Consider the following 57671-nt stretch of genomic DNA (forward strand, 5'->3'; position numbering starts at 1 on the left):
GCGGTGAAACGTCTGGCGCCCGCTAGTAGCCGCGCTCGAGATTCGCCGGGTTCTCCAACGGCTGTCCTGCAAGAAAACGCTCGAGGTTGGCCAGGAAACCGTCGGCGATCTCATGCCGGCTGTTGGTGGAGACCGACGAGGTATGGGGCGACAGCCGCACCCTGGGATGGCTGTACAGCCGATGGCCGGCCGGGAGGGGTTCGGGTTCGGTGACGTCCAGCGAGGCCAGGCCGATGTGCCCGCTGTCCAGGGCCGCGAGCAGGGCGTCCTGGTCCAGCAGGCCGCCGCGGGCGATGTTGATCAGGTGCAGGCCGGGCTTGGCGCTGGCCAGCACCTCGCGGTCGACGATATGCCGGGTCGCTTCGGTCAAGGGCGCCGCCAGCACCAGATGGTCGCTACGGGCGAACAGCTCATGGATATCCCGCGCCGCCTGCACGCCCTCGACCTCGAACGGCGCCTGGCTCTGGCGCAGGGCAAGCACATTCAGGCCCAGGGCCCGGGCCTTGCCCGCCAGGCTGCGGCCGATCGCGCCAAAGCCGAGAAGCCCCAGGGTGCTGCCCTTGAGCGGGGTCAGCGCGGTGAAGTTCCACTGCGGGTCATGCACCCAGATCTGCGGCAGGTGCTTGGCCGCGGCGAAGATCGCGGCCAGGGCGAACTCGGCAATGTTCTCGGCCCCGCTGCCGCGCAGGGTGCTGACCGGCGGGCCGTTGAACAGCCACCTGGGGTAGAAGTCGATGCCCGACGACACCACCTGCACCCACTGCAATGCGTAGGGCCAGCCCGGAGGCGGGGTATCCGGCGCCAGGTAACCCCGCACATTGATCGGTCGCGCCAGCAGGATGCTGACCTCGGCCGGCAGGTCGCTGGGCACGCCGACGGGGACGTCGAGCACCCTGGCCCCGGGGTGAGTCTGCTCAAGGCGCTGGCGGATCACCGCGTTGAAGTCGGCATCCAGTTGGCTGGCGATAACGAGCTGGGTCATGACTTGTCCTTGTTCTGGCGCTGGGCGAATACCGCTTTGCCGACACCTTGCAGCACGGCATCGTTCTGCGGGGTGTGCACACGACCGCAGAGCACATCGCGGTAATGTCGTTGCAGCGGGCTGTGCCGCGACAGGCCGGGGTTGCCGGAGGCCTCGATGGCCAGCTCGACGGCGCGAATCGCGTTGCCGGTCACCAGGTACTTCAGTTGCGCGGCGTTGCTCGTCGGCGTGCGGCCTTCGGCGGCGGAATCCAGCAGGCTGCGGTTGGCGAACAGCAGGGTATCGATATGGCCGAGGGTTTCCTGGAAACGCGGCAGGGTTGCCAATGCCGCGCCGAGGTTGGACGGCTTGCGTTGTTCCAGCCAGCCCACCAGCCAGTCCCGCGTGGCCTGGGCGATGCCGTCGTAGACCGCCGACAGCAGCACCGCCATCCACAGGAATCCATCGCCATCCAGCTCCGGCTGCGGCGCGCTCCAGGGGCTGACGCTGACGGCGTGGTCCAGCGGCACCAGCACGTTGTCGAACAGCACTTCGTGGCTGCAGGTGGCGCGCATGCCCAGGTGGTCCCAATCCTCGACGATGCTGATGCCGGGGGTGTCCTTGTGCACCAGCCAGGCGCCGACCAGCGGATCTTCGTCGGTGCTGCGGGCCCAGACGCTGAACCAGCTCAGGCCATGGCTGCCGGTGGAGTAGATCTTGCGCCCGCTGATGCGCCAGCCGGCGGCGGTGCGCCGGGCGATGGTCGCCGGCAGGCCACCGCGGGCCGGGGTGCCAAGGTCGGGCTCGACCCGCAGGGCATTGATCAAGGCGCCGTCGCGCACCGCGTCGGCGGCCACCCGCAGGCGCAGGGCTTCGGGCCAGCTCTTGCTGTCTTGCAGGCGCGAATGCTGCAGGTACTGCATCACCAGGATCAGCGCGGTGGAGGGTTCGCCCTTGGCCACCGCGCTGATCACCTTGCGCGCCTGGGCCAGGCTGGCGCCGCCACCGCCCAGGTGCTTGGGCACCGTCAGGGCCAACAGGCCGTGCTGATGCAGCAGGGCAAAGTTGTCCCGGGGAAAGGCGCCGCTCTGGTCGTACAGGTGGGCCGTGGCGCCGAGTTGCTGGCCAAGGCCTTGCAGCAAGGCGTCGAAGTCGGCGACTTCGACCGGGTGCAGCAAGGGCGGCAGGGGAGAAGAAAGACTCATGGTGACTTCACTCGATCAAGGAGGTTGGGAGCCTGTTCATAGCGGCAGCAAGGCAAAACTTCGGTCCCACAGGGGACTGACGTCGAGCCGTTCGCTGAGTACGCCGGCGTCGAAGAACAGGTCGGCGACTGCCTGCTGCGAGGCGATGGCCTGGTCGTTGACGGCGATGATCCGCGACGGCTGGCTGCGGTTGTTGTACATGTCGAGAAACACCGCCTTGTCGACGCCCAGCAACTGCGCCGACTTGCTTGCCCAGGGCCCGGGGTTGTCGTTGATCCACTCCAGGGTGCGCGCCTGGCGCTGGATATAGTCCTGGATCGCCTGCTTGCGCAGCGGCTCTTCCAGGGCCGCGGGCCGCGCGGCGATCAGGTAGTTGCCGGACAGGTAGCCCAGGGCGGTCTTCAGTACCCGGGCGCCGCTGCGGAATTTCGCCAGCTGGATAAACACGCCATAGATCACCCAGGCATCGAGCTGGCCACTCTGGAAGGCGCTGAACCCATCCTGGGGCGTGAGCGCTACCGCGGTGATGTCGTTCATGCTCAGGCCCTGTTCCTTCAAGGCCTTGATCAGGAAGTAGTGCGAGGTGGTGGAGCGCACATAGCCGACGCGCTTGCCGCGCAACTGCGCGACCGACTCGACCTTCGAGTCCTTGGGGATCAGGAACACCTGGTTGTTCACGTCACCTTGCAGCACCGCGATCAGGCGTGGCTGGCGATGGCTCTGGATCGAGAAGATCGGCGGGATCTCGCTCATCCCGCCGACGTCCAGGCTGCCCGAGGCCAGGGCCTCGACTATCAGGTTGCCGCCGGCGAACTCCGAGTATTCGACCTTATAGGGGGTGTTGGCGGTGCCGGCGTCCTCGACGAAGTAGGAGTCCTGCCCACGGTAGGTGGCGACTCCCAGGGTCAGGTCGGCAAGGCTGTTGCCCTGGGCGAATACCCGTGGCGCGAACCCCAGCGATGACAAACCCAAGGCGCCGAGGGCCAGCGAGCTGGCGGTGAGGAAGCCGCGACGGTTGAGGTATTCGCTCATGCCACGGCCTCGCTCTGGGTTGCGCTGGCCTGGGACGCAGTGGCGTAGCGGTTGACCGGCACCGGCAGGCCGAGGTTGTCGCGCAGGGTCTGGCCGCTGTATTGGTCACGGAACAGGCCGCGTTGTTGCAGCACCGGCACCACCCGTTCGGTGAAGTACTGCAGGCCGTCCGGCAGCAGCGAGTTGATGATGAAACCGTCGGCCGCGCCTTCTTCGAACCATGTCTGAATGGCGTCGGCGACCTGCTCAGGGGTGCCGACGAAGTCGCGCCGTGGTCGGGAGAAGCGCAGGGCCACTTCGCGCAAGGTCAGGCCCTCATCCCTGGCCAGCTGCTTGATCCGCTCCGAGCCGCCTTTCTGGCTGTTGGCGCCGAGGTCGCCGAGGTCGGGGAAGGGCCCGTCCAGCGGGTACTGGCTGAAGTCATGGTCGTTGAACGGCCGGCCGAGAGCGACTATGGCGTCTTCGATGCTCACCAGCGCTACCGCCTGCTGGTAACGCTCTTCGACTTCTGCGGCATCGCGGCCAACGATCGGGCGGATGCCGGGCAGGATCGACAGCAGCTGTGGATCGCGGCCAAAGCCGCTGGCGCGGCGCTTCAGGTCCTGATAATAGGCGCGGGCTTCGTCGAAGCCCTCGGAATTGACGAAAATCGCATCGGCATTTTCGGCGGCGAAATTGCGCCCGTCCTCGGAGGTGCCGGCCTGGAAGATCACCGGTTGGCCTTGCCGGGAGCGCGCGATGTTCAGCGGGCCCTTCACCGAGAAGAACTCGCCCTTGTGCTCCAGGGCATGCAGCTTGCCGGGGGTGAAGAACTCGCCGCTGTGCTTGTCGTAGGCGAAGGCGTCGTCCTCCCAGGAATCCCACAGGCCCTGGACCACCGCCACATGTTCCTTGGCGATGCGGTAGCGCACGGCGTGGGGCGGGTGCTCGGCCTTGCCGAAGTTGTCGGCGGTGCCGCTGAGCCAGGAGGTGACCACGTTCCAGCCGGCGCGACCGCCGCTGATATGGTCCAGCGAGGCGAGTTGGCGGGCGACCTGGAACGGCTCGGTGTAGCTGACGGTGACAGTGGCCACCAGGCCGATATGCCGGGTGCTGGCGGCCAGGGCCGAGAGGATGGTCAGCGGCTCGAAGCGGTTGAGGTAGTGCGGGCTGGATTTTTCATGGATGTGCAGGCTGTCGGCGATGAACACGAAGTCGAACTTCGCCGTCTCGGCCAGTTGCGCCTGCTGCTTATAGAAGTCGAAGTTCACGCTGGCGTTGGCCAGGGCCCGCGGATGGCGCCATTCGCCCCAGCCGTGACCGACGCCATGGACCATCGCGCCGAGTTTCAATTGACGTTGTTTGCTCATGGTGGTGCTCCTGAATCCGTAGCCTGGTTAGCGGGATGCCTGGTTGAGTTGCACGCGCGGGGCGTTGAAGCTCTTGTCGAAGCCTTGGGAAACGTCGATGGGCCGGGTGAGGATGCCTTCCTCGCGGTAGATGTCCGCGGTGGTTTGCAGGCCGCCGATGACCTGGTCGTCGATCGCCACCGGCTGCATGTGCGTGGCCTGGGCCACCGCCAGGTGCACCGCCAGCGGCAGGCCGGTGACCAGGGCCTGGGCGGCGGCGAACTCCTGGGGATGGGCATTGGTCCAGCGGTAGGCGCGATCGACCCGGGCGACGAAGTCTTCGAGCTGCTGGCGTTTGTCGGTGATGGCCTGGCGGGTGGCGGCCAGGTACAGGTGGTTGCTCAGCAGGCTGTCGCCGCTGGCCAGCACCTTGGCCTGGCTCTGGGTGGTGGCGATGGTGGTGTAGGGATCCCAGGTCGACCAGGCGTCGGCGCTGCCGTTGTCCAGGAGGATGCGCGACTCGCTGGGCAGCAGGTAGATGAACTGCACGTCCCGGGTGCTCAGGCCGACACTGCGCAGGGCCTTGATCGCCAGGAAGTGGCCGATGGAGCCACGGGTGGTGACGATGCGCTTGCCCTTGAGGTCGCGGGCGTCGTTCAGCGGCGAATCCCTGGGCGCGAGAATGGCCGTGGTGTAGCGCCCCTGGGCGTGGACGATGCTGACCACCTTGAGCGGCGCGCCGGCGCCGAGGGCGAACACATAGGGCGCATCGCCCAGGGCGCCGATATCCACGGCGCCGGCATTCAGCGCTTCGCCCAGGGGGGCGGCGGCGGGGAACTCGGAGAACTGGATTTCATAAGGCACGTCCTGCAGCTCGCCGGAGACTTGCAGCAAGACCTTGATCGTGGATTTCTGATTGGCCACCCGCAGCGGTTGCAGGTCGGCGGCCTGCACCGTGGCGGCGAGGCAGAGAGTGGCAGCCAGCAACAGCGGGGTGATGAAGGGCAGGGTAAGGCGCATGACGACAGGCTCCAGGCGGGTGTCGGTGGTTGGGGGTCACCTCCGCCTGGAGAAAGGGGTCGGTCCGGGTGTTGCGTCGGCTGGCTCATGACCGCTGAAGGCACATGAGCCGGGCTTCAATTCACAGGGTTCAGATCACATAAAAACCGTGGGTGCCGTCGCGGGCCAGTTGCTCCACCAATCCGAACTCCCAGTCCAGGTAGGCTTGCATGGCTTCGTGGGGGTTGTCGGTGCCCTCGTAGGGGCGGCGATAACGGTCGATGCGCGGCGAGGCCAGGCGGGTTTCGCCCGTCTCCAGCGGCAGCTGCGCGGCGATCCAGCTGGCGGTGCCCTGGTGCAGCAGGAATACCGCCTTGCCGGTCAGGGCCTCGACCTCGGCGACTGCCAGCCGTGCCAACTGGCTGCTGCCGCAGGTCAGCACATAACGCTCGGCGGGCGGCAGCTTGGCCAGGACCTGCGGCAACTGCGCGCGCAAGGCCCACCAGGCCCCCGGGATATGCCGCTTGACGTAGTTGGCGCTGCTGGTGAAATCCAGCACCAGAGTGTCGCCTTCGCCCAGCCATTGGGCCAGGGTGTCCGGGCTGATTTCCTCGGCCTGGCGCGGCGCGGGCACCGGGGCCTGCCAGGGGCCTTGTTCGCTGAAATGTGCGGGCTGCAAGTCGTCCAGCACGTACACCTGCCAGCCCAGCTGCGCCAGCCAGGAGGCGGACATATTGGCGCGCACGCCATCGTCGTCCACCAGCACCAGGCGCGCGCCGCGCACACTGGCGAAATGATCGGTTTCCTGTACCAGTTGTCCGCCGGGGGTGGAGCGGGCCGCGGGCAGGTGGCCGGCCTCGAATTCTTCCACGGTGCGCACGTCGAACAGGTAGGTGCTGCGCTGCGTTTCCTGCTGCCAGCGTTGCAGATCGCCGAGACTGGCGCGGCCCACTCGTGCCTTGTCGGCCACCCGCCGGGCATCATCGGCGGCAACGGCGCGATGAGCTTCGCTGGTCGCAGCGAAGCGCCGCGACTGGCCGTGCTCCAGCGTCTGCCCGGCCAGGGTCCAGCCGATGGTGCCGTTGCGCAGGGCGGCCACCGGGTTGGCGATGCCGGCGTTGATCAGCGACTGGGTGCCGATGATGCTGCGGGTGCGTCCGGCGCAGTTGACGATAATCCGGGTCGCCGGGTCCGGCGCCAGCTCGCGGGCGCGTAGCACCAGCTCCGCCCCCGGCACGCTGATGCCACGGGGAATGCTCATGGTCTGGTATTCGTCGAAACGCCGGGCGTCGAGCACCACCACGTCAGCCTGGCTGTCGAGCAGGGCCTGGACTTCTTCCGCCGCCAGGGACGGCGTATGCCGCTGGCTTTCCACCAGTTCGCCGAAGGCCTTGCTCGGCACATTGACGTCGATAAACAACTCGCCACCGGCGTCGCGCCAGCCTTGCAGGCCGCCCTCGAGCAGGCTGACGTTGCTGTAGCCCAGCGCTTGCAGACGTTGCACGGCACGTTCCGCCAGGCCTTCGCCATGGTCATAGAGGGTGATTTGGGTATCGCGCCGGGGAATCCGTGAATACACCTCCAGCTCCAGTTTCGACAGCGGGATATTGGCGGCGAACAGCGGATGCCCCTGGGCGAAGGGCGCCTCTTCGCGCACATCGACGAGGGCCAGCTCTTCACGGTTCAGCAGCGCCTGGCGGATCTGCGGGTAGGAGCGGGTAGGTGCTGTGCTCATAGGGCTTGGCTCTCTTTGGACAGGTCCCAGATATTGGGCAGGAAGGCGTTGGAATAACCGGAAATGAACAGTTTCTCGCTGCCGTCGGCTTGGTACACCGCGCGGCGCACGGCACCGATATTGGCGCCGTAGACATGGATGCTGATGGACACCTGGTCGTCGAAGGCGTTGCTGACCTGATGGATGTCACCGATCTTCGGCGACACCGCCTCGACCTGGCCGGGCAGCAGCTGGATTCGCTGGCCCTCGGCCCGCAGGCTGCCGTCGCTCTGGCGGGCAAAGCCCTGGGAATACTCCGCGCCGCGCAACATACCGATCAGCCCCCAGACCCGGTGATCGTGGATCGGCGTGCGTTGCCCCGGCCCCCAGACAAAACTGACGATGCTGAAGCGCTGCCGGGAATCGGCGTGCAGCAGGTACTGTTGATAGCGCTCCGGGTCGGGGCGGGCGAAGTCTTCGGGCAACCAGTCGTCATGGCTGACCAGCTGGGCCAGCAGCTTGCCGCCGCGGTGCAGCAGATCGCCTTCGCGAGGATTGCTGTCGATCAGCTCCGCCAGGGCGCCTATGAATGCTCTGAGTCTCTCCGGGTGTCGGGCCTGGGTCATGGCGATTCCGTGGTCGTGGTCTAAGTTCGATATCAGGATTTAAGCATAATGATTTTTCTTAATATGCTATTTTTTTATGATTAGGTTATAGCTGAAAGGAATTTAGAACCCTTGTGAATAGCGTTAGACGTTATCGATAGATGCGCCAGGCTATCCAGCTACGCACATTCAAACTATGCTTTTCGAACATCTTAATGACTGTTCTCTATGTGCGGACCAAATGAAAATTGATGATATCGACGCCTTTGTCGAAGTGATTCGTTGCCAGTCCATCAGCCATGCCGCCGAGACCTTGCAACTGACGCAACCGGCGATCACCCGGCGGGTGCAGAACTTCGAGCAGGCCTTGGGCGTGGAGCTGTTCGACCGCAACACCAAGCCGCTCAAGCCGACCCTGATCGGTACCCGGGTGTACGAGCAGTGCCGGCTGATCCTGCGGGAAATGGATGCCCTGCGCGAACTGGTGGCCACCGATGCGCCGCCCACCGGGCTGTTGCGCCTGGGCGTGCCGCAGACCATCGGCGATGTGGTGCTGCTCGATGCCCTCAAGCACCTGCGGGTCGAATACCCCGAACTGCGCGCCCAGGTGGCCACGGGCTGGGGCAGCCAACTGGTGGGCAAGATCGAGCGTGGCGAGCTGGACGCGGCGGCCGCGCTGTTCCCGGCCGGCAAGATCTTCCCGGACAACATCATCGGTGAGTCGATCGGCAAGATGGAGCTGGTGGTGGTCTGCGCCAAGGCGCAATTGCCCAAGCGCCCGTGCAAGCTCGCCGACATCTACCAGAACGGCTGGATTCTCAATCCGGACGGCTGCGGCTTCCGTGCCGGGCTGCAACGCACCCTGTCGGACCAGGGCCTGGCCCTGCGGGTCAACCTGGAAACCTTCGGCACCGAGTTGCAACTGGGCCTGGTGGCCGATGGCCTGGGGCTCGGCCTGGTGCCGCGACCGTTGCTGGAGCGCAGCGCCCACCGCGAACAACTGGCGGTGATGCCGCTCAAGGACTTCAAGCCGGTGATGGATCTGTGGCTGATCTACCCGCATTTTCTCGGCAACCTGCAAGGGCCGGTGGATGCCTTTGGCAAGCTGGTCGCGGGCTCGCTGCAGAAGATCAAGAGCGCCGCGTGAGCGGGGTAAAGAGGGAGGGGAGAGGGACGGCTTAAAATAAAAAATAATGATAATTAGCTTAGATTAAAATGTGCTTTTTATTATTTTTTGCCTTCCCCTAGGCTTGCTGGAGTTCCTTAAAGGCCATCCAGGAAGTTTTGCCATGAGCAGCGTCAGTCCGTTATCCAGCGTCTCGAAAAATGTTCGCCAGCGTGTCAGCCCCGAAGAATGGGAGGTGCGCGTGAAGCTCGCCGCGGCCTACCGGCTGGCGGCCTTGTACAAGTGGACCGATCACATCTACACGCACTTTTCCGCGCGGGTGCCGGGGCCCGACGAGCATTTCCTGATCAACGCCTTCGGCTTGCTGTTCGACGAAATCAGCGCCTCCAACCTGGTCAAGGTCGACATCGACGGCACCATCGTCGACGACCCCACGGGCCTGGGCATCAACTACGCCGGTTATGTGATCCACAGCGCGATCCACGGCGCCCGTCCCGACCTGCATGCGGTCTTGCACACCCACACTCGCGACGGCATCGCCGTGTCCGCCCAGCGCGACGGCCTGCTGCCGATCTCCCAGCACGCCATCGGCTTTTCCGGGCGCGTGGCCTACCACGGCTACGAAGGCATCGCCCTCGACCTCGACGAGCGCGAACGGCTGGTGGCGGATCTGGGGGACAAGAGCGTGCTGATCCTGCGCAACCACGGGCTGCTCACCGCGGGCATCAGCGTCGAGCATGCGTTCCAGCAACTGCATTACCTGGAGCGCGCCTGCAATATCCAGATCGCTGCCCAGGCCAGTGGCAATGCCGAACTGATTTTCCCGCCGGCCGAGGTGGTGGCCAAGGTCGAGAAGCAGGCCGAAGCCTTCAAGAGTGGTGATGGGCCGGGTGTCGCCCGGCATTGGAATGCATTGATCCGTCAGTTGGAGCGTAGCGATACGGGCTACAAGGAGTGATGGTACGGACATGCCAGCGCGCTTACGCACTGTAGCCGCTGGCGTAGCCTGCGATCGGCTTGGGCGGCATTCCGACACAGCAGTCGTGAATCCGCAAGACGCGGTCTGCCTGACAAACCGCAGTCTCCGGTTTTGCGTCTGCTGCGCAGCCGATCGCAGGCTGCGCCAGCGGCTACAAGGCGTCAATCCAGCAAGGCGTGATGCTTTGTAGCCGCTGCCGAGCGAAGCGAGGCTGCGAACGACCGCGCAGCGGGCGCCAGGCCAGGCGCCGCCAAGGGTCAGTAATAGCGCGTCGGCAGGTTGGCGGGGCTGCGCCCCGACGCAGCCTGCGCCAGCGGCTACAGGGCGATCAGGGCTCCATGCGTCGGGGTTTCAGCTCAGGCGACTTTTTCCGCGGCCAGTCGCTCACGCTCGGCCACCAGTTTGCGGGTCAGCGGGATCAGGCGCTGGCCATAGTCGATGGCATCCTCGAGCGGGTCGAAACCACGGATCAGGAAGGTGGTGATGCCCAGGTCGTAGTAGTCGAGCAGGGCTTCGGCCACTTGCTCCGGGGTGCCAACCAGGGACGTCGAGTTGCCCTGGGCGCCGAGCAGCCCGGCGATGCCGGTCCACAGCCGCTTGTCCAGGCGCGAGCCCTGGGCCGCTGCCGCCAGCAGGCGGCGCGAACCTTCATTGGGCGGTTCGCGGCGGACAAAACCGGTCTGCTCGGCGAGAGCCGTGGCCTGCTGCAGGATGCGTTCGGCTCGGGCCCAGGCCTGCTCCTCGGTGTCCGCCAGGATCGGCCGCAACGACAGGCTGAACCTGATGCTGCGGCCATGCTTGGCGGCCTCGGCGCGCACCTGGGCCACCACTTCGCGCACCTGCTCGTAGGTTTCGCCCCACAGCGCATAGACGTCCGCATGTTTGCCGGCCACCGCGATGGCCGCCGCCGAGGAGCCGCCGAAATACAGCGGGATGTGCGGCTGTTGCGGCGACCGCACCGCCGAATACGCGCCCTCGACCTGGTAATACTGGCCTTGATAGTCGAAGGGCTGGTCGCGGGTCCATTCCTGGCGTAGCACGTCCAGGTACTCGTCGGTGCGGGCGTAGCGTTGGTCCTTGCTGATGTAGCTGCCGTCGGCGCGCAGTTCGCGGTCGTCGCCACCGGTGATGATGTGCACCGCGGTGCGCCCGCCATTGAATACATCCAGGGTGGTGAACTGGCGCGCGGCCAGGGTCGGCGCGGCGAAACCCGGGCGATGGGCGATCAGGAACTTGAGCTTTTTCGTCACGCTGGCGGCGTGCGCGGCGATCAGGGTGCTGTCCGGGCTGTTGGAGTGGAACGCCACCAGGGCGCGGTCGAAGCCGGCGTCTTCATGGGCGCGGGCGACTGTCTCCACGTAGTCGGGTTGCAAGACGGGGCCGCTGCGCGGGTGGATTTCCGAGGCGTGGTGGCCGCCGATAAAACCGATGAATTCGATACTCATGGTGGATTCCCTGTTTTCTTCCAATAGTTTTCCAATAGGCGTGATTCAGCCTCCACCGGGCAAGGGGTCGGTCCGTGGTGTCGAAAGTAGGCGCAGCGGGGGCAGGGTGTGAAATGCCGTTTTGTTCTAAGTTAATTATTAAATTAACTGATTATTTAAATGCTGCTTAATCAGTAATGCGCATTTTATAGCGCCGTGCCCGCGCCCTCCGCGAAGGACGCTGGCCGAGTCGGTTTACTATGCAAATAATTTATCTGGTTAATTTTCTATCTGATTTTTAATCATATTAGGTTATTCCCAAAAAGAATTTCACTGCGGTTTTTTATGCGAATAGCATAAATCCGAAGCTGAAACATGGCGCCTCCAGCCATGTGCTTGATGAGGAAGGAAGCCTGATGAGCGACAAGACTTTCGAGACACCGGGCACCAGCAGCTCGTTTTCCGTCGATAAGGCCGTTCGCTTCAACAGTACAGGGCAGGGTGGGGCGCGCTGGATCCCGCGGTGGCTGCGCAACTGGCGCACCCCCGAGGCGTTGTTGCGGCTGATCAGCCCGATCGTGCTGCTGTTGCTGTGGGAGCTGGCCTCGCGCTGGGGGCTGATTCCCCAGCGGGTGATCGCCGCGCCGTCGCAGATCGGCGGCACGCTCTGGGCCATGATCGCTTCCGGTGAATTGGGCAAGCATCTGCTGGTGTCGCTGCAACGGGCGCTGGTGGGCTTGAGCATCGGCGTCAGCATCGGGGTGGTCGCGGCGCTGATCAGCGGCCTGTCGAAACGCGGCGAGGTGGTGCTGGATTCGCCGATGCAGATGCTGCGCACCATTCCCTCCCTGGCCCTGGTGCCGCTGTTCATTCTCTGGTTCGGCATCGGCGAGTTCACCAAGATCGCCCTGATCGTCACCGGCACCACCTTCCCGGTGTACCTGAACCTGTTCGCTGGCATTCGCAATATCGACCCCAAGCTGATCGAGGCCGCCAACACCCTGGGCCTGAGCCGGCGCGAGCTGATCTGGCACGTGATCCTGCCGGGCGCCTTGCCCTCGTTTTTCGTCGGCCTGCGTTATTCCCTGGGGATTTCCTGGCTGGCCCTGGTGTTCGTCGAGCAGATCAACACCACCGCTGGCATCGGTTATCTGGCCAGTGATGCGCGGGACTTCATGCGCACCGACGTGATCGTCATCTGCCTGCTGATCTACAGCGTCCTCGGCCTGCTGATCGACGGCCTGATCCGCACCCTGGAACGTTTTGCCCTGGCCTGGCGCCCAACTTTCGTGAGGAATTGATATGTCGAGCATCGATCTTGTGGACGCGACCAAAACCGCCCATCCGGTACAACTGCGCAATGTGGTGCGCCAGTTCGGCGAGCAGCGGGTCATCGACGGCCTGGACCTGGACATCGCCCCGGGGGAATTCGTCGCGCTGCTGGGCGCCAGCGGTTCGGGCAAGACCACCTTGCTGCGCAGCCTGGCCGGGCTCGACAGCATCGACAGCGGCCAGTTGCGGGTGCCCAAGGCGCGGGCGGCGGTGTTCCAGGAGCCCCGCCTGATGCCCTGGAAGCGCGCCTGGAAGAACGTGATCCTCGGCCTGCGCATCCCCAATGCCCGCGCCCGCGCGGTGCAGGCCCTGACCGAGGTCGGCCTGGCCCACCGCCTGGAAGCCTACCCGGCGACGCTCTCTGGCGGCGAAGCCCAGCGCGTGGCCCTGGCCCGCGGCCTGGTGCGCGAGCCCAAGCTGCTGTTGCTCGACGAACCCTTCGCCGCGCTGGATGCGCTGACCCGGATCCGCATGCACCGGCTGATCATCGACCTCTGGCGCAATCACACGCCGGCGGTGCTGCTGGTGACCCACGACGTCGACGAAGCCATCCTCCTGGCCGATCGGGTCATCGTGCTGGCCAACGGCAAGATCGCCGAGCAACTGAGCATCGACCTGCCACGCGCGCGGGACACCGGCCAGGACGGTTTCCAGGAAATCCGCGCGCGCTTGCTGAGCCTGTTGGGGGTGGAAGCGGCGGAGCCCGCGCCGCAAGCAGCCGGCTCTGCACGCCAGTCTTCCAACAACAGCATTCGGCGGTTTGCCCATGGTTGAGCTTTTAATAAAGCAAGGTTCACGTTTTCGGAAAACCACGGCCCTGCTGCTGTCGGGGGCCATGTTGTTGCTTGGCGGTTGCGGTGAAAGCGGCAAGACAGAATCCACCTCCACGAAACACTCGGACCTGTCCGGCGTCACCCTGATCCTCGGCGACCAGGCCAAGGGCCTGCGCACGGTGGTGGAGGCGGCGAACGCCCTGGAGGGCATCGAGTACCAGGTGCAGTGGGCGAACTTCCAGGGCGCCGCGCCGCTGTTCGAAGCCCTGCGCGCCGGTGCCGTCGACCTGGCACCGGCTGGCGATACCCCGGTGCTGGCGGCGGCCACCGGTGGCGCGCCGTTGCGCATCGTAGCGGTACGCCGCGGCCAGGCGCGCGGCATCGCAATCCTGGTGCCGGCGGATTCGCCGATCCGCAGCGTCGCCGACCTCAAGGGGCGCAATGTGGTGGTGTCGTCGGCCCGCGGCAGCATTGCCCAGTACCTGCTGATTCGCGCCCTGGCCAACGCCGGGGTCGACGAGAAGGACGTCAAGGTCGGTTTCGTGCTGCCGACCGACGCCTTGCCGGCCTTCAATGCCGGGCAAATCGAAGCCTGGGCCACCTTCGGTGTGTATCAGGCTTTCGCCGAGCAGCAGGGCGCCCGAGTGCTGATCAGCGGCGAGGGCATCAACACCGGGCTGAACTTCATCACCGCCTCGGACGAAGTGCTCAGCGACCCACTCAAGCGCCAGGCCCTGAGCGATGTCCTGCAACGTTTCGCCAAGGCCCTGGAGTGGGGCCGGCAGAACCCGGACGAATACGCGCGAGTCTTCGCCAGGGTCAACGACATCCCGCTGGAGGTGTCGCAGACCCTGCGCCGTTGGGGCGACGAGTCGCTGCTGCCGGTGGCGGCCCAGGACGTCCAGGCCTTGCAGGAAGTCGACGACCTGTTCGTGGCCAAGAAGATCTTTCCCCATCGGGTCGATGTCCGGACGCTGACCGATACCGGAGTGTTTTCCGCGCCTTAGGTGGCGGTTGGCGGAAAGGAGGGCGGAGCATGGTGTCACGCTATTGACGGATTCGCGGCGTGGCGCGCTTACAATCGCAGGCCGCTGAAACCTTCTAGACGACTGGTCTAATCAGGCATATCCTCCGCGTCATGAAACCCACCTACGACGACACCCGCCAACACTTGCTCGATACCGGCCACCGAATGATGGCCGGCAAGGGCTTCACCTGTGTCGGCCTCAACGAGATCCTGCAGACGGCCGGCGTACCCAAGGGCTCGTTCTATCACTACTTCAAATCCAAGGAACAGTACGGCCAGACCTTGCTGGAGGACTACTTCCGCCACTACCTGGCGAGCATGGATCAAGGTTTCTCCACCCCTGGCCAGAGTGCCCGCGAGCGCTTGATGAGCTATTGGCAGAGCTGGCTGGACAACTACTACGTGCCTGGCGACGAGCAGAAATGCCTGGTGGTCAAGCTGAGCGCGGAAGTGGCGGACCTCTCCGAGATGATGCGCATCACTTTGCGCGACGGTGCCGAGCAGATCATCGACCGCTTGGCCGCTTGCATCGAGCAGGGCCACCTCGACGGTTCCCTGCCGGCCAGCGCCGCCCGCCAGACCGCCACCGGCCTGTATCAGCTGTGGCTGGGGGCGAGCCTGCTGTGCAAGCTGCACCGTGATGTCCGGCCCCTGGAAGACGCCATGATCACTACCCGGGCGATGCTGGAAAGCTGAATTAAACAGATCCTTTGATACCCGCTGCTAACCAGCGGGTATTTTTGGCCTGGTAACTAGACGACTGGTCTAATAAGTGCCGAGCCTGGCGACCCGTCGAATGCTTCTTGAAACGCGTCTCTGCCTGTGAAGGAGTTTGAATATGTCTCAGTCGAACCAGATCAATCGCAGCATCGTCCTCGCCTCGCGCCCCCATGGCGTACCAAGCGAAGCCAACTTCCGCCTCGAATACCAGCCGGTTCCCCGACCCGGTGCCGGGCAGGTGTTGCTGCGCAGCGTCTACCTGTCCCTCGACCCCTACATGCGTGGCCGCATGAGCGACGCACCTTCCTACGCGCCACCCGTGGGCCTGGGCGAGGTGATGGTCGGCGCCACCGTGAGCCGGGTCGTAGTGTCCAATCATCCGGATTACGCCGTGGGCGACTGGGTGCTGGCCTACAGCGGCTGGCAGGACTATGGGCTGTCCGACGGCACGGGCCTGACCCGGCTTGGCGCGGCGCCGGAGCATCCTTCCTATGCCCTGGGTGTGCTGGGCATGCCCGGGTTCACCGCCTACATGGGGCTGCTGGATATCGGCCGGCCCCAGGCCGGGGAAACCCTGGTGGTGGCCGCCGCGACCGGCCCGGTGGGCGCGACCGTGGGCCAGATCGGCAAGCTCAAGGGCTGCCATGTGGTGGGCGTGGCCGGCGGCGCGGATAAATGCCGCTACGCGGTCGAGGTACTGGGTTTCGACAGCTGCGTCGATCACCAGGCCGCGGACTTCGCCGAGCAACTGGGCAAGGCCTGCCCCAAGGGCATCGACATCTATTACGAGAACGTCGGCGGCAAGGTCTTCGATGCGGTGCTGCCACTGCTCAACACCTCGGCGCGGGTGCCAGTGTGCGGGGTGATCGCCCATTACAACGACACCGATTTGCCAGAGGGCAAGGACCGTCTTTCGCTGCTGATGAGCCTGGTGCTGCGCAAGCGCATCAAGATTCAGGGCTTCATCATTTTCGACGACTACGGTTCGCGCTACGACGAGTTCTACCGCGACATGTCGCAGTGGTTCGCCGAAGGGCGCATCAAGTACCGCGAGGAAGTGGTGGATGAACTGGAAAGCGCGCCCCAGGCGTTGATCGGCCTGCTGCAGGGGAAAAACTTCGGCAAGCTGGTGATTCGCGTCGGCGCCGACGACTGAGCCCGTGGCCAGTCGTCCATGGATGACTGGCCAGCCTCCTTTGCCGAGCCCGGATTATCAACCTGGGCCGACCGGGCGGCCTAGAGATCCACCGGCAGATGCCTCACTACCAGACCATGATCAACGCGGCGCTCGAGCATGTACTGGAGCGCCAGGTCTGCCTGCTTTCCGCGATTGCCGTGGACAGCCAGCCGGCCCTCTGAGCCCGCGAGCCCTGTTGAACCCCTATTGACGAAATAAGGAGTGCGAAGATGAACATCGGTTTTCTCGGGCTGGGCGGCATGGGCGCTGCCATGGCCAGCAACCTGTTCAACGCCCCGGTGTACCGCAACTATGGCCCGCAGATCGCCGAGCAACGCTTTTCCCCGGCGGCCTTCCGTTTGGTCCTGGGCCTGAAGGACGTCGGCCTGGCGCTGGACGCCGGTCAAAGCCGCCATGTGCCGCTGCCGTTTGCCAGCGTGATGCGCGATTCCCTGCTGGAGGCGGTCGCTCGGGGCGATGGCGAGCTGGACTGGACGGCTCTGGCGCGGATACCGCTGCGGCGCTCCGGGCAGGACTGACGCCTAACCGCGCAACGGCCGGCAGGCTTCTTCCAGGGCTGCGCGCAACGCCTGGCACAGACAATCCGGCTCGCCGCCCTGGCGAAAGCCGCTGACTTGGCGTTGCAGTTCGACGAAACACGGGCCCTCGGCAGTCCTTGCCAGGCTCACGCGCGGATCGGGCTGGACGTAGCGTGGATCGCCCGGCGCCAGGTACAACCCGTTGAGGTTCTGGTAGTCAGCGTCGATCCAGGCGTACAGGTGATGCTCGAAACCCTCGGCAAACCGATAACGACCGAAGTCCATCACCTGCAATTGCAGCGGCTCGATGCTGGCTGTTCCGGCCAGTTGCACATTGACCCCATCGATCAGCAGCGGTGCGCCCTGGTTATCCGCCAGCAAGCGCTGCAGGGTCTCGGCGACCTGGCCACTGACCCGCAGCGCTTCGCCGTCGCGCCGTACCCGCAGTTCGCCATTCTCCCGGCCAACCTGAAAGCGCACCGCACCACAGCTGCTGGCAGTCAGGCCATAACGCCGCAGCAACAGTTCGGCCTGCATCAGGGCGCCGGCCAGTTCGGCGCCTTGCCAGTAGCGTTGCCACTGGCAGCGCGGGCGGGTGCAGGGCCGGCGCAACAACAGCACCGCCGGTTCTGCCGGGCGCCCGTCGTGCCACAAGGCGTCGAAGCCCAGATCGATCAGGGCATAGGCTGGCAACGGCGTGATCGCGCCGCCGGCGTGGTTCATGGCGGCGAATACCAGATGCTCCATCAGCACTTCGTGCACCGCTTCGGCCAGGGTCAGCAAACCGTTGGAGTGGGGCAATACCGGGGCTTCGTCCGGCGGCACGCCGATGCCCTTGATGTCGAACAGCACCTGCGCGCTTTCCGGGGAGCACAGCACCGCGGCGCGGCCATAGCGAGGCGGGCGCCAGGCTGCCACCCGGCGGCCGTCGAGGGCGATAGGGGTGTTGATGCCCCGTGCCGCCGCCTGGCTGGTGGAGATAAAGGCGGCGTTGTGCAGCAGCCAGAGGTCGATCGCGGCCTGCTCGTCGGTGCCGTGTGGCGTCGCCCAGAGGCTGCCAAAGTCGGCGCGGATCGCCCCGTAGCTGGCGAACAGCACCCGGGCGCCGGCCACCCCCAGCAGCTGTTCTTCGGCCAGGGCCTGGCCGCTGCCGGCGTAGTCCGCCAGCTGCCTTACCCGTGGGCCGGCCGCGAAGGGCAGGTCCAGGTCATGGTTCGGTTCATCGAGCGAGTCGAAACGTTTCATCAGTGGCCTCCGGCCCAGGCGGCGAGGCGCCGTGGCTGGTCGAGAGCGGCGAGCGGGTCCAGCAGAATCCAGCTGTGATGCAGGTCCAGGGTCGGTTGCGGCCCCTGGGCCACCTCGCCATGGCGCCCGAGCATGGGCAGGTCCCGCAGCGCGCCGCAGGCCGGGGCGCAAACCCCGAGGGCCTCGGCATGGGGGCTGTAGCGCAGCCGCTCGAACAGCGGCCGCTCGCGGGTGCGGATCGGCACGAATTGCCAGCTCGGCGCCAGCGTGCCTTCGACGGCCCAGGGTTCCAGGCCGTAATCGCGCAACCGCGCCAGCAGCTCCGGCACCTGTTGTCTGAGCCTGTGGGTGCGCGCCTGGACCGCGGCGACGGCGGTTATCAGCGCCGGCAAGGCTTGGATCGACAAGGGAGCGCTCGATGCCGGTCGTGCCCGCGAACGCTGGCCCGGCGACCAGACATCGATCTCGCCATCCACCGGGCTATCGCCACACAGCGCGCCGCCACCGCCGATATCCAGGGGTTTGCCATGGCCCATGGAAGTGACCACCAGCGAAGCTCCGGGGCCGCTCAGATCCCAAGCGCCGGCGCTGTCTTCGATGATCGGCAAGCGCTCCCCCAGCAGGTGGCGCAAGGCGGGGATATCGCAGGGCAGGCCGTATTGATGGACCGCGATCACCGCGTCCAGGCCATTGATGTGGGGCGCCAGGGAGGCAGGACTGAGCAGCAGCTCGGCGGCGTTTTCGATAATCACCGGCACCGCGCCGGCATTGAGCACGGCCGCCACCACCTGATGGCAGGTAGCGGCCGGAACCGCAACCCGCCAACCCGCGGCGACGCCCAATTGACGCAGCGCCAGTTCCAACGCCGCTGTGCCGGAGCCCAGCAGGGCGCCGTAGCGACGCCCATAGAACTGCGCGAGCCAGGACGAGCACGGCAGCCGATCGACTTCCCGTGCCCGCCACTGGCCATCGGCGGGAAGCGCGATTACTTGCACTTGTCCATGGCGCAGGCAGTCAAGGCCTCGACCTTGCATTTGTCCATCGCACAAGCGGTCAGGGCTTCGACCTTGCACTTGTCCATCGCACAAGCGGTCAGGGCTTCGACCTTGCATTTGTCCATGGCGCAGGCGGTCAGGGCTTCGACCTTGCACTTGTCCATGGCACAGGCGGTCAGGGCCTCCGCCCGGGGGCCGCCGATGCGCCAGCTGGTGAACTTGCTTTCCGGCAGGGCGCCGCGCTTGACCACATCCAGATGCAGGGTGCGGGAATCGTGGTCGTTACATTCGAGGAGGATCTCGTCCTCGCCGATCGCGAAGTGATCGTGCAGCAGGCAGAGTCCGAAGCGATCCAGGTTGCCGTGGCGCTCCAGTAGCTCATGCAGGTCATTGATGAATTGCGCATCAGACGCCCCCAATGGCATGGCTTCGTCAAAGGAAGGATTGGTGTGTCCGTTCATGTGGTGTACTCCAATATGTTTGATTTAAACCGGTCATCTTCATCAACAGTGCGCGGTACGTTTCTGCCTCATGCACCTCCTTGTTCCGACGGAACCTTGCTTGCGGATACCCAAAGGGAGTCGATGCTCAAGCGATCGATGGCCTGGCTGAAGTCCCTGGTGAAGACCGGCGGGCTGATGCGGCGCACGTTGACCGCGGCCGAGATGAAGGCGAAATCGATGCTGCCGTAGAGCAGGCCAACGCCTTTGCGCGCCAGGCCCGGCAGAGCCTGACGTGAGTCGATACGGGCATGTTCGGCGTGAAGAGCCGAAGAAGCGGGCTTTTTCCTGTCCATGTGCAGCCTCGCGAAAGAGAGGGTGATCCGTCCCTCACGAGTAAGTTAAAGCAGGAAAACAGCGGGTTGCCAGTAGCGTTTCCGACAGCCGGAACGGTGAGTGTGAAGCCCGATAGCCAATCGCAATTACCCCTGGCTTTTCATCGCCAAATGGAAGTATTGAGCCGCTTGCCATGGCCTAGTATGGCGGCTGTAGGGCGTTGTAAGGCGATTGGCGTGCCGAGGTTAACCGGCCCGGTGCGCAGGCAGTCGGTTGTTCGGCCATCAGAAAAAGAACCGGTCGCGACACAGGTGTCCCCAAGGACAGAGGGACCGGTCTGCAGCACATGCAAGGAGCAGCGCATGACACCCGTGAAGCTGATGTTGAGCATTTTCCTTCCTTTGGTGCTGTTACAGGCCTGTAGCAGCGATACGAAAAACCCCTGCGGCGACAAGCCCGGCGAGCGACTCGACGAAGCCAAATGCGTCGGCCGCGATGCCGGCAGCCTCAGAGGCGCCGACGAGGACTATTTCGCCGACATGGACTACGGCGTGTCCAGGCAACCGCAACTGCTGGTCGAGCGACTGTCGCCCTTCATCCCCGGCATTACCGAACAGCAGGCGCTCCAGGCCTTCGCCCGCGGGCGCAACAACTGGATCGTCTGGACCGCCGGCAACGATGCGCTGTGGGACAAGCTCTCGCGCGACAGCGTCGGCAACCTGGACCTGCTCAAGACCGTCTCCAACCACCCGAGCCTGAAATACAACCGCGATAAACGCTGGCAAGTGCTGGGGGTGGTCAACGAACCCTGCTACGTCAAGGGCGAGGGGCCGCGTGACGATCGCTACGGCCTGTGGCTGGACAAGCGCGACCCGTCCTGCGCCGCCGACCCTTTCGAGGACGAAACCAAATACCCCGGGGTGAAGATCGGCGCCCGAGGCAAGAACCTGCCGGTGGGCTCCTACTACGGCTACGGCACCGGGATCGTCGGCCTGCGGCTGTTCCCCAACCCGGACTTCGACGAGCACGCGCAGAAGAAGTGGGACGCCAAGCGCTATTACGAAGACCCGGCCTATTACAACGACAACAAGCTGGTGAAACCTTACCGGGTCGGCATGTCCTGCGGCTTCTGCCATGTCGGGCCGAACCCGACCAACCCGCCGGCCGACCCTGAACATCCGGCCTGGTCCAACCTCAACTCCAACCCCGGCGCGCAGTACTTCTGGGTCGACCGGATCTTCATGTGGAACCAGGACCCGAGCAGCTTCCCGTACCAGCTGTTCCACACCTCGAAACCGGGAGCGCTGGACACCTCGTTCGTCTCCACCGACTACATCAACAACCCGCGCACCATGAACGCGGTCTACAACCTCAAGGCGCGCATCGAGCTGGCCTCGAACCTGGGCAAGGAAAAACTCGCCGGCGGCGGGCTGAACAACCGCCAGTTCAACGAGGTGCCCGGCGTGCCGCCGGACAGCCCGCTGGCGCAGTTCTACAAAAAACCCGACACGGTGTTCACCCCGCGGGTGCTCAAGGACGGCGCCGACTCGGTGGGCGCGCTCGGGGCCTTGAACCGGGTGTTCATCAATATCGGCCTGTACAGCGAGGAGTGGACCACCCACTTCCGGCCGCTGATCGGCGGCAAGCCGATCACCCCGTTCCGCATCGACGTGGCACGCAAGAACTCCTCCTACTGGAACGCCAACGAGGCGCAGACCCCGGACCTGGCGTTGTTCTTCCTGGCCTCGGCGACCCCGGACTACCTGAAGAACGCCCCCGGTGGCGCGGCACACCTGAGCGAACCGGCGGCGGTACTGGAGCGCGGCAAGGAAGTCTTCGCCGACACCTGCGCCCGTTGTCACTCCAGCAAACTGCCGGAAAAGGCCTGGACCTTCTTTCCCGACCATGGCTGCGTGAACGACGGTTACCTCAAGTGCTGGAACAATTACTGGACCTGGAGCAAGACGCCGGAGTTCAAGACGGCGATGCGCGCCATCGTCAAGGATGAGAAGTTCCTGACCGACAACTTCCTCTCCACCGAACTGCGGGTGCCGGTCACCCTGACCGAAACCAACGCCTGCAGCCCGCTGGCGACCAACGCCCTGGGCGGCAATATCTGGGACAACTTCTCGTCGGAGTCGTACAAGCAATTGCCGGCGGTAGGCTCGGTGCTGGTGCAGAACCCCTACACCGGCGAACCCTGGGAATACGCGATGCCGGCGGGCGGACGTGGTTATACGCGGCCAGCCTCGCTGGTCAGTGTGTGGTCCACCGCGCCGCTGCTGCTGAACAACCGCCTGGGTCAATTCCACTGGAAGGGCGGGGTGGAGGACCGCATGGCGTCCTTCGACAGCTCGATCGAGATGCTGCTGTGGCCGGAAAACCGCACCGGCGACTTCCAGGTCATGACCCGCTCCGGCAAGACCCATATGGGCACCGTCGACGTCACCAGTGAGACCAGCTATCTGCGGGTCAGCAGCGGCTATCTGCCGACCTTCCTGCAGAAGCTCGAAGGCCTGTTCAGCCACTGGCTGCCGTGGCTGTTCGGCGAGGATGGCATCCAGCTCGGGCCGATCCCGCAAGGTACGCCGGTGAGTCTGCTGTCCAACATCGACCTGGAGAAACGCGACCAGGTGCTGGACCTGCTGCTGAAGATCAAGCACGACCTCAAGCAACTGCCGCCTGGTGCCTCCGACGAGGAAGCCCGCAAGGTCTTCGCCGGCCTGGTCAAGCCGCTGCTGCAGGTGAGCAAGTGCCCGGACTTCGTGGTGGACAAGGGGCATTACTTCGGCACCAGCTTCCTCAAGGAGGAAGCGCCCCTGAGTGATGCAGACAAACGGGCCTTGATCGCCCTGCTGAAAACTTTCTAGGTGGCCAGCGATGAACAACGAAACGGATTACGAGTACATCGTGGTCGGCTCCGGGGCCGGGGGCGGCACCGTCGCCGCCCGCCTGGCCGAACAGGGCCGCAAGGTGCTGGTGCTGGAGTCGGGCAGCGACCCGGCGGCGGCAGACACCACCGCCCCGCGGCTGCCGGAGGAGTATCAGGTGCCGGCGTTCCACCCGCGCTCCACCGAGAACGATGCGATGCGCTGGGACTTCTTCGTCCGCCACTACAGCAACGACGCCCGCCAGTCGCAGGACCCCAAGTTCACCCGGACCTTCCAGGGTGAGAACGTCGACGGGGTGCTGTATCCGCGGGCCAGTTGCCTGGGCGGCTGCACCGCGCACAACGCGATGATCACCGTCTACCCGCACAACCAGGACTGGGACCATATCGCGCAGATCACCGGTGACCCGTCGTGGAACGCCAGTGCCATGCGCGAGCACTTCCAGAACCTGGAGAACTGCCATCACCGGCCGTTCCAGCGGTTTCTCTCCTGGTTCGGCATCAACCCGTCGCGGCACGGCTTCAAGGGCTGGCTGCACGTGGAAAAGGCGGTGCCGGAAGCGGTGATCGACGACCTGTCGCTGGTGCGCTCGATCGTCAAGTCCGCCGAGCAGGCGTTCAAGACCCTGGGCGAAACCCTCAAGCGCATCGGCTGGCAATTGCAGGGCGTGGGCGACCCCAACGACTGGCGGCTGGTGCGCGAGGAAGCCATCGGCCTGCGCTATCCGCCGCTGACCACCCGGCACCACCATCGCCACGGCACCCGTGAACGCCTGCTGGATGTGCAAAAGCGCCACCCGGACAACCTGCACATCGAGCTGGACGCGCTGGTGACCCGGGTGCTGCTCGATGACCAGCAGCGCGCCTATGGCGTGGAGTACATCAAGGGCGCGCGGCTGTACCGGGCCTGCACCTTGCCGCGCAATGCCACCGGTGAACTGCGCCAGGTGCACGCCAGCCGTGAAGTGATACTCGCCGGCGGCGCCTTCAACACCCCGCAACTGCTGATGCTCTCCGGCATAGGCCCGCGCGAAACCCTGGAAGCCAAGGACATCCCGGTGCGGGTCGAGTTGCCGGGTGTCGGGCGCAACCTGCAGGACCGCTACGAGGTCGGGGTGGTCAACCGGATGAACTTCGAGAATTGGGAAGTGCTCAAGGGCGCGCGCTACGCCAAGGGCGATCCGCAGTACGAGGAATGGGCCAAGGGCAAGGTCGGGGTCTACAGCACCAACGGCGCGGTCCTGGCGATCATCAAGAAATCCCTGAAGCAACGGCCACTGCCGGACCTGTTCTGCTTCTCCCTGCTGGCGCTGTTTCGCGGCTATTTCCCCGGCTACTCGAAGCTGATCGTCGAGCACCTGAACTACCTGACCTGGGCCATACTCAAGGCCCATACCAACAACAACGCCGGCTACGTCACCCTGCGCTCGAAAGACCCGGCCGACACCCCGCTGATCAACTTCCATTACTTCGAGGAGGGCAGCGACACCCAGGGCGAAGACCTGCAATCGGTGGTGGAGGGCATCAAGTTCGTGCGCAACCTGGCCCAGCCGTTGAAAGACGCCGGGCTGATCGCCAGCGAAGAACTGCCTGGCGACGCGGTACAGACCGACGAACAGCTCAAGACCTTCGTCATGAACCAGGCCTGGGGCCACCACGCCTCCTGCACCTGCCCGATCGGCGCCGACAACGACCCGATGGCCGTGCTCGACAGCGCCTTCCGCGTACGCGGCGTGGGCAACCTGCGGGTGGTGGATGCCTCGATTTTCCCGAAAATCCCCGGCTTCTTCATCGTCACCTCGATCTATGTGGCGGCGGAGAAGGCCGCGCAGGTGATCCTGCAGGATGCTGTTGCAGTACGGGCGCAGGTGGCGCGCGGGGCAGGGCAGGCTACGGCCGGTGCGGACAGAGTGACCACGGTGGAGGCGATGGTTGCGTCAAAACGCTGAACGCTGGACAGGAGGCCGAGCCGTCGAAAGGCTCGGCCTTTTTTTGCCTTCACGGCGTGCCCGGATGCGGATCCGGATACTCAGCCATCACCTCCAGCGGCTTGGCATAAGGCCCATCCCACAATTGCCCGTGCAGCTCACCGATGCGCCTGGCCATCGCGCTGTCGTGCATCACCACTTCCAGGTTGCGCGAATTGTCCAGGTAACCGCCAAGCCAGTTGCTGGTGCCGACCCAGGCCACCTGCCCATCGATCTCCATGGTCTTGCTGTGAATCACCCGCGCATAGGGAATGAACCCCTGGGACGCCTGGGGCAGGGTGACGATCTTGACCTGGACATTGGACAGCACCGCCAGGCTTTTCAGGTAGGGCAGTTCCAGCTTGTCGGTGTTCCAGTTGGACACCAGCAACTTGATCGACACGCCCCGCGCCGCGGCTGCCCGCACGGCATTGTCGATCACCGCGTAATAGGGCCGGGTCCGGTCAGGCCCGTAGGACAGCGGCGCATAGTCCAGCAGTTGCACCCGCACTTCGTTCTTCGCTTCGGCCAGCAGGCGCGGCAACTCCTGTTGCGAGTCGCCCACGCCGGGCGGGTTGTAGCGTTGCGGGCTGGCCACCAGGTAATTGCCGCTGCGTAGCGGCGGCTGGCCGGGGGCGGGCAGGGGCACCGGCTGGTTTGCCGCCACGGCCGCCTGGGCCTGCCAATCCTGTTCGAAGATCGCCTGCACCTGGGCCACGGTGCTTTCATCGCTGATGCGCAACCCGGTTTCGTGGATATGCTCCAGCGAACGCCAGTCGAAGTTCTGGCTGCCGACGAACGCCTGTTTGCCATCCACCACCATGTACTTGGCATGGATGATCCCGCCGCTCACCTGAGCGTAGGGCAGTACCCGGAAGGTCAGGTTGGGAATCGCCCGCAATCGCTCCAGGGTGGCGGGATCTGACAGCTTCAGGCCCTTTTCTTCCAGCAGGAAGCGAATCTTCACGCCGCGTTTGCCGGCGGCCTCAAGGTGTTCGATCACCGTGCCCAGCACCGACCCGGGATGGTCCGCCGCATAAAACTGGCCGATGTCGATCCGGCTTTTCGCGCCATCGAACAGCTCGATCCACACGGGGCCGGGTTGCCGCAGATCCGCCGTGCCAAGCGCGGTGTCCACCGGCACCGTATGCACCAACTCGAACCCCGCAACGGCAAAGTCCGCCTGGGCCAGCGGACTGATCAGCAAGCCAGCCAGGCCTGCGATCCGAACGCTGAGCAGCGCTCGTGGAAATTTCATGCATACGGACATAGGCGTCTCATGTCGAAAAAAGGCGGGCGTGGCCTGCGCCCGCCCTGGGAAATTACGCGGTGCGGCTGTGCAACGGGCTCGGCGCCCGCTGCGGCACCTCATCCTGCACACGGGCGCCGGTGGCCGCGCGGATCAGCAGCATCTTCAGTTGATCGTTGATGCGCTCCAGGCTGTCCTGGAAAAAATTATGGAACACCACGCAGAACAGGGCGATGGCGATCCCCAGGCCGGTGGCGAACAACGCCGTGCCGATACCGCCGGAAATCTGGCCCGGGTCGGACACCCCGGCGCTGGCCAGGGCCTTGAAGGTGTCGATGATCCCCAGGATGGTCCCCAGCAAGCCTAGCAAGGGGGCGGCAGTGGTGATGGTCTCGATGATCCACAGGCTGCGGGCCAGTGGCGCGCGGGTCGACAGGTACTGGCTCTCGATCACGTCGTCCAGGTCCTTGCGCGAACCCTGGGCAGCCTTTTGCGCCAGCACCGGCAGGACCATGCTCAAGGGCAGGCTGTCGCGGCGGGTCGCGCCTTGCGGCAGGTCCCGCTCGCTGTGCACGTGACCGCCCAGGGCCTCCATCAACGCCCTGGCCTGGCGCCGTACATAGGCGAAGTAGAGACCGCGCTCGATGGCGATGAAGATCGCGATGGCCACCGCGGCATACATCACATAGAAGGTGATGTCGTGAAGCAGGTTCATGTCCATGATGCTTTACCTCATTCTTCGATAATGGCGGATGACGATCAGAAATTCGCTTCCAGGGAGACGGTCACGGTCCGTTCCAGGCCCACGATGTAGGCCGGGTCGCCGTCACGGAAACCGCCGTAGGGCGCGGCGTTGGTCTTGGTGGTGTACACGCCGTCCAGGTACTTCTTGTCGAACAGGTTGTCGACGTTCAGGCGCAGGGTCGCGTCCTTGATCACTTTCTTGTCCACCGGCAGGTAGATACCGGCGCCGAGGTTGAACACGGTGCGTCCGGAAATGGCTTCGTCGTTGGTCAGGTCGCCATACAGCTTGCTGGTGTATTTGCCGCCGAAGGTGCCGTAGAAGCGCCCGTCGTCGTAGCCGATGTTGGCCGCCAGCATGTTCTTCGGCACGTTGGCGAACTGCTTGCCGCTGGTGGGCAGGACAATGGCCTTGCCGGCGTTGTAGACGGTCAGGTCGTCCTGCTGCTCGGCGCGGGTGTAGGTGTAGGAGGTGTAGTAGTTGAAGTGGTGGGGCAGCAGGCCGCTCCATTCCAGTTCCAGGCCGCTGTTGTCGACGGCGCCGGCGTTGATGTCGGCGAAGTCGCCGTTGATGTCCCTGGACGAAACCTGGCGGTCCTTGAATTGCATGTAGAACAAGGTGGCGGCCAGGGTCATGTCGTCGCCGCTGTAGCGCCAGCCCAGCTCGTGGTTCCAGCTGGTTTCCGGCTTGGAATCGATGGAGCCGACACCCTGGTCGTAAAGCACGTAGTTCTGTGGGATGCGCATGTTGCGCGACAGGCTGTAGAACACCTGGTCGCGCTCGTCGATCTGGTATTTCAGGCCGACGTTGGGCAGCAACTTGTTATAGGTCTGGTGACGCTTTTCCGGCTGTTCGGTGAGGCTGCCGTGGTTGCTGCCGTCACGCTTGACGTTCATGTAGGCCAGGCCGGCCACCAGGGTCCAGTCCGGGGCGAAATACCAGGTGTCCTGGGCCCAGACTTTCTGCGCCGGGGTAATGGTGAAGCGGTCGCGGCCCTGGACCTTGTTGCCATTGGCGTCCACCACGTTATCCGAATCCGGCCAGGTACTCTCCGGCTTGCCGCTGCTCTTGAGTGGGATGAACGGCTGGGTCTGGCTCTGGCGCGCGCGCTCATACCAGTAGCCGAATTGCAGGCTGTGGTCGCCCAGGTCCCAGTTCAGCTTGGTGGTGATGCCCGGACGCCAGGTCTGGGTGCGCGAAGGGCGGTAATAGACGCCGCTGGTGGAGGAGCCGTCGGCATTGTACTGGGCGGCGGTCTGCAGGTTGCTGAGGTCGAACACGCCGCCCCGGTTCGAACCGCTGTTCAGCGCATAGCTGGAGGCGCCCACGCCGCTGCCATTACCCCAGTAGTAATACGGGATGACCGACAGGGCCAGGTTGTCCGCCAGTTTGAATTGCGTGTTGAGTACCGCGGTAAAGGTCTGGAACGGGTTCTGCGCCAGGGCGTAGTAGCTGCTGACCTTGCCGTTGCTGCCCAGGGCCGGCGTCGAAGGGTAGGGGTCGTACTTGCGACCGTTCTGCTGGAACTGGGTCTTGGTCAACTGGCTGTAACTGTTGTTGTCCTGCTCGTGGTACTTGAGGATCAGGTTGGCCGTGTTGCCGCCGCCCATGTCGAAGAAGCTGTTCCATTCCACCTTGTCCGCCCGCACCGCACCGTCGCCGCGCCATTTCTCGCCTTCGGTGTGGGACAGCGAGAGCCAGTTGCTCAGGCCGTTGACTTCGCCGGTATTGAGCCGGGCGAAGGTCTTGAAGGTGCCGTTGCTGCCAGCCACCTGCTTGACGAAGGCGCCGGTTTCCTTGGTCGGGCGGATGGTCACGATGCCGATGTTGCCGCCGCTGGAACCGATGTGCGGGCCATCGGCTTCGGCCGCGCCCTGGGTGACGAAGATCTGCTCGATGTTTTCCGGGTCGCCCAGCAGGTTGGAGTACAGCGCGTAGTTGCCGGAGTCGTTGATCGGCATGCCGTCCACCGACATCCCCACCTGGTCGGAGTTGAGCCCGCGCATGGTGAAGCGGAAACCCGAAAGCCCGGTGGCATCTTCGCTGGAGATGTTCAGGCCCGGGGTGTATTTGAGTTTGTCGACGGCGTTGCCGGTGGCGGTCTGTTTATCCAGCGCCTCCTTGGTCACCGTGGAGCGTGCCTTGACGCTCTCCTCCTGGACCATGTAGCCACCGCCCGCCGTGGCCTTGCCTTGCACGCCAATGGTGCCGACGTCGCTGTCGCTGGTGTCTGCCATGGCGATCCCATGGCCCATGCTCGCGGCAACGAGTGCCAGATGAATCCGGGTGAACTTCATCACTGTCGTCCTGCTGTTGGGTGCTTACTGCACGCTGTAGTTGAAGGTGGCGGTGAAACGTTGCTCGTTGCGCCCACCGAAGGCTTGCTCGGGGAACGGCTTGACCTGCTTGATCCGGCGCAGGCTGTTGGTGGCGGCCCGGTTCAGCAGCATGCTTGACGCCTGGGTCTGGATCCCGGAGTCGAGGACGCGGCCCTGGCGATCCACCAGCAACCAGACCACCACCTCGCCACTGGGGCGTTCGAGGGACGCCTGGCGTCCGGTGGGGTACTGCTTGTAGGTGTCCAGCTCGTTGCGCAAACCTTTGAGATAGCCGCCTTCCAGGGCCTGGCCGTCGACTTTCGGCGGGGCAGGTGGCGCAGGCGTCGGTGTCGGGGCGACGGCGGGTTGCACGGGTTTGGCGGTGGCCGGCGGCGTGGGTGTCGGCGTTGCCTTGGCGGCCACGGACGCTGGCTTGGGCTTGGGCTTGGGTTCAGGTTTCGGCAGTGGCTTTGGTTGTGGCTTGGGCGGCGGCGGAGGAGGAGGGGCCGGCTCGGCGTCTTGGTCTTCGATGACCGGCGGCGGTGGTTCCTGTTCCACCACGGGCTCGGGGACGGCCTCCGGTTCTGGTTCGACCAGGGCGATTTCAACCGCCGACTCGTCATACACCGGCTGCACTTTCAGGGTTTGCGACTGGATACCCAGTGCAATCAGCACCAGGGCGATCAGGGCCGGGACACTGCCCAGCAGCTGACGCGCACGAAACAGGGCGTACATGATCAGGACTTGCGCGTGGCGATGGAGACCGAGGTAAAGCCACCCAGGCGCAGGGTGTCCATGACCTCGACCAGGCGGGAGACTTCCACGCCCTTGTCGCTGTTGACGATGATGGTCGACTTGCTGTCAGGCTTTTGCGCGGCCTTGAGCGCCGGCACCAGGGCTTCGACGCTGAGGTCCTTGCCATCGAGCTGCAACTGGCCTTCCAGGCCCAGGGTGAGGATGAACTTGTTCTGCGGCTTGAGCTGTTGCGAACTGCTGGCGCTGGGCAACTGGGTCTTCATGCCCAGTGCCGGAATCACGTTCAGGCTCACGAGTACGAAAAACACCAAGAGGAACATCATCACGTCGATCATCGGGATCAGTTCGATGTGCGCCTTGCGTTTTTTCGGTTCGTCCCAGGTTCTCATTCCGTTACCCCGTCATTGATTAGGGGCGCCACGCTAGCAACGGAAAATGACCGATTGGTTAACTTTAATTTAAGCTTTTAGGTGTCTAGGACGCGGATTTCAGAAGAACCATCAGTTATTTTTGATGGTCATGAAATTGACATGCCAGGGGCGCATTTTTGCGCATTTATCGGCGAGCCCCTCGACATGAGCGCTGCACTTCCTTCGTTACTCACCCCGCGACTGGCGCTCAAAGCGCTGCAAAAACACCAGGCCGAGACACTGTTCGAGTTGGCCAACGGCCCCGGGATCGCTGACAACACCGCAGCGATTCCATCGTACGGGCTGTTGCGCGCCGATTGGCAGCCCGCATCATGAGCGACGATATCCGCAAGCCGGTGGATCCGGGCCGTCGCCGAGTGCTGTCGGGCCTGGCGGTGGCGACGGCTTTTTCGATCCTCAGCCCCTTCGTCCGTAGTGCCGGCATCGACTACCCGTTCACCCTGGGCGTGGCCTCGGGCGATCCGCTGCCGGATGGCTTTGTCATCTGGACCCGCCTGGCGCCGTTGTTCAACGCGGCCGATGGGCGTGGCGGCTTGAACCGTTCGGTGCCGGTGCGCTGGCGGGTGGCCAGTGACGCGGCGATGAGGCGGGTCGTGAAACAAGGCGAAGTCATGGCCACTGAGCGTTTCGCCCATTCCGTCCACGTCGAGGTCGCGGGGCTGGAGGCTGGGCGGCCCTATTGGTACCAGTTTGAAAGCCTCGGAGCACAGAGTCCGACAGGGCAGTCGCGCACGGCTCCACCTGTGCACGCGATGGCGTCGGCGCGGCTGGGCTTTGTCTCCTGTTCTCACTGGGAGCGCGGCTACTTCAGTGCCTACCGCCACCTGGCCGCGGAACAGCCTGACCTGGTGTTCTTCCTCGGCGATTATATTTACGAAAAATCCTATGCGCCCGACTCCGGCAAGATCATTCGCCCCCACAGCAGTGACGAGGCGCTGGACCTGGTGGGCTATCGCAACCGCTATGCCCAGTACAAGACCGATCCTGACTTGCAGGCGCTGCATGCCAGCGCGCCCAGCGTGGCGACCTGGGACGATCACGAAGTGCAGAACGACTACGCCAATCGCTGGTCCCAGGATCCGGGGACTCCGGTAGCCGCGTTCCTCAAGCGGCGCGCGGCGGCCTATCAGGCCTTCTACGAACATATGCCATTGCGCGCCACCAGCCTGCCGCGGGGGCCGGACATGCGCATTTATCGGAACCTGGACTATGGGCGACTGGCCCGATTCCATGTATTGGACGGCCGGCAGTACCGCTCCGAGCAACCGTGCATTGCGCCCAATGGCAGCCACCAGGGGCATATCGCCGAAGACAGTTGCCTGGATTTGCGCGACCCCGGGCGCACCATGCTGGGCTGGCAGCAGGAAGCCTGGCTGGACCAAGGCCTGGCCCGGTCCCGGGCGCAATGGAATGTGATCGCCCAGGACCTGCTGGTGGCGCCGCTGCTCCAGCACGTCCCGGCGAGCCAGGCGCTGGGGTCTTGGACCGACGGTTGGGACGGCTACAGGGCGACTCGCGAACGCGTGCTGGCCTCCATCGAACGCCGGCGAGCCAGTAACCCGGTGTTCTGGGGCGGCGACATTCATTCGTTCTGGGTCACGGACCTGCATGCGCGCGCCCACGACCCTGATTCGCGGATCGTCGCCACTGAATTCGTCGGCACCTCGGTCACGTCCGACGGCCAGTCGTTCGACGCCATCCTGCCCTTCAATCCCCATGTAAGGTTTTTCGAGAGCCGCTGGCGGGGATATGTGGCGGTGGAGCTGGAAGAACGGAAGATGCTGACCCACCTGCGGATCATTTCCGACCCCAGGGACCCGTATGCCAGTGTCTCGACCCTCAAGTCCTTTGTGGTGGAGTCGGGGCGGGCGGGGGCGATTGCGGTCTAGTCAGTTCCACTCAAAATGCTGGCCGGGCCAATCATTTTGAGTGGATCTGCAGCGTTCAGAAGGTTGCGGAAAAACGCCGGTTTTCGAACGGCGAGGGCAGGGCAGGTGGCCCAGGATTACTGCTTTGGTTGCCAGGCTGGCGATTCGGCCGCGGCCTTGAACCTGGCGCGGTTTTCCGGAGTGGCCGGTGGCTCCGAATCACCGAAGATCGCCTTGAGCCAATGGCCGTCGGTAGGGTTGGGGAAGAGGACGAACTTGCGGCCGAACTGCTCTTTGTCTTCCGTCATCAGGCTGTTGCGCTGCTTGACGTCCGCGACGTAGTACTTGCGTTTGAAGTCATTGAGGTTGTCGCCCAGCATGACCACCACCTCGTAGTCCTTGGCGATTTCCGTTTGCCGTGGCTCTTTGTTGGAGCTGTCGCGATAGACCGTCAGGTGTTGTTCATCGGCAAACGGCAGCTTGTTCTTGCGCAAGTTGGCCAGGGCATATTCCTTGGTTTTTTCGCCCTGGTCGCGGCTGGTGACGTAGAACACCTCGACCCCCTTCGATTGGGCGTAATTCAAGAACTCCACTGCCCCGGGCGTGGCGACCGGGCCATTGTCGGCGACCCACTGGTCCCAGGCGCCGTCATCGAAAAACTCTTTCCCCGAATTGATCATGTAGCCCCAGTAGCTGTTGCTACCCAGCACGGTATCGTCGACATCGCTGATGATGGCCAACGGTCGGTCGCCGTCCTTGCGGGCTTGCAGGGCCTGGTCCAGACGCATCCTGGCGATGTTGAAGCCTTGGTAATAAAGCGCCTCGAACTCAGCCGCCGTCTGCTTCCAGGCAACCGCCGCGGTCAAGAGATTGGAGGGGGAACTGGCAGCCTCTTCGGCAAACACAGGCGTCCACTGGAACATCAGAAGCGAGAAGAGCGCAGGGGTAATCAAGGCTTGGTTTATTTTTGATTTCATACTCGATACCTGAATGGAAACGGAGCGGGTAAATACACAGCAGGGCAAAGATGGCGCCGCGCTGACCAATACCGCCAAGGGGTTCTATAGCACTCGGGTGCCCCGCTCAATACGGGTGTCGTGTTTTGAGATCAATGAGGCGTGATTCCGACTCAGGTCCCGCATGCAGAGGTTCAAGGCGCGCGCATCGCCGTGAAAATGGATTTTCCATTGCCGGGGCAAAGCCCAGAGCTCCAGGGGGATGCGCGTCAATATACTGGCTTTTTTTGACGCTAACAGCCTCGCCTTAAAAATTAGACGTATTATTGACACGGATGGCATCCGTATCCCAGTATCCGCTTCTGTTTTGCGTCATTTAACTGATGTTTTTTTGACGCCGGACTTCTGAAGCCCTCCAGAAAAAGGCGATACAGCCTTTGTTAAAGAGCAGGTATCCACGGAAAGATCAGCCATAAGGCCAACAGCCATGGCTCATTTTCGTGGGGGTGCCGGCTTTAGACGATGGGGATTGCGATATTTTTTAGGGATGATCTATGTCTGCCAAACGAGTACTGGTAACCGGGGGGGCTGGCTTCATTGGTTCCCACTTAGTGGATGCGTTGCTGGCAAGAGGCTATGCCGTTCGGGTTCTGGACGATCTCTCTACCGGCAAGGTCAGCAACCTGCCGATGGACAGCGCGGCCTTGAAACTGGTGGTCGGCGATGTCGCCGATGCCGCGACCCTCACTGAAGCCATGCAGGGGTGCTGCGCGGTGGTGCACTTGGCGGCTGTCGCTTCGGTCCATGCCTCGGTCGAACACCCGGCAGCTACTCATCGGAGTAATTTCATCGGCACGCTGCGGGTATGCGAGGCGATGATCGCCGCAGGCATCCGTCGAGTGGTCTTTGCCTCCAGTGCCGCGGTTTACGGCAATAACGGGGAGGGCACCCCGATTGATGAAGACACGCCCACGTCCCCCCTGACGCCTTATGCCGCGGACAAGCTTTCCAGCGAGCACTACCTGAATTTCTATCGCCGCCAGCATGGACTGGAGCCGGTGATCCTGCGCTTCTTCAATATCTTCGGGCCCCGCCAGGACCCATTGTCGCCGTACTCCGGGGTGATCAGCATTTTCAGCGAGCGAGCGAAAAGCGGACGGCCGATCGTGGTGTTCGGCGATGGCGAGCAAACCCGCGATTTCGTCTATGTCGAAGACCTGGTGAAGATCCTGCTCCAGGGCCTGGAACACCGCCAGCCCGCGGCTGATGCCACCAATGTCGGTCTCGGCGGGGTCACCACGCTCAATGACCTGATTACGGCCCTGGAACGGATCAGCGGCAAACCCCTAAGCGTGAGTCATGCCGCTGCCCGCTCGGGCGATATCCGGCATTCCAAGGCCGACAATCGCCGCTTGCGCGAACGCTTTGACCTGGGGTCGCCAACCACCGTGGCTGAAGGCCTGGCACGGCTTTACCACAGTCTTTAATGCCACGCCTTGCGGGCCCGGTTGCAGAGGGCTCGCGGGTCCGGTATCGCGCGGATTGATTTACTCAAGAGTGATTTATGGACATCGAGTTTCGCAGGGGGCGTGTTTGCAAAGGGGTACGGCGGCTGTTTACCGCGCTGGCGTTGTGTGCGACCCACTCGGTGGTGCAAGCCTCGCCGGCGGCGCCCGCCAGTGTCGGGTTCTGGTACGCCGATCGGCCACCGCTTCAAGAGTTGGCGCAGTTCGAATGGGTTGTGGTCGAGCCGGGCCATATGAGCACCGCCAATGTTGCCACCTTGCGCGAACTTGGCAGCCAGCCGTTCGCCTACCTGTCGGTGGGTGAGTTCGATGGCGACCGCGTCGCCCTGGACAAAGCGTCGCTGACCCGCAGCGCAAGCGCTACGCGTAACAAGGCCTGGAACAGCCAGGTCATGGATATTTCGACGCCAGCCTGGCGCGAACATCTGTTCAAGCGTGCCAAGGCGTTGCAAGGGCAGGGTTATGCCGGTCTGTTCCTCGATACGCTCGACAGCTTTCAATTGCTCCCCGAGGCTCATCGCGAACCGCAACGCAAAGCCCTGGCATCGTTTCTGCGGGAACTGCACAGCCGCCAGCCGAACCTCAAGCTGTTCTTCAACCGGGGCTTCGAAGTGCTGGGCGAGCTCGATGGCGTTGCCTCGGCCGTGGCCGTCGAATCGATCCATGCCGGCTGGGATGCCTCAGCCAAGCGTTATCGCCCGGTTTCCGAGTCCGACCGCAACTGGCTTGAAGGTGAGCTCAAGCCACTTCGCGCGAAAAACATGCCGTTGGTGGCCATCGACTACTTGCCGCCCGACCGTCGCGAAGAAGCGCGCAAGCTGGTTCGCCAATTGAGCCAGGAAGGCTTTATCCCGGTGGTCACCACCCCGGACCTCAATGCCATCGGCATGAGCACCGTGGAAGTACAGCCGCGGCGCATCGCCATGCTCTACGACCCGCGCGAAGGCGAACTCTACGATCACGCCGGGCACCGGATGCTTGGCGGTCTGCTGGAATACCTGGGCTATCGGGTGGACTATCTGCCGGCCGATGCCAGTTTGCCGTCCCACAGCTTCGCCGGCCTGTACGCCGGGGTGGTGGTGTGGATGACCAGCGGCCCACCCCAGGACAGCCGTGCCTTTAATGGCTGGATTGGCCAACGCCTGGACGAACAGGTGCCGCTGGCCATCATGGCCGGCCTGCCGATCGAGGATCGCGCATTGCTCAAGCGCCTGGGGCTGAACCTCGCGGCGCCGGGGGCTCGCGGCGCACTGCGAGTGCTGAGCCAGGACAAGGCCCTGATCGGTGGCTTCGAGGCGCCGGTAGTGGCGCGTACCCGAGAGCTGACCCGTGTGACGCTGCTGCCCGACGGGCCGCAACCGGCCCTGTTGCTGGGGGATGACCAGGGCGGCAAGTACGCCCCCGTGGCCATCGGCACCTGGGGTGGCATGGCCCTGGCGCCTTATGTGGTAGAGACCAATGTCGAGCGCAGCCGCTGGATTCTCGACCCCTTTGCCTTTATCCAGAAAGCCCTGCGCCTGCCGGCACAACCGCGCCCGGACACCACCACCGAGAACGGCCGGCGGATCGCCACGGTGCATATCGACGGGGATGGCTTCCCATCCCATGCCGAAGTGCGCGGCACCCCTTATTCCGGGCGCCAGGTGCTGGATGACTACATTCGTCCCAACCCGTACCTGACCTCGGTTTCGATCATCGAAGGGGAGGTCGGGCCCAAGGGCATGTCGCCGTTCCTCGCCAGGGAGCTGGAGCCCCTCGCCCAGGAGATCTTTGCCGATCCCAAAGTCGAGGTTGCCAGCCACACCTACAGCCACCCGTTCTACCTGCAGCCGGAAAAGGCCAGGCAGGACGAGGACTTCCACGCCGAATACGGATTGCGCCTGAACATCCAGGGCTACAAGACCCTGGACTTCAAGCGCGAGATCGTCGGATCGCGGGACTACATCAACAGCCGCCTGACCACTGCGCAGAAGCCGGTGAAGTTGCTCTTCTGGCCGGGGGATGCGCTGCCCAGCGCCGAGACCATCAAGCTGGCCTACGACGCCGGGCTGAAAAACGTCAACGGCGGGCAGACCATCCTGACCAAAGCCAATTCGTCGCTGACCGGCCTGTACCCCTTGTTGCGTCCCACCGAAGGCGGCTTGCAGTACTACGCCCCGGTGATCAACGAGAACATGTACACCAACCTCTGGAAAGGCCCGTATTACGGCTTTCGCGACGTCATCGATACGTTCGAGCTGACCGACAGCCCACGGCGCCTGCGCGGCATTCACCTGTACTACCACTTCTATTCGGGCACCAAGCAGGCGTCGATCAAGGCCATGGCCGATATCTACCGCTTCATGCGCGGCCAGCAGCCCTTGTCGTTGTGGATGAGCGACTACCTCGATCGGGTCCATGGCCTGTACCAGGCCAGCCTGGCCCGCACCGCCAATGGCGACTGGCAGGTCCGCGGCATGGACGGCTTGCGTACCCTGCGCCTGGACCCGGAGCTGGGCTGGCCGGATCTGGGTCGTTCGCGGAACGTGGCCGGTGTCCGCGATCTGCCCCAGGGCCGTTATGTGGCCTTGAGCGGCGACCGTGCGCTGCTGGCCCTGCGGCCCGAGCGTGACCCGCGTCCGGCATTGGAGCTGGCGAATATTCCCTTGCGTGACTGGCGTTATGTGAGTGACCGACAGGTGAGCTTCTCTTTTGCCGGCCAGTTCAACCTGGAGTTCTCGGTGCGTTCGGCCAGCGCCTGTCGGGTCGAGGTCCGGGGCCAACGTTATGCCGGCAAGTCCGAGCAGGGCCTGTGGCATTTCCAACTTCCCATGAAGCAGGTGAGTGATGCCCAACTCTTCTGCAACTAAGGCGCCACGCGCACGGCTGCTCAACCCCTGGGCATTGCTGCTGGTGGCGATGGTCGTCGGCGTGCTGCTGTGGGCGACCTATCGCAACGAAGATACCTTCCGTCCCACGCTCGGCCCCCCGGACGAAGTGTCCGCCAGCTATGCCGAGGTGCTGCTGGCGGCCCATCCGGAAAACAACGAATTGCGCACCCAGCTGCTCGACCTGCTGATTCAGCTGGGCGATTACCCGAGGGCGGAAAAACACCTGGCCCAATGGCCACAGGCCGAGCCAGCGCTGAAGTCCTACTACCGCCTGCAACTGGATGCCCTGGCGCTGACCAACAGCACCGACGGCCCAGCGTTGCAGGCCCTGGCCGAACGTTTCAAGGTCTTTGACTACAAGACACTGCCATCCCCCCAGCTCGAGCGCCTGGCCACGCTGGCCTTGAGTGTCCAGGCCCCGGGGCTGGCCGCGGACGCCTATGCCGAACTGGCGCGTCGCGATCCAGGGCAGCGTGAGCATTGGCTGCCCGAGGCGGCGAAGTGGTACCAGGCCAGCGAGCAACCCGGACGCGCGGCCGACCTCTATGTGCAGTTGCTCGATGCCAGCCAGACGCCAGAAGCGCGTCACCAGTTCCTGCAGGAAGCCTTCAACACCCTGGTGGCGGCGGATCGCGGCGCTCAGGCGGCCGAGCTGTTGGCCCGGGAACTGGCCGCCCAGCCGGATGCGCAATTCGATGCTGCGCTGCTTGACCGGGGCGTCGATGTGGCGGTAGCGCACAAGCGTCCGGACCTGGCCGAGTCATTTTTCATCGCATGGCGCAAGTCGCAGCCCGACAACCCGGAAATCCTGGCCAAGGAGTTCAGGCAGCGACTGGCCTTCGGTGACCTCAAGGGCGCTCATGCGGCGGGCTCGCAACTGCTGGAGCAACATCCGGAGGATCCGTTGCTGCTGGAGCAGATGGCCCATCTCGCCGAATGGCGGGGCGACTCGGCCTCGGCGCTGGGCTACTGGATCAGCCTGAGCAAGCTGCGGGATAACCCGGCCGAGTTCGAGCACACCTGGCGCCTGGCGATGCAGAGCTACGACTTCGACCGGGGCATTCCGCTGCTGGCGGGGATCATGGACAGCCGCGCCCTGAGCAATGTCGAACTCGATGCCCTGGTGTACGCCGAAGAATCCCGGGGCACGCCCGAGCAGGCGGAAAAGTGGTTGCGCCGCTATGTCGCCAAATACCCGAAGCACCGCCTGGCCTGGGTCCGCCTGTTGCAGAACCTGGAAAACACCGAGCAGTACCCACAGCGGCTGGCGGTCTGGAAGAACTTCGCCAGCCGTTATCCGTTGACCAGCGCCGAGCGGGTGGACTGGGCCAACAACCACCTCAAGCTGTTTGACAGCCAGTCGGCCTGGAAGGTGATCACCGCGGTCGACGGCAACAAAATCAACGACCTCGACTACTGGCAGTCCCGTGCCGCGCTGGCCTGGGACCTGGAGTCGGACGATGAACTGCAGCTCGCACTGGAGAAGATGCTGGCCATCAAGGGCTCGCTCAATACCGGCGACGAGAGTGAGCTGATCGCCCTCTATCGCACCCGCGATCCGCGCAAGGCCTTGCAGTTGACCGTCGACAGCTGGCGCCAGGGGCACAATCCGCGGCGCCTGGTCGCGGCCCTGCAATTGGCCCAGGAGCTTCAGGACTGGCCATTGGTGATCGATCTGCTCAAGGAGGCTGACCAGTACCCGGAAGCCGCCGACTATTCCCAGGTCCTGGCAGCGCGCGGGGCGCTGCAGGTCCACCAGGGTCATCACGACGAGGCCCTGCGCCTGTATCGCCTGGGCTTGAGCCGCTTCCCGGAGGACAACACCTTCCGCGAACGCCTGATGTGGCTGTATGTCGACCTGGGGCGCACGGGCGAGATCAAGCCGCTGCTGCAACAATGGCGTTCCCTGGCGCGCGGTGACAGCACGCTTTGGCTGCCGTTTGCCGCCGCCAGCCAGTTGCTGGGGCGCAATACCGAGGCCCTGGCCTGGTACCGCCTGTACCTGCAAGCCAATCCCCGGGACTGGATGGTCCAGGCGGCCTACGCCGATGCCCTGGAAGGCGCCGGTTATGCCGACTCGGCCCAGCGCCTGCGGCTCAAGCTCAATCGTCAGGTGACGCCCGAGCAGATCCGCGCCACGCCCCAGGGCTATGCGACCTGGCTGCGCCTGGTGGCCAGCAGCTACTCGTCGCGCAAGGCGCAGAACAAGGCGATGCAATGGCTGGACGGCTCCAGGCCGATGCTGCAGTTGTGGTTCGAGCAAATGCTGGTGCGCCTGGATGACATCAATCAGTCGGCGCAGAAGGATGACTGGCTGGCCTGGGCCCGCGCCCGTGGCCTTAAGGTCAGTCGCTACGAACAGATCCAGCAAGCCCTGCGCGGCAACAATCGCCAAGCCCTGGAGCGCCTGGTGGCCAGCGATGGCCTGGACCCGGCGCAGCGGGTCGAGGCCCTGAACAGCCTGGGTCGTGGCGGCGAAGCGCTGGCCGTCGACCTGTCGGCGCTGGGCGAGGACCAGCCTCCCGCGATCCGTGAGCAATTGCGGCGCCAGGCCATCGAGATGACCGAGCGCACGCCCCAGGGCGTACAAATCGCCTGGGAACGCCAGGATTACGGCGGACTGGTGTTCAACGGCCCGCGCCTGAGCGCTGCGCGTTACCTGAATGACGACTGGTACGCCAAGCTCGTGGTGGAGCAGGGCCGATACAGCGGCGACACCCTCGATGAATCACGCCTGGGCAACGAGACCAATACCGGATTGACCTTGCAGCGGCAGTTGGAGGACGGCGACTACAAACTGATCTTCGACAGCAGCCTGCGCAAGGACGATGACCGCAACGGCCTGGGCGCCAGCCGCACCTGGCAGGTGGACAGCGGCAACGAACTGGACGTCGGCGCCGACTGGCACCGTAAGAACGAGGACAGCGGGCTGATGCGTGCCTTCGGCCAGCAGGACGATGTCTGGGTCGGCGGGCGGCATCGCTATTCGGCCCGTGACCAGTTGTCCTGGAGCCTGGCCCAGCGCTGGTTCTCGACCCGCAGCGGCGATGACCTGGGCAGTGGCCAGGCGTTGAAGATCGAGTTCGACCACACCTTGCAGTTCGAAGGGCCGAACTGGGCATTGCGCAGCGGCATCGACTACCAGCAAAACAGCCTGGACCACCGTTCGCTGCCCAACCTGGCCAATACCCTGGGCGGGGGCATCGACCTGGCGGGGGCCGGCCTCGAGGATCCGAACCAGATCACCAGCCAGACCCTGCTGCAAAAGCGCTACGGCCAGCTGTTCTTCGGCAGTTCGTGGCGGCGTGGCTTCCCCGGGGCACTGAACCGCACGCGTGGGCAGTACACCTGGCTGGTAGACGTCAGCTCAGGCTGGCAGTGGACCGACAACACCATCAACTACGCCATCAGTACCGGTGTCGGCACCGAGGTGATAGGGGATGACGAATTGGCGGTGACCTTCGGCTACCAGTCGGCCCCACAAGGCGGAACGGGCAAGTCCGGGGGCACGGCAGGTGTCAGCTACAGCGTCCGTTTTGGACGCTGATCATGGAATTCAAAGAGGAGTGAACCTTATGCAATCCATTCGTTGCGTGAGTCTGGCGATGGTCGCCTTGCTGATGGCCGGCTGCAGCAGTTTTACCGGCCAGGACAGCCCCGAGCTGTCGAAATCCGCCCGCTGGGGCGTGTTGCCGCTGGTCAACTATTCCCAGACGCCCCAGGCCGGCGAGCGCAGTGAGCAGATTCTGCTTAGCGTACTGAGCAGCCGGGGCCTGCAACCCCAGGTCTACAACGGCGCGGCGGGGCAGGGCGAACAAGCCCTGCTCGACGATAACGAGCGCCTGGCCGGAGCCATGGATTGGGCTCGCGAGCAGAATCTCGACTATGTGGTGTCCGGCAGCATTGAAGAGTGGCAGTACAAGAATGGCCTGGATGGCGAGCCGGCGGTGGGCATCAGCCTGCGGGTGGTCGAGGCGGGTACCGGCAAGGTGCTCTGGAGTAATAGCGGCGCCCGTGCCGGCTGGTCCCGCGAAAGCCTGGCCGGTGCGGCGCAGAAGGTGCTCGACAAGCTTGTCGGTGGCCTCAGGATCGAGTGACTGTCATGAGATCTCCACACATGGACTACGCGCTGGCGCCCCGCGCCAGCGGTCCGGCGTCATGGCTGGAAACTTTCCTGGTGACGGCCCTGGTCATCGGCGTGGGTCTGTGGCTTGCGCCACAAGACCCGCTGCAGGTGCAGGGTGAGTTTCCCTGGTCGGTGCTGGCGCCACTGTTGCTGGGCGTGCGCTACGGCTTTGTCCGCGGCCTGATCAGCGCCAGCCTGCTGGTGGCGGCGTTCTTCATCCTGCGCCAGTCGGGGCTGCCCGGTTACGCGCAGATCGCTCCCTCCTACATTGTCGGCGTGCTGGTCTGCGGCATGCTCGTGGGCGAGGTGCGAGACCTGTGGGAACGGCGACTGCTGCGCTTGCAGATGGCCAACGAGTATCGCCAGTACCGGCTCGACGATTTCACCCGGGCGCACCAGATTCTGCGGGTGTCCCATGATCGCCTGGAGCAGCGCCTGGCCGGCAGCGACCAGAGCCTGCGCAGTTCGTTGCTGGGCCTGCGCGATCGCCTGCGCGTGCTGCCCAATGGCGATGACCCGCTGAGCCTGCTGGCCGAGCCCGTGCTGAGCCTGCTTGGTCAGTACGGCTCGTTGCGGGTAGCCGCGCTGTATCGCGTGGAGCAGGCCGGCCATGCGTCGCCGAACCTGAGCCTGCTGGCCGCCACCGGGACCATGGGGCCGCTGGACCCCAACGACCTGCTGGTGCGCTTGTGCCTGGAGCGCGAGGAACTGGTGAGTGTGCGTGAAGAGCTGCTCGATAGCGGCGGGCAGGCTTCGGTGTCGTCCCTGCAGGCCTGTATTCCCTTGGTGGACACCCAGGGACAGGTGCTGGCGATCCTCGCGGTACGGCAGATGCCGTTCTTCGCCTTCCAGGAGCGCACCCTCAGCCTGCTGGCGCTGCTGGCCGGGCATATCGCCGACCTGCTGCGCTCTGACTTGCAGGTGCTGCAACTGGAAAGCGACGATGCCCAACACTTCACACGTCAGCTCAAGCGTTCGCTGGTGGATGTCGAGCAGCACGGCCTGTCCGGTTGCCTCTATGCATTTGAATCGACCCAGGCCAACGATGAACTGACGCGGCTTTTCGAACGCAGCCAGCGCGGACTGGACCTGCACCTGGGCCTTGCCAACAACCGCGGGCACGCTCTGTTGCTGGTGCTGTTGCCACTGACCAGTGCCGAGGGCGCCCAAGGCTATCTGGCGCGCCTGGGCAAGCTGATTCACGAGCATTTCGGCATGAGCGTGGAACTGGCCAGCCTGGGGGTCACCGTGCTGCCTTACGACCTGGAGTCGGCCCGGCAACGGGATGGGCTGCGTAACTTCCTGTACAACGAGTGTGGCCTGAATGATCAGCAAGTGGCTGTTTAGCGCAGCGTTTTTTTTCGAGGCGGGGAGCTGGGCCAGCCTGACGGCGCAGTTGCCCGACCCGCAGATCGCGCTGCTGTATGCAATGACCCACGGGATCGCCTGCGGCCTGCTGACGGCGGCGGTCTGGCGGCTGCTGCCGGCGCGCTATCGCACGCCATTGCCGTGGAGTCCGCTGTTCATTTTCAGCCTGGCGTTCTTTGTCCCGTTGCTGGGCTCGGTGGGGGTGATTGCGGCGATCTTTCCGGCGCTGTATCTGCCCCGCAAGCGCGATACGCAGATGTGGCAGGCCGTCGGCATTCCCGGCCTGCCGTTTCGCGCGCAGCCCCATTTGCATTCGCCGACCTTCGGTGACAGTGGCTTGCAGGATGTGTTGCGCCACGCGCCGGACCCCGACCAGCGCCTGGCGGCGTTGCTCGCCACCCGCAGGATGCCGGGCAAGGAAGCGGTGCCGATTCTGAAGCTGGCCCTGGGTGATCCGAGCGACGATGTCCGTCTCCTGGCGTATTCGATGCTCGACAAGCAGGAAACCGATATCAACCAGCGGATCCAGTCGTCCCTCGAACAGTTGCCCGGTGCCGCGCCCAGGAAGGCCGGCGCCCTGCATGCCACCCTGGCGCGCTGGTACTGGGAACTGGCCTACCTGGGCCTGGCCCAGGGCAGCGTCCAGCTGCACGTGCTGGAGCAAGCCGGCGAACATGCCAGGCTGGCGCTGGAGGCGGGAGAGGGCGGCGAGTTGCTGTTGCTGGCCGGGCGTATCGCCCTTGAGCGTGGCGATATCGACAAGGCGCGGCTGCATATGCACCAGGCCCAGGAAGCTGGCATGGACCCGGCCAAGGTCTTGCCGTTCCGTGCCGAAATCGCCTTTGAAAGCGGGAACTATGCGGAGATTCCCGCGCTGTTGAGCCGCTTGCCGCCGCAGATGCAACAACGTCCGCCCTTTGCCGGGCTGATAAGGACCTGGACATGAAGAAAACCGTCAACCCAACGCCCATCGCCGATGTCTGCCTGTTGCTCGAGGGCACCTGGCCTTATGTGCGCGGCGGTGTGTCCAGCTGGATTCACCAGATGATCCTCGGGCTGCCGCAACTGACCTTTTCGGTGTTGTTCATCGGTGGCCAGCGTGCAGCCTACGGTCAGCGCCGCTATGAGATTCCAGCCAACGTCGTGCACATCGAAGAGGTGTATCTGGAGGAAGCCTGGCGCAACCCGAAGCACAGGCGAGTCGCCCACACCGCGTCCCTGGAAGAATTGAGCAACCTTTACCGTTACCTGCACAACCCGGAAAAACCGGCCGCCGAGCTGGGCATTGGTGTGCTCGATTCCCTGGCCCAGGCGCGGATCACTCTGGATGACGTGCTCTACAGTCGCCCCAGCTGGGAGGCGCTGACCGAAGGGTACGAGCAGCATTGCGCCGATCCTTCCTTCGTCAATTATTTCTGGACCCTGCGCACCATGCAGTCGCCGTTGCTGATGCTCGCAGATGCCGCCCGACGCATGCCGCGGGCGCGGGTCCTGCACTCGATTTCAACCGGTTATGCCGGGCTGGCGGGCTGCATCCTCAAGCAACTGTGGGGGTGCCAGTTGCTGCTCAGCGAGCACGGGATCTACACCAAGGAGCGCAAGATCGACCTGGCCCAGGCCAGCTGGATCGCCGAAACCAGCAACCAGGCACTCAACGACAGCATGGACACCGGTTCCGGTTACATCCGTATGCTCTGGGTGCGCTTCTTCGAGCGCATCGGTCATCTGGTCTACGACAGCGCCGACCAGATCATTGCCTTGTACGACGGCAACCGCCAGCGACAGATCAAGGACGGCGCACCGGCCGAACGCACCCAAGTGATTCCCAATGGCATCGACCTGCAGCTCTGGACCCAGGCCCTTGAGTCCCGGGCCGAAGGCATCGCCCCCGTGGTCGGACTGATCGGCCGGGTGGTGCCGATCAAGGACGTGAAGACCTTCCTGCGGGCCATGCGGGGAGTGGTCAGTGTGATGCCGCAGGTCGAAGGCTGGATCGTCGGGCCGCAAGAGGAAGATCCCGAGTACGTCGCCGAGTGTCGCAGCCTGGTGGCCAGCCTCGGGCTGGAGCAAAAGGTGCTGTTCCTCGGGTTCCAGAAGATCCAGGACATCCTGCCGCAACTGGGCCTGATGGTGCTGACGTCCATCAGCGAGGCCCAGCCCCTGGTGATTCTCGAAGCCTGGGCCGCCGGCACTCCAGTGGTGAGCAGCGACGTGGGCTCCTGCCGCGAGCTGATCGAGGGCGGCGAAGCGTCCGACCGTGATCTCGGGCTGGCCGGGGAGGTGGTGGCGATCGCCGATCCCCAGGCCACGTCCCAGGCAATCATCGACCTGCTGCGCAGCCCCGAGCGCTGGAAGTCCGCCCAGGCCGCCGGCTTGTCGCGGGTTCACCGCTACTACAGCGAAACCTTGATGATCGAGCGCTATCGCAGGCTTTATCACAGCGCCATGGGCACCCTGCAAAAGGAGGCCGTGTAAATGGCCGGTATCGGTTTCGAACTGCGCAAGATTCTCTCGCGCGACTCCTACACGGCGACGCTGCATGCCTATGTCTATGCCGGCCTGATCAGCTCCGGGCCCTGGGTCCTGTCGATTCTCAGCGTGATGCTGGTGGGGGTCATCAGCCTTGGGCTGGTGGTTCCGGAGGTGGTGATCCGCCAGTTCCTGATCACCGTGACCTACCTGATGGCCACGTCGCTGATCCTCACCGGCGGCTTGCAACTCTTCTTCACCCGTTTTGTCTCCGACCGCCTGTTCGAGCGCAAGTACGAGCAAATCCTGCCGAACCTGGTGGGCATGCTGCTGCTGGTGACCCTGGGGGCCGGGGTGCTGGGCATCCTCCTGTTGATCACCTTGTTCGACCAGGGGCTGATCTACCGCCTGCTGACCCTGGCCAACTTCGTGGTGCTCTGCAACCTGTGGCTGGTGATCATATTCCTCTCGGGGATGAAGGCTTATAACCGCATCCTGCTGGTGATGCTGGTGGGCTATGGACTGATGGTCGGCAGCGCATTCTTCCTCAGGCACCTGGGCATGGAAGGGCTGCTGCTGGCGTTGCTGCTGGGGCACAGCAGCCTATTGTTCCTGTTTCTCTACGACATCCTGCGCGAATACCGGGCCGAGAAACTGGTGGCCTTCGACTTTCTGGACCGGCGCCAGGTGTTTGTCAGCCTGCTGTTGACCGGGCTTTGCTACAACCTGGGAATCTGGATCGACAAGTTCATCTTCTGGTTCAACCCGCAGACCTCGAGCCAGGTGATCGGGCCGATGCGCGCCTCGATTCTTTATGACTTGCCGATCTTCCTCGCCTACCTGGCGATCATTCCTGGCATGGCGGTGTTCCTGGTAAGGATCGAAACCGACTTCGCCGAATGGTACGAGCGCCTGTTCCGGGCGGTGCGCGACGGCGAGACCCTGCAGCATATCGGTTCGTTGAAAGCCGAGATGACCTTCTCGATCCGCCAGGGCCTGCTGGAAATCTGCAAGGTCCAGGGGCTGACGGTGGTTCTGCTGTTTCTCTTTGGCCCGCGCATACTGGAGTGGCTGGGGATGTCCAGCTACTACCTGCCGCTGTTCTACATCGACCTGATCGGGGTGAGCATCCAGGTGGTGTTCATGGCGATCCTTAACGTGTTTTTCTACCTCGACAAACGGATGATCGTGCTGGAACTGTGCCTCTTGTTCGTGGCACTCAACGGCGCCTTGACCCTGCTGAGCCTGTACCTGGGGCCAAGTTTCTTCGGCTACGGCTTCACCTTCTCGCTGCTGCTTTGCGTGCTGCTGGGGCTGGCGCGGTTATCGACGGCGCTGGATGACCTGGAGTACGAAACCTTCATGTTGTCTCGTTGAAACTCAAGCCGGTCAGTGAGGATTGAACACCCCCACGCATTATCGGCAGGAGCGATGCCCGGCTCGTTGCAGCCAGGCCATCCGCCAAGAGCGCAGGACTGTGCGAACTGCGCTCTTGGCGGTGGTCTACACGCTTTGCGGATCAGTCGCCGGGAATGCCTTGCAGATCGCTGATCATCTGTTCGATGACCTGTCCTGCATGGTCGCCATAGGCTGCGGCGTCCATGTCGATCCGCCCCGAAATATGCTCGGTGTGCTCATCCAGGGTGATTTCGAAAGCCACACGGCAGGTATCGTTGGGCAATAGCCGCAGGCTCATCCACTGGTTGTCGCCCAGGGCGATGCGGCTGCCTGCGCTGCGTGAGTTCCAGGCGTTGAACAGCTGGGGAAACGGCAGTTCGAAGCCGGCGGTGCGGGTAGACATGCCCTCGGGATACAAGGCTGCCGGCTCCATGTCCTGGCGAGCCGCGGCATTGATCAACGCCCGCTGCATGCACTTGATCACCGCGGCCAATGGCTCGCCGGGCTCATGCCGGGTACTGACCGGGATGGTATTGGACAACGGCCCCACCAGCTTCTGGGCCGCGGCGCCCGGGCGATTGGCGAAGGGGACGCCGGTCACCACGGTGGCGACACCGCTGACGGCACTGATTGCCCGTTGGTAGATGGCCAACAGCAGTACGAACGGCGTCACGCGCTGGGCCCTGGCATAGTCCAGAACCCTGCTGCGCGGCACGCTGGAGGTGAACTTCAGGCTCTGCATGCGCCCCATGCCGCCAGCGCCTTTGGCGCGCAGTGCGTCGAGCCCGTAGGGCCCCGTCCCCGGGTAGATCTCAAGCCGTTGCGCCGCGCTTGCCGGCGGCGGCAGGTGCTGCAGCCGGCAATAGTCGTTCCAGGCGGTGCAGGACACCGGGGGCAGGCCCGAGTAATGCTGGGCGATATCCTCCAGCAGCAGGTCAATCGACGCGCCATCGCAGGTATAGATCCAGAAGCCGATCCAGATGTGCAAGCCAGCCTCGTCTACCGCCGAGGCGATGCGCAGACCGGGTTCGGCGGCTTGCCTGGCCCGATAGGCCAGGAAGTCCTGGTCGGTGAGGGCGGCCTGCACCTTGCCCAGTTGCTCACGCAACGCCTGGCGCAATGCCTGTTCGCCGGGGGCCCGGCCGACCAGTTGTTCTCCTTCGATCTCGAATCGGGCCGCCAGGATCGGATGCCGGGCCAGGGTCTGGGCCACGGCGTCGAATACTTGCGCGTGGCAACACTGCTCGCTGAAGTCCAGACGCAGCGCGCCAGAATAGGCGCGCCCCGTCTGGTCAAGCATCGCCCCGGTCCATTTTTCCCGCAGCCCCGCGACGCTGGAAAGCGTCGCCAGGGGTCCCTTGAAGGGAGGGATCAGGTAGTTCTGATGCATGACGATAACCTACGGCTGGGGGCTCGATGGGGCCGGCTCGAGAGCCAGGGCATTGCGTCCGGCCCAGATCAACAAGGCACCCCCGATCATCGCCAGCGCCGACAGTGCGAAAGCGCTGACGAAACCATTGGCCGTGATGGTCGGCACTGCGGTGCTGTCGGAGACCGCCAGGCCCACGGCAGCCAGCAGGGTGACCCCGAACACCTGGAACAGCTGCTGGATGGTGGTGGTGATACCCGAGCCGGCACCGGCATCCGCCTCGCTCAGGTCACTGGTGGCCAACGACTGAGCGACCGGTGCGACACAACCGAAGCCGATGGAGGTGACCAGCATGGCCGGCAGCATTCCCAGCCAGTAGCTATGCAGGGGTACGCCGAAGGCAAACAAGGCGAAACCCAGCGCCGAGGTTGCCAGGCCGACGACCGCTGCCGCCTGCGGGCTCCAGCGCTGCATGACGAACTGCGAAAGGAAGATGCCGGGGAAGAAACCCAGGCAGAAGGGCAGCCAGGCCAGGCCAGTCTGCATCGGGCTCAGGCCGAGGTAGTCTTGCAGCAGCAGTACGCCCAGGTAGAACAAGGCGCCGGAGGTCGCCGCCAGGATGGCCACGATGGCGTAGCCGGCCAGGCGGGGAGAGCGCGCCATCAGGCGTGCGGGAATAATGCCGTTTTCCGAGCGCTTGCAACGACGCAGTACCAGGGCGATACCCAGCAAGCCCAGCACCAGGAGCGCCACGCGCTGTCCGGGCAGGTGCTCGATGCCGGAGCCCATCACGGCCATGACGGTCGCGGCGACGGCCACCACCAGGATCAGTGCGTTGCCCAGGTCCAGAGGGGTGGAACTGCGGTGGGTGAACTTGGGAATCATGACCATGGTCGCCACGCTCAGCAGCATGACGATCGGCACGTTGATCCCGAACACCCAGCGCCACGACAGATAATGAGTCAGTACGCCGGACAGCAGTACGCCGATGATCGAGCCCAGGCCGCCCAGTGCCGCCCAGATGCCAAACGCCTTGCCGCGCTCGGGGCCTGCGGGAAACAGCAACGACACCATGGCCAGCCCGGTGGCCGAAGCCAGGGCTTCGCCAACCCCTTGCCCGGCACGGCTGACGATCAGCACGGTGGCATCTTCGGCGAAGGTCGCCAGCAAGGAAAATGCGCCAAAAATCACTACGCCGACCTGGAAGGTGCGCCGCACCCCAAAGGCGTCGCCGATCCGCCCGCCCAGCAGCAACAGCGATCCGGCGGTGATGAGGTAGGCATTGACTACCCAGGTCAGGGACCCGTCCGTGAGTCCCAGCTCGTGCTTGATCCGTGGCAGGGCCACGTTCACCACGGTGGCATCCAGTAGCAGTATCAGCTGGATGATCGAGATGACAGCCAGTGCCTGCCATCGTTTTTCATTGAGCGTTGCATTCGCGGGTGTGTGAGTCATGTTTATCCAATCCTTAGATTAATGGGTGTCGACCGGCATCCGGCCGGCACCCGAGGCTTTTTTCCAGAGCGATCAGCCCATGGGGTTGACGTTGGCCAGGGCCAATGAGTTACGGATCATCTTGATCCCGTAGTCGGTGCCGATGCTCTCGGGGTGAAACGGCACGCTTTCGATCGGCCGGGTACGCTGGCGCGCCGCCCTGTTCACGCCGTCGTCCGAGCAGGCGGTGGCTGGTAACGCGCTCACAGGGCGCTCTCCCGTTGATCGCGGATACGGGCGTGCTTCCAGGAAATGTAGGCGCCGGTCTCGGTCCTCGGGTCCAGGCTCTGCTCCAGTTGCAACTGGACCGAGGTGCCGAAATGGCCGGCCATCTGCTCCTGTACCTGGGCCAGCGAACGCTCGCCGATACCCGCCACCATCGACACTTCGACATGGTCGCTGCCGTCGCTGGCGGTGCAGATCCTGACCTCGTAGCCAGAGACCCACTCGGCCGCAGCCAGCACAGCCGACTCGATCAGCGCCGGCAGTACCTGGCGACCGGCCAGGGTCATCACATCGCTCACCCGGCCAAAGACCCGCAGGCAACGAGAACGATTGCCGCACCCGCATTCCTCGGCAGCGTGCAGTCGCGCCAGGTCGCCGGTGCGGTAGCGGATCAGCGGCTTGGCCCCGGGTACCAGCATCGTCAGGCACAGTTCGCCGATATCGCCTTCCATTCCGGGAACCGGAAGAATCTCCGCCAGGTAGTTGGTCTCGGAGAAGTGCAGGTTGCCGTTGGCGCAGCCGGTGGCCACCGCATGGGCTTCCTGGGAGCCATACAGACCATGGGTGCAATGGGCATTCCAGACCCGGGCAATATTGCTCAGCATCTGCGGCGTGCACAGTTCGCCCAGCACCATGATCTGGCCCACCGCGGTCTCACGCGGATCGATCCCCTGGCTGACATAGAGCCGGGCCAGGGCCAGGGCCACGGCGGGCGAGCAGATCAGCGAGCGCACGCCAAGGTCGTTGATCAACTGAGCGGCCTTGACCAGGCCGACCCGGGGGCTTTCCGGCCACAGCCGCACATAGGGAATGCCCAGGTTGCGGCAGACCTCGCCATAGGTATCGCCGAACGCATACAGCTCCGACGGTCCCATGATCGCGGTAAGGGCATCGGTGGTGCCGAATGTCGACTGGTACAGGTCGGCGACGGCCTTCTGCACATAGGCACCGCTGGTGTCCACGTCGATCGCCGCCCGAGGGCAGGGGGTGGGCGCCCCCGTGGTCCCGGTCGTCTCGTAGTACACCGCGATCTGCTCGAAAGGCAGGCTGCAGACCGAGCGGCCCACGGCGCGCAGGTCTTCCTTGGTGGTGAACGGTATGCCGTCCAGCGCCGGCAACGCGCTGGGGCCACCCAGTTGCGAACGCAGGTGCCTGGCATAGAACGTCGAGCGTTCCTGGACATACTGCAAGACTTCCCGGGCCCGCAATTGCCCCTTGGCCTCCAGTTCCTGTGGCGTGGTGCGTCCATCCAGGTAGGCGTCCACATCCTCCAGCCATTGCCGGTGCAGGTTGTCCTTGATCATGGCTGGTTCCCCGCGTCCAGGCTGTTGGCGAACTCACTGATGGTCTCGGTGAGCATGAGGTTCTCCAGGGGTACGCTGATGGACAGCTGGGACTCGAGTTCGATCTTGATCTTCATCGCCGACAGCGAGTCGCCGCCCAGGTCGAAGAAGTTGTCCTCGGGCAGTACCACCGGCTCCTCAAGATGGCTGGCGATGACCCGGATAACGGTGCGCAGGATGGTTTGCGGAGTCTTGCTGGTGGAGTCTTTCATGTCATTCCTCAGGGTTTCACGCAGGGCCAGTACATCCACCTTGCCGTTCTTCGACAGGGGTAATTGGGGCAACGGCTGGACAGTTTTCGGCACCATGTAGGCAGGCAGGCGCAAGGTCAGGGCCTGGGTGATTGCAGGAGCCAGTCCGGGTTCGCCGACATAGACCAGGGCGATCTGCTTGGGATGCCCGTCGGGACCGGGCAGGGCTACGGCACAGGCCCGCGAGACACCGGGGCAGGACTCGGCCACGCTCTCGATCTCGCCCAGTTCGATGCGCAGGCCATTGAGCTTGATCTGGTTGTCGAGACGTCCCAGGATCTCGATTTCGCCGTTGGGCAGGTAGCGCCCGAGGTCGCCGGTGCGGTACATCCGCTGGCCGCTGCGCGGGTGCTGGACAAAGGCCTTGCCGGTCAGCTCCGGCTGGCCGATGTAGCCACAGGCCAGGGACACATCGCTTTGCACCAGCATTTCCCCGGGCACCCAATCCGGGCAATCGGCCCAGTCGCCCGCCACGATGTGATAGGCGGAGTTGCGCATCGGCGCGCCATAGATCACCGAACGCACCATTTGGCCTTCTTGCTCGTCGATCTCGTGCAGTACCGACCAGTTGGTGGTCTCGGTGGGGCCTCCACAGGAGTACAGCCGTGCCTTCGGGTACAGCGCCCTGGCTCGCGGCAGCAGTGGCAGAGGGATCCAGTCGCCGGCCATGACGATATTGGCCAGCGATTCCACCGCGCAGAAGCTGCGCGCGTTTTCCGCGACACTGCACAGCAAGTCCATGATGGCCGGCACGCAGGCCCAGAAGGTCACGCCGTGGCGCCGCTGCAGGCGCAGCCAGGAATCAGGGTCCGGCCCCGCGGCCTGGGCAGGAACCACCACCGAGCCACCGTGCAGCAGGGGGCCGAAGATATCGAAGACCGACATGTCGAAGTGCAGGGCGGCAGTCGCCAGGTGGCGAGTGGAGGCATCCAGGCCGAAGCGCTCGACGACGTCATAGACGTGGTTGACCACCGCGGCCTGTGGAATCTCGACCCCCTTGGGGTTGCCAGTGGAGCCGGAGGTGAAGATCACGTAGGGCGAGTAGTCCGCGGGCAGGGGTGTCAGGACCAGGTCCGTGTGCTGCCCGGCCCAGGCACGCAGGTCCTCGTCCGTCAGTACGAGCCGCTGCGCCTGCTCCGGCAACCGGGTATCGGCACCGGCGATAACCGTGCGCACCCCGGCCTGGGACAGCACCGAGCGGATACGCTCGGGCGGCAGGTCGATATCCACCGGCACATAGCCGACACCGGCCAGCAGGCAGCCGTAGACCGCCGCATAGTGGCCGCTGCCCTTGGGCAGCACGATCCCGACAAAGCGTTCGCCGGGGTTGCGGGCCTGCTGGATCATCTGGCCGATCCGTGCCGCGGCCCGGCCGATTTCGCCCCAGCTGTAGCTGCCCCGTGGATCGAGGACTGCGGTTTCCCCGGCGCGTTCGGCGATCCGTGCCAGCAGCAGGTCACGCAGGTGAACCTCCGGTACCGGCGCCTGGGTCGCGTTTACCGCCTGGCGTACTTCGATCTGCGCGGCAGGTCGCAGGTCGAGCCAGGTGCGTTGCCAGACCTCGCTGTCGTCGGCCAGTTGCTGCAGCAGCGTGCGGAATGCGCCGAACATCGCTTCCACCACGTCAGGGCGAATGACCCCGGACAGGTAGTCCCATTTGAAGTACAAGGTGCCCTCGGACTCGCGCAGTTGCACATCCAGGGTGACTTGCGGCGTTTGCGAGACGCCGTAGACCTCTTGCCCAAGACGCGCCGCGTCATGGCGGCCCGGGTGCCCGAGCAGGCTGGTGAGGACGATCGGCATCAGCGGCGCACCGCCACTGCGACGGGCCCGGGCCAGCTCGCGCAGCACCTCGACACCGTTGAACAGCCGATGGTCCAGTGCCTGCCAGATGGCGCCTTGCAACTTCTGGCCGCGAGCCTCGAGGGTATCGGCGGCCGCTGTTTCGTAAGGCACCAGCAGGGTATTGGTAAAATCGCCGACGACCTGGTCGATATCGGCACTGACGGGCATCCGGTCCGAGACCGGGAAGTTCAGGGTGAAGCGGTCTTCTTCGCTCCAGCAGCGCAGCACTTCGCACAAGGCCAGCGCGACCGCCCCGGATGGCGAGATATTGCGCGCCTGGGCCTGGGCCTGGAGTCGCTCCCAGGCCGCGACGGCGAGGCTGCCCTCGTATCGCTCGAAGCGCGACGGGCCGCTGAACTCCCCGGGCTCCAGCTGCGGCAAGCGCGGCGCCGCCGGCAGATGGTTGATCTTGTCCAGCCAGTATTCGCGGTCGGCCTGGTACTGGGCGCTCTTGAGCACCTTTTGCCGATAGGCGACGTAGTCATGGAAGCTGGTCTGGAGCGCGGGCAGCTGTGGGTCATCTTCCAGGTAGAGATCGATCAGGTCGGGGATGATCACCTGGAAGATCGACCAGGCATCGGCGATCAGCATGTCGATGCACAGATGCACACGGCTGGTGCCGGCGCTGATGCGGCTGATGCGGAACTGGAACAGTGGCCATTGCGTGGTGCCGATTTCTTCGTTGGCCATGCGTTCGCGGACCTGGTCGATCTCCCGGTCGATCTGCGCCGCATCCAGGGCGCTGAGATCGACGTACTCCACCGCCTGGGTACCGTCGACATCGCCGATGCTCTGGCGTCCGCTGGCATCGATGGTCATGCGCAGCATCGGATGGCGCTCGACCAGCAGCCCCACGGCACGGGTGAAGCGCTCGCGGTCCAGGGCCTGCACTTCCCATTCGAAATAACCCTGGCAGCCGACGCCGCCGTAGTCGTAGAACGAGCCACGACCGATCCACAGTGCCTGCTGGCTTTCGTTGAGTTCGAACGGCAGCCGTTGCTGCTGCGCCGGCAAGTGCTCGAACGTCGGCAACTGGGTATTGCGCGAGGCATTGGCCAGGCGTACCAGGTTCGCCAGTACCGGCTCCTCGAGGAACGCGCCCATTTGCACATGGATGCCGTGCTTGCAGGCCAGCTCGCCGACCATGCGCAAGGCGCGCAGGGAATCGCCCCCAGCGTCGAAGAAACTCGACTCCAGCGTCGCCTCTTCACACAGCGTCCAGGCCAGCCAGCAATCACGTACCGCGTGGTCTGCCTGGGTCACCGGGGCAAAGACGGTCTGGTCCGCATCGCGCTCGATCGGGCCGACCTGCAGCGCGTTGTAGTCCACCTTGCCGTTGCGCCCCAGGGGCAGGGTGCCGGTCACGATCTGGCCGGGCTGAGCGGCCGGGTGCAGGCGCGAGGCCAAGTGCTTGCGGACCTTGGCCATCACCTCTACGGCGTCCGGAGCCAGCTCCAGGAACAATGCCAGGGTCGCGCCCAGGTCGTTGCTCAAGCAGGTAGCCGCCGCCTTCACCACGCCCGGTACCTGCAGCGCGGTGATCTCCAGTTCAGTCAGGTCGACCCGATGCCCGCGGATCTTTACCACCGAGTCGGTCCGCCCGAAGATTTCCACGGTGCCATCGGCGGCCATGCGCGCCCGATCGCCGGTGCTGTATTGCAATGGCGACGTGGCGTCCAGGGTGTTGCCACGAAACGCCTTCTTGGTGTCCTCGGGGTTCACGTAGCCCACCGACAGCGTTTCGCCGGTGATGATCAGCTCGCCGACACAACGGGCCGCGAGCGGCTGGCCATGGCGGTCGACCACGTACATCCGGGCGCCGGGTATCGCCCGTCCGACCGAGGGCAGCAAGGTGCGGCGCGGCGCGCACAGGTCCTCGATGGACACCACCGCGGCCTCCGCGGAGCCATAGACATTGATCACCCGGTAGCCGAGATCGGCCGGCGGCCATTGCTTGCAGCGTTCACCGGCGATCAGCATGGTGCGCAGGCCGGTCCGGGGCCCGGTGGCCCACAGCGCTTCGGCGATGGACGTCATGGCCAGCGTATGGTTCATGTCGCCTTCGAGCAGCCAGCGGGCCAGCAGGTTGACGTCCTGCAGCACCTGCGGGGCAGGGATGCACACCGTGCCGCCGGCGCACAGGACCGGCAGCGGGTCGACCTCGACCATGCCGTAGCCGGGCGACGATAGCCATGAGCCGCGGCTATGCTCGCCCAGCCCCGCCTGATCGATAATGGCGTCCAGGGTTGCGGCCATTCCCCGATAGGACAGGCATACGGCCTTGGGCCGTCCGGTACTGCCGGAAGTGCCGGCGATAAAGCACGCCTCGTTGGTGGTTTCGACCCACTTGCCGTGTTCCCAGTCGACGTGGGCAGGGCGTATCTGCACCTTGTCGATATCCAGCAGCGGGCAGCTCGCCCAGTCTCGCGCTCGCTCGGTGGTGCTGCCTGCGGTCAACACCGCATGAGGGCTGCACTCTTCGATAAAGGCCCGGATGCGTTCATCGGGATGCGCCGGGTCGATCAGCACGCAGGTACCGCCCATGCGTTGCACGGCGATGATCGAGGCCAGGTGTTGCCAGCCGCGCTCCAGGAACAGCGCCAGGCGCGGGCTCGAGCGCCGGGAAGTGACGCGTTCGCGTATGTGCTGGACCAAGGCCTCGGAGGCATCCCAGAGTTCGGCGTAGGTCAGGGTGCGGTCGCTGTTGTCATCCACGATCGCCACGGCCGATGGCTTGCTCTGTACATGCCGGTAGATACGCTCCACCAGGAACGGGCGCTGGCCGGTTTCGGCCGGGGCAGGGCAGGCGGGTTGGATAGTGGACGCCGGCAGGGCCTTGGGATCCAGTACCCGGGCGCAAGCGAAGGCCACCAGTTCTAGCAATTCCAGGCGTACGGCCCGGGTCATGCGATCGCTGCGTACCGACAGTTGGCAGCGGCCGTCCTGCAGCAGTAGCCAGACCGGCGATTGCGCCGCTGGCAGGTTGTTGCCATCGCTGATCTCGATATCGGCACGCAATGGCGTGTCGTCATGGGGCGCTTCGGCACTGTCGCGCAACTGCGCGATATAGCCCCGAGCGTCTTGCGCAAGGTTCAACGCCGTGCAATCGACGCCGAGCTGCGACCGCTTGCCGCCGTCATGGATGCCCAGGGTCACCCGGCCTTCCGGGCTGAGCAGGGAGCCCAGGACCGCGGCGACCGTAATCAGGTCGTTGATGCTGGCCGTCAGGCCAGGGGGCAGGGCAATCTCTTCCTGCTCCCGTGCGCTGTCGGCCGATTGTCCGGCCGCCGGGCACGCGAACGCGTCCCACAGGCTGCGCTCGGTGCCTGGCAGCAATTGTGGCTCGGCGGGTACTGATGTCATGTCGTCCCTCATCTTGTTCATGCCTTCCCTGTTGTCACGCTGTGGTTTTGTTCTCGATCTGGTGAATGGCCCCGATCTGCTCCGCCAGTACCGAGGCAGCCTGAAGCACGGCTTCACGCTCCTGGTCGGCGAGTGTCGAGGCATCGACTGCGATGAAGCGTTTGCTGCCCTTGGCCGCCGTATTCCAGGTGGCGACAGCCCGGCCGCCGATGAGCACCACCGGCCGCCCGTTACCGGCCGCGTCGTAGCCGCCGACCCGTTCCAGCTCAAGGCAGTCGCGCTGTCTCGAACCGGGCGCATAGCCCATGACCAGGGGATCCCAGGCCGGCAGGAAACGGATCTGCGCCGTTGCGGGGGCCTTGGTGCGGTCGAGGAACCGCTCAAGGCGCGCCAGCCCGGCCGGGCTGTGCCACATCTGGTTTCCGACCTGGCGGGCTGCGCAGGCTTGAAGCAGCGTGCGCGCGGTTTCCTTGGAAACCCCGAGCCACCAGGCCAGGTCGTCGACCGTGACCGGTCCGTAGTGTTCGACGTAGCGCCCGGCGATATCGCGCAGTAGCAGGTCGCGGTCCAGTGGCACGCCGTCACCGGGTAGCAGCCCTTCGGGTGCAGCGGAGTACAGCCAGCGGTTGGACCATTGGTTGGCCGCCGGTATACGGACCAAGGCGCCGTCATAGGCGGCAACCGAGGTCAATGCACGCGCCTGGGGCGCCGGCAGGTCGAGGGCGCTGCCGATGTCCTGCAGGCGCACCGAGACGCCACTGCTGAAGGCGACCAACGTCGGCAGCAGTCGCCGGTAATCGTCCAGGCCAAGCCCTACGTCCCGTAAGCGCCATTCGTGGTTGGCCAGCGGCAGGCGGGTGGCGGCGAAGACCTTGGCTGCCAGCTCGCCG

The 57671-nt window shown here is 64.5% G+C and carries 42 protein-coding genes and 2 pseudogenes (1 of these 44 running past the window's edge); 20 read left to right on the forward strand and 24 right to left on the reverse strand.

All coding sequences use genetic code 11. The features are described from left to right. Positions 1-22: 22 nt before the first annotated feature. The 7 genes from J4E58_RS18280 to J4E58_RS18310 all read right to left on the reverse strand — a co-directional run bounded on the left by J4E58_RS18280 (position 23) and on the right by J4E58_RS18310 (position 7865). Positions 23-982, reverse strand: coding sequence for a D-isomer specific 2-hydroxyacid dehydrogenase family protein (locus tag J4E58_RS18280; protein ID WP_087090919.1), 960 nt, complete (start codon positions 980-982; stop codon positions 23-25). Then, positions 979-2166, reverse strand: coding sequence for an acyl-CoA dehydrogenase family protein (locus J4E58_RS18285; RefSeq protein WP_087090920.1), 1188 nt, complete (start codon positions 2164-2166; stop codon positions 979-981). The genes J4E58_RS18280 and J4E58_RS18285 overlap by 4 nt, the downstream gene beginning before the upstream one ends. 36 nt (positions 2167-2202) lie before the next feature. Then, positions 2203-3198, reverse strand: a complete 996-nt coding sequence (locus J4E58_RS18290) for an ABC transporter substrate-binding protein (RefSeq protein WP_087090921.1) — start codon at positions 3196-3198, stop codon at positions 2203-2205. Continuing rightward, complete coding sequence (locus tag J4E58_RS18295) at positions 3195-4547, reverse strand: LLM class flavin-dependent oxidoreductase (RefSeq protein WP_087090922.1); 1353 nt, start codon at positions 4545-4547, stop codon at positions 3195-3197. Before J4E58_RS18295 ends, J4E58_RS18290 begins: the two co-directional genes overlap by 4 nt. Positions 4548-4574: 27 nt before the next feature. After that, positions 4575-5546: an ABC transporter substrate-binding protein gene (locus tag J4E58_RS18300; protein WP_087090923.1), complete on the reverse strand. Its 972-nt coding sequence runs from the start codon at positions 5544-5546 to the stop codon at positions 4575-4577. 130 nt (positions 5547-5676) lie between these two features. Further along, the gene (locus J4E58_RS18305) at positions 5677-7260 is read right to left on the reverse strand and encodes a rhodanese-related sulfurtransferase (RefSeq protein ID WP_087090924.1); all 1584 of its coding nucleotides are present in this window, start codon (positions 7258-7260) and stop codon (positions 5677-5679) included. Next, on the reverse strand, positions 7257-7865 hold the full coding sequence (locus J4E58_RS18310; protein ID WP_087090925.1) for a cysteine dioxygenase: 609 nt from the start codon (positions 7863-7865) through the stop codon (positions 7257-7259). Before J4E58_RS18310 ends, J4E58_RS18305 begins: the two co-directional genes overlap by 4 nt. A gap of 220 nt (positions 7866-8085) precedes the next feature. Between J4E58_RS18310 and J4E58_RS18315 the strand changes: the two genes are divergently transcribed. Together J4E58_RS18315 and J4E58_RS18320 are read left to right on the forward strand one after the other, a co-directional pair. After that, positions 8086-8991 (forward strand): LysR family transcriptional regulator, encoded by a 906-nt coding sequence (locus J4E58_RS18315; RefSeq protein ID WP_009049085.1) that lies wholly within the window; start codon positions 8086-8088, stop codon positions 8989-8991. A 142-nt stretch (positions 8992-9133) separates the two neighbouring features. Next, complete coding sequence (locus J4E58_RS18320; protein WP_087090926.1) at positions 9134-9928, forward strand: class II aldolase/adducin family protein; 795 nt, start codon at positions 9134-9136, stop codon at positions 9926-9928. Between the two features lie 377 nt (positions 9929-10305). Here the strand turns inward: J4E58_RS18320 and J4E58_RS18325 are convergent, their stop codons facing one another. Next, entirely contained in the window at positions 10306-11394 is a 1089-nt protein-coding gene (locus J4E58_RS18325; protein WP_087090927.1) for an LLM class flavin-dependent oxidoreductase, read from the reverse strand. Positions 11395-11789: 395 nt separating this feature from the next. Between J4E58_RS18325 and J4E58_RS18330 the strand changes: the two genes are divergently transcribed. The 6 genes and pseudogenes from J4E58_RS18330 to J4E58_RS18355 form a co-directional block, all read left to right on the forward strand. Beyond that, the gene (locus tag J4E58_RS18330) at positions 11790-12674 is read left to right on the forward strand and encodes an ABC transporter permease (protein ID WP_087090928.1); all 885 of its coding nucleotides are present in this window, start codon (positions 11790-11792) and stop codon (positions 12672-12674) included. A gap of 1 nt (position 12675) precedes the next feature. Next, positions 12676-13479, forward strand: coding sequence for an ABC transporter ATP-binding protein (locus tag J4E58_RS18335; RefSeq protein WP_087090929.1), 804 nt, complete (start codon positions 12676-12678; stop codon positions 13477-13479). Then, positions 13472-14485: an ABC transporter substrate-binding protein gene (locus tag J4E58_RS18340; RefSeq protein WP_087090930.1), complete on the forward strand. Its 1014-nt coding sequence runs from the start codon at positions 13472-13474 to the stop codon at positions 14483-14485. The genes J4E58_RS18335 and J4E58_RS18340 overlap by 8 nt, the downstream gene beginning before the upstream one ends. A gap of 131 nt (positions 14486-14616) precedes the next feature. After that, a complete protein-coding gene (locus J4E58_RS18345; protein WP_087090931.1) occupies positions 14617-15201 on the forward strand; it encodes a TetR/AcrR family transcriptional regulator in 585 nt (194 codons plus the stop codon). A gap of 142 nt (positions 15202-15343) precedes the next feature. After that, positions 15344-16381 (forward strand): NADP-dependent oxidoreductase, encoded by a 1038-nt coding sequence (locus tag J4E58_RS18350; RefSeq protein WP_087090932.1) that lies wholly within the window; start codon positions 15344-15346, stop codon positions 16379-16381. Between the two features lie 293 nt (positions 16382-16674). Next, positions 16675-16941, forward strand: a pseudogene (locus tag J4E58_RS18355) (NAD-binding protein); the annotation flags it as partial. Positions 16942-16944: 3 nt separating this feature from the next. Here J4E58_RS18355 and J4E58_RS18360 read toward each other — a convergent pair. The 4 genes from J4E58_RS18360 to J4E58_RS18375 form a co-directional block, all read right to left on the reverse strand. After that, a complete protein-coding gene (locus J4E58_RS18360; RefSeq protein WP_087090933.1) occupies positions 16945-18186 on the reverse strand; it encodes a hypothetical protein in 1242 nt (413 codons plus the stop codon). After that, entirely contained in the window at positions 18186-19181 is a 996-nt protein-coding gene (locus tag J4E58_RS18365) for a DegT/DnrJ/EryC1/StrS family aminotransferase (protein ID WP_256583173.1), read from the reverse strand. The genes J4E58_RS18360 and J4E58_RS18365 overlap by 1 nt, the downstream gene beginning before the upstream one ends. Beyond that, positions 19172-19642 (reverse strand): hypothetical protein, encoded by a 471-nt coding sequence (locus tag J4E58_RS18370; RefSeq protein WP_087090935.1) that lies wholly within the window; start codon positions 19640-19642, stop codon positions 19172-19174. Before J4E58_RS18370 ends, J4E58_RS18365 begins: the two co-directional genes overlap by 10 nt. A gap of 68 nt (positions 19643-19710) precedes the next feature. Continuing rightward, positions 19711-19977 carry a hypothetical protein gene (locus J4E58_RS18375; RefSeq protein ID WP_087090936.1) on the reverse strand — a complete coding sequence of 89 codons (267 nt, stop codon included), beginning with the start codon at positions 19975-19977 and terminating at the stop codon, positions 19711-19713. A gap of 342 nt (positions 19978-20319) precedes the next feature. Here J4E58_RS18375 and J4E58_RS18380 point away from each other — a divergent pair, with 342 nt between their 5' ends. Then, complete coding sequence (locus J4E58_RS18380; RefSeq protein ID WP_087090937.1) at positions 20320-22827, forward strand: hypothetical protein; 2508 nt, start codon at positions 20320-20322, stop codon at positions 22825-22827. Positions 22828-22837: 10 nt separating this feature from the next. After that, complete coding sequence (locus J4E58_RS18385) at positions 22838-24796, forward strand: GMC family oxidoreductase (protein WP_087090938.1); 1959 nt, start codon at positions 22838-22840, stop codon at positions 24794-24796. A gap of 49 nt (positions 24797-24845) precedes the next feature. On the opposite strand, the gene J4E58_RS18390 is transcribed toward J4E58_RS18385, so the two are convergent. The 5 genes from J4E58_RS18390 to J4E58_RS18410 form a co-directional block, all read right to left on the reverse strand. Next, complete coding sequence (locus tag J4E58_RS18390; RefSeq protein WP_256583171.1) at positions 24846-26072, reverse strand: phospholipase D-like domain-containing protein; 1227 nt, start codon at positions 26070-26072, stop codon at positions 24846-24848. Positions 26073-26136: 64 nt separating this feature from the next. After that, positions 26137-26784 (reverse strand): MotA/TolQ/ExbB proton channel family protein, encoded by a 648-nt coding sequence (locus J4E58_RS18395; RefSeq protein ID WP_053261263.1) that lies wholly within the window; start codon positions 26782-26784, stop codon positions 26137-26139. Between the two features lie 38 nt (positions 26785-26822). Next, on the reverse strand, positions 26823-29102 hold the full coding sequence (locus J4E58_RS18400) for a TonB-dependent receptor (RefSeq protein ID WP_087090940.1): 2280 nt from the start codon (positions 29100-29102) through the stop codon (positions 26823-26825). 24 nt (positions 29103-29126) lie between these two features. After that, complete coding sequence (locus tag J4E58_RS18405; RefSeq protein WP_087090941.1) at positions 29127-29858, reverse strand: energy transducer TonB; 732 nt, start codon at positions 29856-29858, stop codon at positions 29127-29129. Positions 29859-29860: 2 nt separating this feature from the next. After that, entirely contained in the window at positions 29861-30268 is a 408-nt protein-coding gene (locus J4E58_RS18410; RefSeq protein WP_007925526.1) for a biopolymer transporter ExbD, read from the reverse strand. Between the two features lie 186 nt (positions 30269-30454). Between J4E58_RS18410 and J4E58_RS18415 the strand changes: the two are divergent. Next, positions 30455-30586, forward strand: a pseudogene (locus J4E58_RS18415) (GNAT family N-acetyltransferase); the annotation flags it as partial. Between the two features lie 35 nt (positions 30587-30621). Further along, positions 30622-32199, forward strand: coding sequence for an alkaline phosphatase (locus J4E58_RS18420; protein ID WP_087090942.1), 1578 nt, complete (start codon positions 30622-30624; stop codon positions 32197-32199). 116 nt (positions 32200-32315) lie between these two features. Here the strand turns inward: J4E58_RS18420 and J4E58_RS18425 are convergent, their stop codons facing one another. After that, the gene (locus J4E58_RS18425; RefSeq protein WP_087090943.1) at positions 32316-33155 is read right to left on the reverse strand and encodes a 5'-nucleotidase, lipoprotein e(P4) family; all 840 of its coding nucleotides are present in this window, start codon (positions 33153-33155) and stop codon (positions 32316-32318) included. A 533-nt stretch (positions 33156-33688) separates the two neighbouring features. On the opposite strand from J4E58_RS18425, the gene J4E58_RS18430 reads away from it, so the two are divergent. The 8 genes from J4E58_RS18430 (at position 33689) to pelG (ending at position 46870) form a co-directional block, all read left to right on the forward strand. Then, positions 33689-34621 (forward strand): NAD-dependent epimerase/dehydratase family protein, encoded by a 933-nt coding sequence (locus J4E58_RS18430; protein ID WP_087090944.1) that lies wholly within the window; start codon positions 33689-33691, stop codon positions 34619-34621. 77 nt (positions 34622-34698) lie between these two features. Beyond that, positions 34699-37509: a bifunctional glycoside hydrolase 114/ polysaccharide deacetylase family protein gene (locus J4E58_RS18435; RefSeq protein ID WP_087090945.1), complete on the forward strand. Its 2811-nt coding sequence runs from the start codon at positions 34699-34701 to the stop codon at positions 37507-37509. Continuing rightward, complete coding sequence (locus J4E58_RS18440; RefSeq protein WP_087090946.1) at positions 37487-41077, forward strand: tetratricopeptide repeat protein; 3591 nt, start codon at positions 37487-37489, stop codon at positions 41075-41077. The genes J4E58_RS18435 and J4E58_RS18440 overlap by 23 nt, the downstream gene beginning before the upstream one ends. A gap of 28 nt (positions 41078-41105) precedes the next feature. Next, complete coding sequence (locus tag J4E58_RS18445; RefSeq protein ID WP_007925542.1) at positions 41106-41627, forward strand: hypothetical protein; 522 nt, start codon at positions 41106-41108, stop codon at positions 41625-41627. 5 nt (positions 41628-41632) lie between these two features. Beyond that, positions 41633-43003, forward strand: a complete 1371-nt coding sequence (locus J4E58_RS18450; RefSeq protein ID WP_087090947.1) for a PelD GGDEF domain-containing protein — start codon at positions 41633-41635, stop codon at positions 43001-43003. Beyond that, positions 42981-43970: a HEAT repeat domain-containing protein gene (locus tag J4E58_RS18455; protein ID WP_087090948.1), complete on the forward strand. Its 990-nt coding sequence runs from the start codon at positions 42981-42983 to the stop codon at positions 43968-43970. Before J4E58_RS18450 ends, J4E58_RS18455 begins: the two co-directional genes overlap by 23 nt. Next, positions 43967-45499, forward strand: coding sequence for a GT4 family glycosyltransferase PelF (gene pelF / locus J4E58_RS18460; RefSeq protein WP_087090949.1), 1533 nt, complete (start codon positions 43967-43969; stop codon positions 45497-45499). Before J4E58_RS18455 ends, pelF begins: the two co-directional genes overlap by 4 nt. Next, on the forward strand, positions 45500-46870 hold the full coding sequence (gene pelG, locus J4E58_RS18465) for an exopolysaccharide Pel transporter PelG (protein WP_007925551.1): 1371 nt from the start codon (positions 45500-45502) through the stop codon (positions 46868-46870). 142 nt (positions 46871-47012) lie between these two features. Here the strand turns inward: pelG and J4E58_RS18470 are convergent, their stop codons facing one another. From J4E58_RS18470 to J4E58_RS18495, 6 genes are all read right to left on the reverse strand, one after another. Next, positions 47013-48281 carry a condensation domain-containing protein gene (locus tag J4E58_RS18470; RefSeq protein WP_087090950.1) on the reverse strand — a complete coding sequence of 423 codons (1269 nt, stop codon included), beginning with the start codon at positions 48279-48281 and terminating at the stop codon, positions 47013-47015. Between the two features lie 9 nt (positions 48282-48290). Beyond that, complete coding sequence (locus J4E58_RS18475) at positions 48291-49715, reverse strand: MFS transporter (RefSeq protein WP_087090951.1); 1425 nt, start codon at positions 49713-49715, stop codon at positions 48291-48293. 72 nt (positions 49716-49787) lie between these two features. Beyond that, positions 49788-49961, reverse strand: coding sequence for a glutamine amidotransferase-related protein (locus J4E58_RS18480; RefSeq protein WP_178082608.1), 174 nt, complete (start codon positions 49959-49961; stop codon positions 49788-49790). Next, the gene (locus J4E58_RS18485) at positions 49958-51283 is read right to left on the reverse strand and encodes a phenylacetate--CoA ligase family protein (protein ID WP_087090952.1); all 1326 of its coding nucleotides are present in this window, start codon (positions 51281-51283) and stop codon (positions 49958-49960) included. Before J4E58_RS18485 ends, J4E58_RS18480 begins: the two co-directional genes overlap by 4 nt. Beyond that, positions 51280-56781: a non-ribosomal peptide synthetase gene (locus J4E58_RS18490; RefSeq protein ID WP_256583169.1), complete on the reverse strand. Its 5502-nt coding sequence runs from the start codon at positions 56779-56781 to the stop codon at positions 51280-51282. Before J4E58_RS18490 ends, J4E58_RS18485 begins: the two co-directional genes overlap by 4 nt. Positions 56782-56815: 34 nt before the next feature. Next, a protein-coding gene (locus J4E58_RS18495) for a DNA glycosylase AlkZ-like family protein (protein ID WP_087090954.1) crosses the window boundary here: on the reverse strand, positions 56816-57671 show its 3' portion. 263 nt of this gene lie beyond the right edge of the window; 856 of the gene's 1119 nt are visible here — the last part of the coding sequence; its start codon lies off the right edge, out of view; its stop codon occupies positions 56816-56818.

It is taken from the genome of Pseudomonas sp. FW305-25 (assembly GCF_017351415.1).
In the GTDB taxonomy this organism is placed as follows: Bacteria; Pseudomonadota; Gammaproteobacteria; order Pseudomonadales; family Pseudomonadaceae; genus Aquipseudomonas; species Aquipseudomonas chlororaphis.

Excerpts from the sequence above, each read along its gene's own strand:
- J4E58_RS18280 (WP_087090919.1), bottom strand. The coding sequence starts at position 982 with ATGACCCAGCTCGTTATCGCCAGCCAACTGGATGCCGACTTCAACGCG.
- J4E58_RS18285 (WP_087090920.1), bottom strand. The coding sequence starts at position 2,166 with ATGAGTCTTTCTTCTCCCCTGCCGCCCTTGCTGCACCCGGTCGAAGTC.
- J4E58_RS18290 (WP_087090921.1), bottom strand. The coding sequence starts at position 3,198 with ATGAGCGAATACCTCAACCGTCGCGGCTTCCTCACCGCCAGCTCGCTG.
- J4E58_RS18295 (WP_087090922.1), bottom strand. The coding sequence starts at position 4,547 with ATGAGCAAACAACGTCAATTGAAACTCGGCGCGATGGTCCATGGCGTC.
- J4E58_RS18300 (WP_087090923.1), bottom strand. The coding sequence starts at position 5,546 with ATGCGCCTTACCCTGCCCTTCATCACCCCGCTGTTGCTGGCTGCCACT.
- J4E58_RS18305 (WP_087090924.1), bottom strand. The coding sequence starts at position 7,260 with ATGAGCACAGCACCTACCCGCTCCTACCCGCAGATCCGCCAGGCGCTG.
- J4E58_RS18310 (WP_087090925.1), bottom strand. The coding sequence starts at position 7,865 with ATGACCCAGGCCCGACACCCGGAGAGACTCAGAGCATTCATAGGCGCC.
- J4E58_RS18315 (WP_009049085.1), top strand. The coding sequence starts at position 8,086 with ATGAAAATTGATGATATCGACGCCTTTGTCGAAGTGATTCGTTGCCAG.
- J4E58_RS18320 (WP_087090926.1), top strand. The coding sequence starts at position 9,134 with ATGAGCAGCGTCAGTCCGTTATCCAGCGTCTCGAAAAATGTTCGCCAG.
- J4E58_RS18325 (WP_087090927.1), bottom strand. The coding sequence starts at position 11,394 with ATGAGTATCGAATTCATCGGTTTTATCGGCGGCCACCACGCCTCGGAA.
- J4E58_RS18330 (WP_087090928.1), top strand. The coding sequence starts at position 11,790 with ATGAGCGACAAGACTTTCGAGACACCGGGCACCAGCAGCTCGTTTTCC.
- J4E58_RS18335 (WP_087090929.1), top strand. The coding sequence starts at position 12,676 with ATGTCGAGCATCGATCTTGTGGACGCGACCAAAACCGCCCATCCGGTA.
- J4E58_RS18340 (WP_087090930.1), top strand. The coding sequence starts at position 13,472 with ATGGTTGAGCTTTTAATAAAGCAAGGTTCACGTTTTCGGAAAACCACG.
- J4E58_RS18345 (WP_087090931.1), top strand. The coding sequence starts at position 14,617 with ATGAAACCCACCTACGACGACACCCGCCAACACTTGCTCGATACCGGC.
- J4E58_RS18350 (WP_087090932.1), top strand. The coding sequence starts at position 15,344 with ATGTCTCAGTCGAACCAGATCAATCGCAGCATCGTCCTCGCCTCGCGC.
- J4E58_RS18360 (WP_087090933.1), bottom strand. The coding sequence starts at position 18,186 with ATGAAACGTTTCGACTCGCTCGATGAACCGAACCATGACCTGGACCTG.
- J4E58_RS18370 (WP_087090935.1), bottom strand. The coding sequence starts at position 19,642 with ATGAACGGACACACCAATCCTTCCTTTGACGAAGCCATGCCATTGGGG.
- J4E58_RS18375 (WP_087090936.1), bottom strand. The coding sequence starts at position 19,977 with ATGGACAGGAAAAAGCCCGCTTCTTCGGCTCTTCACGCCGAACATGCC.
- J4E58_RS18380 (WP_087090937.1), top strand. The coding sequence starts at position 20,320 with ATGACACCCGTGAAGCTGATGTTGAGCATTTTCCTTCCTTTGGTGCTG.
- J4E58_RS18385 (WP_087090938.1), top strand. The coding sequence starts at position 22,838 with ATGAACAACGAAACGGATTACGAGTACATCGTGGTCGGCTCCGGGGCC.
- J4E58_RS18390 (WP_256583171.1), bottom strand. The coding sequence starts at position 26,072 with ATGAAATTTCCACGAGCGCTGCTCAGCGTTCGGATCGCAGGCCTGGCT.
- J4E58_RS18395 (WP_053261263.1), bottom strand. The coding sequence starts at position 26,784 with ATGGACATGAACCTGCTTCACGACATCACCTTCTATGTGATGTATGCC.
- J4E58_RS18400 (WP_087090940.1), bottom strand. The coding sequence starts at position 29,102 with ATGAAGTTCACCCGGATTCATCTGGCACTCGTTGCCGCGAGCATGGGC.
- J4E58_RS18405 (WP_087090941.1), bottom strand. The coding sequence starts at position 29,858 with ATGTACGCCCTGTTTCGTGCGCGTCAGCTGCTGGGCAGTGTCCCGGCC.
- J4E58_RS18410 (WP_007925526.1), bottom strand. The coding sequence starts at position 30,268 with ATGAGAACCTGGGACGAACCGAAAAAACGCAAGGCGCACATCGAACTG.
- J4E58_RS18420 (WP_087090942.1), top strand. The coding sequence starts at position 30,622 with ATGAGCGACGATATCCGCAAGCCGGTGGATCCGGGCCGTCGCCGAGTG.
- J4E58_RS18425 (WP_087090943.1), bottom strand. The coding sequence starts at position 33,155 with ATGAAATCAAAAATAAACCAAGCCTTGATTACCCCTGCGCTCTTCTCG.
- J4E58_RS18430 (WP_087090944.1), top strand. The coding sequence starts at position 33,689 with ATGTCTGCCAAACGAGTACTGGTAACCGGGGGGGCTGGCTTCATTGGT.
- J4E58_RS18435 (WP_087090945.1), top strand. The coding sequence starts at position 34,699 with ATGGACATCGAGTTTCGCAGGGGGCGTGTTTGCAAAGGGGTACGGCGG.
- J4E58_RS18440 (WP_087090946.1), top strand. The coding sequence starts at position 37,487 with ATGCCCAACTCTTCTGCAACTAAGGCGCCACGCGCACGGCTGCTCAAC.
- J4E58_RS18445 (WP_007925542.1), top strand. The coding sequence starts at position 41,106 with ATGCAATCCATTCGTTGCGTGAGTCTGGCGATGGTCGCCTTGCTGATG.
- J4E58_RS18450 (WP_087090947.1), top strand. The coding sequence starts at position 41,633 with ATGAGATCTCCACACATGGACTACGCGCTGGCGCCCCGCGCCAGCGGT.
- J4E58_RS18455 (WP_087090948.1), top strand. The coding sequence starts at position 42,981 with ATGATCAGCAAGTGGCTGTTTAGCGCAGCGTTTTTTTTCGAGGCGGGG.
- pelF (WP_087090949.1), top strand. The coding sequence starts at position 43,967 with ATGAAGAAAACCGTCAACCCAACGCCCATCGCCGATGTCTGCCTGTTG.
- pelG (WP_007925551.1), top strand. The coding sequence starts at position 45,500 with ATGGCCGGTATCGGTTTCGAACTGCGCAAGATTCTCTCGCGCGACTCC.
- J4E58_RS18470 (WP_087090950.1), bottom strand. The coding sequence starts at position 48,281 with ATGCATCAGAACTACCTGATCCCTCCCTTCAAGGGACCCCTGGCGACG.
- J4E58_RS18475 (WP_087090951.1), bottom strand. The coding sequence starts at position 49,715 with ATGACTCACACACCCGCGAATGCAACGCTCAATGAAAAACGATGGCAG.
- J4E58_RS18485 (WP_087090952.1), bottom strand. The coding sequence starts at position 51,283 with ATGATCAAGGACAACCTGCACCGGCAATGGCTGGAGGATGTGGACGCC.
- J4E58_RS18490 (WP_256583169.1), bottom strand. The coding sequence starts at position 56,781 with ATGACATCAGTACCCGCCGAGCCACAATTGCTGCCAGGCACCGAGCGC.